At 63.8% G+C, this 56,183-nt stretch carries 48 protein-coding genes and 2 pseudogenes (2 of these 50 cut by a window edge); 22 read left to right on the forward strand and 28 right to left on the reverse strand.

What is annotated here, in order from left to right; genetic code table 11:
• Positions 1-473, reverse strand: the 5' portion of a protein-coding gene (locus ACVWZ4_RS16520) for an SDR family NAD(P)-dependent oxidoreductase (protein WP_456737200.1). Its footprint begins 373 nt before the window's first position; only the first 473 of its 846 coding nucleotides appear in the window; it begins with the start codon at positions 471-473; the stop codon falls past the left edge of the window.
• A 186-nt stretch (positions 474-659) separates the two neighbouring features.
• On the opposite strand from ACVWZ4_RS16520, the gene ACVWZ4_RS16525 reads away from it, so the two are divergent.
• The 4 genes from ACVWZ4_RS16525 to ACVWZ4_RS16540 all read left to right on the forward strand — a co-directional run bounded on the left by ACVWZ4_RS16525 (position 660) and on the right by ACVWZ4_RS16540 (position 5,927).
• Positions 660-2,156 (forward strand): aldehyde dehydrogenase family protein, encoded by a 1,497-nt coding sequence (locus ACVWZ4_RS16525; RefSeq protein WP_456699751.1) that lies wholly within the window; start codon positions 660-662, stop codon positions 2,154-2,156.
• Positions 2,157-2,273: 117 nt separating this feature from the next.
• A complete protein-coding gene (locus ACVWZ4_RS16530) occupies positions 2,274-3,401 on the forward strand; it encodes an alkene reductase (protein ID WP_456740756.1) in 1,128 nt (375 codons plus the stop codon).
• A 254-nt stretch (positions 3,402-3,655) separates the two neighbouring features.
• Positions 3,656-4,159 (forward strand): GFA family protein, encoded by a 504-nt coding sequence (locus tag ACVWZ4_RS16535; RefSeq protein ID WP_456740757.1) that lies wholly within the window; start codon positions 3,656-3,658, stop codon positions 4,157-4,159.
• A gap of 106 nt (positions 4,160-4,265) precedes the next feature.
• The gene (locus ACVWZ4_RS16540) at positions 4,266-5,927 is read left to right on the forward strand and encodes a thiamine pyrophosphate-binding protein (RefSeq protein WP_456740758.1); all 1,662 of its coding nucleotides are present in this window, start codon (positions 4,266-4,268) and stop codon (positions 5,925-5,927) included.
• A 59-nt stretch (positions 5,928-5,986) separates the two neighbouring features.
• Here the strand turns inward: ACVWZ4_RS16540 and ACVWZ4_RS16545 are convergent, their stop codons facing one another.
• Positions 5,987-7,366 (reverse strand): LLM class flavin-dependent oxidoreductase, encoded by a 1,380-nt coding sequence (locus tag ACVWZ4_RS16545; protein WP_456737217.1) that lies wholly within the window; start codon positions 7,364-7,366, stop codon positions 5,987-5,989.
• Positions 7,367-7,595: 229 nt separating this feature from the next.
• Here ACVWZ4_RS16545 and ACVWZ4_RS16550 point away from each other — a divergent pair, with 229 nt between their 5' ends.
• From ACVWZ4_RS16550 to ACVWZ4_RS16575, 6 genes are all read left to right on the forward strand, one after another.
• Complete coding sequence (locus ACVWZ4_RS16550) at positions 7,596-8,981, forward strand: M20 family metallopeptidase (RefSeq protein WP_456737218.1); 1,386 nt, start codon at positions 7,596-7,598, stop codon at positions 8,979-8,981.
• Between the two features lie 86 nt (positions 8,982-9,067).
• Positions 9,068-9,979 (forward strand): amino acid ABC transporter substrate-binding protein, encoded by a 912-nt coding sequence (locus ACVWZ4_RS16555; RefSeq protein WP_456699745.1) that lies wholly within the window; start codon positions 9,068-9,070, stop codon positions 9,977-9,979.
• A gap of 118 nt (positions 9,980-10,097) precedes the next feature.
• Positions 10,098-10,829 carry an amino acid ABC transporter permease gene (locus ACVWZ4_RS16560; protein ID WP_456699744.1) on the forward strand — a complete coding sequence of 244 codons (732 nt, stop codon included), beginning with the start codon at positions 10,098-10,100 and terminating at the stop codon, positions 10,827-10,829.
• A gap of 4 nt (positions 10,830-10,833) precedes the next feature.
• Positions 10,834-11,526 (forward strand): amino acid ABC transporter permease, encoded by a 693-nt coding sequence (locus tag ACVWZ4_RS16565; protein ID WP_456699743.1) that lies wholly within the window; start codon positions 10,834-10,836, stop codon positions 11,524-11,526.
• Between the two features lie 8 nt (positions 11,527-11,534).
• A complete protein-coding gene (locus tag ACVWZ4_RS16570; RefSeq protein WP_456737220.1) occupies positions 11,535-12,266 on the forward strand; it encodes an amino acid ABC transporter ATP-binding protein in 732 nt (243 codons plus the stop codon).
• A gap of 118 nt (positions 12,267-12,384) precedes the next feature.
• Positions 12,385-13,245, forward strand: coding sequence for a D-amino-acid transaminase (locus ACVWZ4_RS16575; protein WP_456740759.1), 861 nt, complete (start codon positions 12,385-12,387; stop codon positions 13,243-13,245).
• Between the two features lie 125 nt (positions 13,246-13,370).
• Here the strand turns inward: ACVWZ4_RS16575 and ACVWZ4_RS16580 are convergent, their stop codons facing one another.
• From ACVWZ4_RS16580 to ACVWZ4_RS16590, 3 genes are all read right to left on the reverse strand, one after another.
• A complete protein-coding gene (locus ACVWZ4_RS16580; protein ID WP_456740760.1) occupies positions 13,371-13,832 on the reverse strand; it encodes a carboxymuconolactone decarboxylase family protein in 462 nt (153 codons plus the stop codon).
• A gap of 26 nt (positions 13,833-13,858) precedes the next feature.
• Positions 13,859-15,478: an MDR family MFS transporter gene (locus ACVWZ4_RS16585; protein WP_456737222.1), complete on the reverse strand. Its 1,620-nt coding sequence runs from the start codon at positions 15,476-15,478 to the stop codon at positions 13,859-13,861.
• 113 nt (positions 15,479-15,591) lie between these two features.
• Positions 15,592-16,743, reverse strand: coding sequence for an HlyD family secretion protein (locus ACVWZ4_RS16590; RefSeq protein ID WP_456737223.1), 1,152 nt, complete (start codon positions 16,741-16,743; stop codon positions 15,592-15,594).
• Positions 16,744-16,886: 143 nt separating this feature from the next.
• Between ACVWZ4_RS16590 and ACVWZ4_RS16595 the strand changes: the two genes are divergently transcribed.
• Positions 16,887-17,795 (forward strand): LysR family transcriptional regulator, encoded by a 909-nt coding sequence (locus ACVWZ4_RS16595; RefSeq protein ID WP_092229896.1) that lies wholly within the window; start codon positions 16,887-16,889, stop codon positions 17,793-17,795.
• Between the two features lie 117 nt (positions 17,796-17,912).
• Here the strand turns inward: ACVWZ4_RS16595 and iaaH are convergent.
• Positions 17,913-19,321, reverse strand: a pseudogene (gene iaaH / locus ACVWZ4_RS16600) (indoleacetamide hydrolase).
• Positions 19,322-19,517: 196 nt separating this feature from the next.
• Positions 19,518-22,949 carry an indolepyruvate ferredoxin oxidoreductase family protein gene (locus tag ACVWZ4_RS16605; RefSeq protein ID WP_456740762.1) on the reverse strand — a complete coding sequence of 1,144 codons (3,432 nt, stop codon included), beginning with the start codon at positions 22,947-22,949 and terminating at the stop codon, positions 19,518-19,520.
• A gap of 154 nt (positions 22,950-23,103) precedes the next feature.
• Here ACVWZ4_RS16605 and ACVWZ4_RS16610 point away from each other — a divergent pair, with 154 nt between their 5' ends.
• A complete protein-coding gene (locus tag ACVWZ4_RS16610) occupies positions 23,104-23,559 on the forward strand; it encodes an Lrp/AsnC family transcriptional regulator (protein ID WP_456699735.1) in 456 nt (151 codons plus the stop codon).
• Positions 23,560-23,587: 28 nt separating this feature from the next.
• Here ACVWZ4_RS16610 and ACVWZ4_RS16615 read toward each other — a convergent pair whose 3' ends face one another.
• From ACVWZ4_RS16615 to ACVWZ4_RS16630, 4 genes are all read right to left on the reverse strand, one after another.
• The gene (locus tag ACVWZ4_RS16615) at positions 23,588-23,752 is read right to left on the reverse strand and encodes a hypothetical protein (protein WP_456740763.1); all 165 of its coding nucleotides are present in this window, start codon (positions 23,750-23,752) and stop codon (positions 23,588-23,590) included.
• A 2-nt stretch (positions 23,753-23,754) separates the two neighbouring features.
• Positions 23,755-24,426, reverse strand: a complete 672-nt coding sequence (locus tag ACVWZ4_RS16620) for a hypothetical protein (RefSeq protein WP_456740764.1) — start codon at positions 24,424-24,426, stop codon at positions 23,755-23,757.
• Between the two features lie 10 nt (positions 24,427-24,436).
• Complete coding sequence (locus tag ACVWZ4_RS16625; RefSeq protein ID WP_456740765.1) at positions 24,437-24,850, reverse strand: hypothetical protein; 414 nt, start codon at positions 24,848-24,850, stop codon at positions 24,437-24,439.
• A 157-nt stretch (positions 24,851-25,007) separates the two neighbouring features.
• Positions 25,008-25,349, reverse strand: a complete 342-nt coding sequence (locus ACVWZ4_RS16630) for a hypothetical protein (protein ID WP_456699732.1) — start codon at positions 25,347-25,349, stop codon at positions 25,008-25,010.
• A 148-nt stretch (positions 25,350-25,497) separates the two neighbouring features.
• Here ACVWZ4_RS16630 and ACVWZ4_RS16635 point away from each other — a divergent pair, with 148 nt between their 5' ends.
• Positions 25,498-26,418: a LysR substrate-binding domain-containing protein gene (locus ACVWZ4_RS16635; protein WP_456740766.1), complete on the forward strand. Its 921-nt coding sequence runs from the start codon at positions 25,498-25,500 to the stop codon at positions 26,416-26,418.
• Here the strand turns inward: ACVWZ4_RS16635 and ACVWZ4_RS16640 are convergent.
• From ACVWZ4_RS16640 to ACVWZ4_RS16650, 3 genes and pseudogenes are all read right to left on the reverse strand, one after another.
• Entirely contained in the window at positions 26,378-27,205 is an 828-nt protein-coding gene (locus tag ACVWZ4_RS16640; RefSeq protein ID WP_456740767.1) for a fumarylacetoacetate hydrolase family protein, read from the reverse strand. The genes ACVWZ4_RS16635 and ACVWZ4_RS16640 overlap by 41 nt on opposite strands.
• 14 nt (positions 27,206-27,219) lie before the next feature.
• Positions 27,220-28,589 (reverse strand): annotated as a pseudogene (locus ACVWZ4_RS16645) (LLM class flavin-dependent oxidoreductase).
• Between the two features lie 18 nt (positions 28,590-28,607).
• Positions 28,608-29,660, reverse strand: a complete 1,053-nt coding sequence (locus ACVWZ4_RS16650) for an Ldh family oxidoreductase (protein WP_456763372.1) — start codon at positions 29,658-29,660, stop codon at positions 28,608-28,610.
• Between the two features lie 298 nt (positions 29,661-29,958).
• Here ACVWZ4_RS16650 and ACVWZ4_RS16655 point away from each other — a divergent pair, with 298 nt between their 5' ends.
• On the forward strand, positions 29,959-34,074 hold the full coding sequence (locus tag ACVWZ4_RS16655) for a sensor domain-containing phosphodiesterase (protein WP_456740769.1): 4,116 nt from the start codon (positions 29,959-29,961) through the stop codon (positions 34,072-34,074).
• Between the two features lie 66 nt (positions 34,075-34,140).
• Here the strand turns inward: ACVWZ4_RS16655 and ACVWZ4_RS16660 are convergent, their stop codons facing one another.
• The 3 genes from ACVWZ4_RS16660 to ACVWZ4_RS16670 all read right to left on the reverse strand — a co-directional run bounded on the left by ACVWZ4_RS16660 (position 34,141) and on the right by ACVWZ4_RS16670 (position 38,342).
• Positions 34,141-34,980 carry a WecB/TagA/CpsF family glycosyltransferase gene (locus tag ACVWZ4_RS16660; RefSeq protein ID WP_456737232.1) on the reverse strand — a complete coding sequence of 280 codons (840 nt, stop codon included), beginning with the start codon at positions 34,978-34,980 and terminating at the stop codon, positions 34,141-34,143.
• Complete coding sequence (locus tag ACVWZ4_RS16665; protein ID WP_456740770.1) at positions 34,973-37,264, reverse strand: GumC family protein; 2,292 nt, start codon at positions 37,262-37,264, stop codon at positions 34,973-34,975. Before ACVWZ4_RS16665 ends, ACVWZ4_RS16660 begins: the two co-directional genes overlap by 8 nt.
• 295 nt (positions 37,265-37,559) lie before the next feature.
• Positions 37,560-38,342, reverse strand: a complete 783-nt coding sequence (locus ACVWZ4_RS16670; protein ID WP_456699724.1) for a class I SAM-dependent methyltransferase — start codon at positions 38,340-38,342, stop codon at positions 37,560-37,562.
• Positions 38,343-38,727: 385 nt separating this feature from the next.
• Between ACVWZ4_RS16670 and ACVWZ4_RS16675 the strand changes: the two genes are divergently transcribed.
• Positions 38,728-39,756: a glycosyltransferase family 2 protein gene (locus ACVWZ4_RS16675; RefSeq protein ID WP_456699723.1), complete on the forward strand. Its 1,029-nt coding sequence runs from the start codon at positions 38,728-38,730 to the stop codon at positions 39,754-39,756.
• 17 nt (positions 39,757-39,773) lie between these two features.
• On the opposite strand, the gene ACVWZ4_RS16680 is transcribed toward ACVWZ4_RS16675, so the two are convergent.
• Entirely contained in the window at positions 39,774-40,694 is a 921-nt protein-coding gene (locus tag ACVWZ4_RS16680; protein ID WP_456705089.1) for a glycosyltransferase, read from the reverse strand.
• Positions 40,695-40,975: 281 nt separating this feature from the next.
• On the opposite strand from ACVWZ4_RS16680, the gene ACVWZ4_RS16685 reads away from it, so the two are divergent.
• Both ACVWZ4_RS16685 and ACVWZ4_RS16690 read left to right on the forward strand, forming a co-directional pair.
• Complete coding sequence (locus ACVWZ4_RS16685; protein WP_456740771.1) at positions 40,976-42,052, forward strand: glycosyltransferase; 1,077 nt, start codon at positions 40,976-40,978, stop codon at positions 42,050-42,052.
• 102 nt (positions 42,053-42,154) lie between these two features.
• Entirely contained in the window at positions 42,155-43,300 is a 1,146-nt protein-coding gene (locus tag ACVWZ4_RS16690) for a GNAT family N-acetyltransferase (RefSeq protein ID WP_456699721.1), read from the forward strand.
• A gap of 42 nt (positions 43,301-43,342) precedes the next feature.
• Here the strand turns inward: ACVWZ4_RS16690 and wrbA are convergent, their stop codons facing one another.
• From wrbA to ACVWZ4_RS16705, 3 genes are read right to left on the reverse strand one after another with little or no spacing between them, the layout of a single operon-like run.
• Positions 43,343-43,942 carry an NAD(P)H:quinone oxidoreductase gene (gene wrbA, locus ACVWZ4_RS16695; RefSeq protein ID WP_456737237.1) on the reverse strand — a complete coding sequence of 200 codons (600 nt, stop codon included), beginning with the start codon at positions 43,940-43,942 and terminating at the stop codon, positions 43,343-43,345.
• A 43-nt stretch (positions 43,943-43,985) separates the two neighbouring features.
• Entirely contained in the window at positions 43,986-44,684 is a 699-nt protein-coding gene (locus tag ACVWZ4_RS16700) for a pirin family protein (protein ID WP_456699719.1), read from the reverse strand.
• 33 nt (positions 44,685-44,717) lie between these two features.
• On the reverse strand, positions 44,718-45,470 hold the full coding sequence (locus tag ACVWZ4_RS16705) for an SDR family NAD(P)-dependent oxidoreductase (RefSeq protein WP_456740772.1): 753 nt from the start codon (positions 45,468-45,470) through the stop codon (positions 44,718-44,720).
• 117 nt (positions 45,471-45,587) lie between these two features.
• Between ACVWZ4_RS16705 and ACVWZ4_RS16710 the strand changes: the two genes are divergently transcribed.
• On the forward strand, positions 45,588-46,523 hold the full coding sequence (locus ACVWZ4_RS16710; RefSeq protein WP_456699717.1) for a LysR family transcriptional regulator: 936 nt from the start codon (positions 45,588-45,590) through the stop codon (positions 46,521-46,523).
• Positions 46,524-46,629: 106 nt separating this feature from the next.
• On the opposite strand, the gene ACVWZ4_RS16715 is transcribed toward ACVWZ4_RS16710, so the two are convergent.
• Positions 46,630-46,887, reverse strand: a complete 258-nt coding sequence (locus ACVWZ4_RS16715) for a hypothetical protein (RefSeq protein ID WP_456699716.1) — start codon at positions 46,885-46,887, stop codon at positions 46,630-46,632.
• Between the two features lie 274 nt (positions 46,888-47,161).
• On the opposite strand from ACVWZ4_RS16715, the gene ACVWZ4_RS16720 reads away from it, so the two are divergent.
• Complete coding sequence (locus ACVWZ4_RS16720) at positions 47,162-47,515, forward strand: hypothetical protein (protein WP_456699715.1); 354 nt, start codon at positions 47,162-47,164, stop codon at positions 47,513-47,515.
• 6 nt (positions 47,516-47,521) lie between these two features.
• Here the strand turns inward: ACVWZ4_RS16720 and ACVWZ4_RS16725 are convergent, their stop codons facing one another.
• Genes ACVWZ4_RS16725 through ACVWZ4_RS16735 form a run of 3 tightly spaced genes read right to left on the reverse strand, consistent with a single transcriptional unit; the run spans position 47,522 to position 49,643 of the window.
• The gene (locus ACVWZ4_RS16725) at positions 47,522-48,337 is read right to left on the reverse strand and encodes an adenylate/guanylate cyclase domain-containing protein (protein ID WP_456740773.1); all 816 of its coding nucleotides are present in this window, start codon (positions 48,335-48,337) and stop codon (positions 47,522-47,524) included.
• A gap of 55 nt (positions 48,338-48,392) precedes the next feature.
• On the reverse strand, positions 48,393-48,860 hold the full coding sequence (locus tag ACVWZ4_RS16730; protein WP_456740774.1) for a YbaK/EbsC family protein: 468 nt from the start codon (positions 48,858-48,860) through the stop codon (positions 48,393-48,395).
• Positions 48,861-48,905: 45 nt separating this feature from the next.
• The gene (locus tag ACVWZ4_RS16735; protein ID WP_456740775.1) at positions 48,906-49,643 is read right to left on the reverse strand and encodes a haloacid dehalogenase type II; all 738 of its coding nucleotides are present in this window, start codon (positions 49,641-49,643) and stop codon (positions 48,906-48,908) included.
• A gap of 237 nt (positions 49,644-49,880) precedes the next feature.
• Here ACVWZ4_RS16735 and ACVWZ4_RS16740 point away from each other — a divergent pair, with 237 nt between their 5' ends.
• Positions 49,881-50,837 (forward strand): c-type cytochrome, encoded by a 957-nt coding sequence (locus tag ACVWZ4_RS16740; protein ID WP_456699711.1) that lies wholly within the window; start codon positions 49,881-49,883, stop codon positions 50,835-50,837.
• Positions 50,838-50,926: 89 nt separating this feature from the next.
• Here ACVWZ4_RS16740 and ACVWZ4_RS16745 read toward each other — a convergent pair whose 3' ends face one another.
• On the reverse strand, positions 50,927-51,523 hold the full coding sequence (locus ACVWZ4_RS16745; protein ID WP_456699710.1) for a phasin family protein: 597 nt from the start codon (positions 51,521-51,523) through the stop codon (positions 50,927-50,929).
• A gap of 211 nt (positions 51,524-51,734) precedes the next feature.
• Here ACVWZ4_RS16745 and ACVWZ4_RS16750 point away from each other — a divergent pair, with 211 nt between their 5' ends.
• Positions 51,735-52,754 carry an alpha/beta fold hydrolase gene (locus ACVWZ4_RS16750; protein WP_456763370.1) on the forward strand — a complete coding sequence of 340 codons (1,020 nt, stop codon included), beginning with the start codon at positions 51,735-51,737 and terminating at the stop codon, positions 52,752-52,754.
• Positions 52,755-53,383: 629 nt separating this feature from the next.
• Here the strand turns inward: ACVWZ4_RS16750 and ACVWZ4_RS16755 are convergent.
• Complete coding sequence (locus tag ACVWZ4_RS16755) at positions 53,384-54,403, reverse strand: sulfite exporter TauE/SafE family protein (protein WP_456740778.1); 1,020 nt, start codon at positions 54,401-54,403, stop codon at positions 53,384-53,386.
• A 506-nt stretch (positions 54,404-54,909) separates the two neighbouring features.
• Here ACVWZ4_RS16755 and ACVWZ4_RS16760 point away from each other — a divergent pair.
• Positions 54,910-55,257: a hypothetical protein gene (locus ACVWZ4_RS16760; RefSeq protein WP_456699707.1), complete on the forward strand. Its 348-nt coding sequence runs from the start codon at positions 54,910-54,912 to the stop codon at positions 55,255-55,257.
• Positions 55,258-55,315: 58 nt separating this feature from the next.
• Here the strand turns inward: ACVWZ4_RS16760 and ACVWZ4_RS16765 are convergent, their stop codons facing one another.
• Positions 55,316-56,183 carry the 3' portion of a zinc-dependent alcohol dehydrogenase family protein gene (locus tag ACVWZ4_RS16765; RefSeq protein ID WP_456740779.1) on the reverse strand. The gene runs 14 nt beyond the window's last position, so 868 of the gene's 882 nt are visible here — the last part of the coding sequence; the start codon falls outside the window, past its right edge — the gene reads right to left on this strand; its stop codon occupies positions 55,316-55,318.

Raw genomic sequence — 56,183 nt, forward strand, 5'->3', positions numbered from 1 at the left:
GGATCGCCGGGTGGGGTGGTGATGCCCTGCTTGGAGCCGGTGTTGACGATCAGGCCCGGCCTGCCGCGTGCAATCATGTTGGGTGCGAAGATGCGCGCGACGTTGATGATGCCCCACATGTTGACGTCGATGATCCGCTGCCAATTGTCAGGCTCTCCGAACAGCGTGCTGCCCGGCTGGATACCGGCGTTGTTCATCAGCAGGTCCGTGCCGCCGAAATGAGCGCCTACGGCGCGTTCCAGTTCCGCCACGTTCTCGATTCGGCTGACGTCGATCGCGGATGTCATCACATGAGCCGCGCCTGCAATCGATGACAGTCTTGTTGCGGCTTCGGCCAGCCTGTTTTCGTCGAGATCGGCAATGCAGACCTTCATCCCGGCGCGCGCGAACGCGGCTGCCGCGGCAAGACCGATGCCGGATGCGCCGCCGGTGACGACGGCGACGTTGCCCTTGGCGATGACAGGATGTGGCATGGCTGTTCTCCGGGACTGGCTCGTGATGGAGCTATGACATGGCGCTCGCGCGACCCTGCACAAGTCGGCATGGGAGGTCTTCGTTCCGCGTCGACTTTACGCCTTTCCAGCGCCGCTGTATTCTGTTCGGATCAACGATCCCGCCCAGATCGAACCCAATCAATCACCTACCCAGGGAGTGCAGCCATGGCTGTGTCGCAGGCTATTCCGATCACGCGCCATCCGTTCGCCAACGGGTCCTACAAGCAGATGCTGATCGACGGGAAGTGGGTGGATGCTGTTTCCGGCAAGCGTTTCGAGACTCATAACCCCGCCACCGGCGAGCTGCTCGCAACCGTGGCGGAGGGCGACAAGGAAGACATCGATCGTGCGGTCGCCGCCGCCCGCCGCGCCTTCGAAGGGCCCTGGAGCAAGGTCAAACCGTTCGAGCGCCAGAACCTTCTGCTCAGGCTTGCCGATCTCGTCGAGAAGAATTTCGACGAATTGTCGCAGCTCGACACGCTCGACATGGGCGCGCCGCTCAGCCGCACCCGGGCCTATCGCCTGCGCGCCGTCGGCATGCTGCGCTATTACGCCGGCCAGACCACGGCGATCCACGGCGAGACGATCGAGAACTCGCTGCCCGGCGAGATATTCTCCTACACGCTGAAGGAGCCGATCGGTGTCGTCGGCGCCATCATCCCCTGGAACGGGCCGCTCACTGCGACCATCTGGAAGATTGGCCCGGCGATCGCGACCGGCTGCACCGTGGTGCTCAAGCCGGCCGAAGAGGCGCCGCTGACCTCGCTGCGCATCGCCGAGCTCGCGATGGAAGCCGGCGTTCCGCCTGGTGTCATCAACGTCGTGCCCGGCTACGGCGAGACCGCGGGTGCCGCGCTGGCCTCGCATCATGATGTCGACAAGGTCGCCTTCACCGGCTCGCATGTCACGGGCCAGTCGATCATTCGCGCCTCCGCCGGCAATCTCAAGCGCGTGTCGCTCGAGCTCGGCGGCAAGTCGCCTGATATCGTGTTCGCGGATGCCGATCTCGATGCGGCAGTCCCGGGTGCTGCGATGGCGGTGTTTGCCAATTCGGGCCAGATCTGCAGCGCCGGCACGCGCCTGTTCGTCGAGCAGGCGATCTACGAGGAATTCGTCGGCCGCGTCGCCGAATTCGGCAAGAAGCTTCAGGTCGGCAACGGCCTCGATCCCAACGTGCAGATCGGCCCGCTGGTCTCCGAGCAGCAGCTCGAGCGCGTCACCGGCTACCTCGACGTCGGCCAGAAGGAGGGCGCACGCGCGCTTGCCGGCGGCGGCCGCGTCACCGAAGGCGCGCTTGCCAAAGGCTTCTTCGTCTCGCCCACCGTGTTCGCCGGCGTCCAGGACAACATGCGGATCGCACAGGAGGAGATTTTCGGTCCCGTCATCTCCGCAATCGCGTTCAAGGACATGGACGAGCTGGTCAATCGTGCCAACAACACCACGTTTGGCCTCGGCTCCGGTCTGTGGACGCGTGACGTCACCAAGGCGCATGCGGTCGCGAAGCGCCTGCGCGCCGGTTCGGTGTGGGTGAATTGCTACCAGGCGATGGACCCGGCCGTGCCGTTCGGCGGCTACAAGATGAGCGGCTATGGCCGCGAGTCCGGCAAGCAGCACGTCGAGGAATATCTCAACGTGAAGGCCGTCTGGATCAAGACGGCGTAAGGCTGTTCTCTGCCGCGTGCGGCGCGAACGAATATCCGGTTTTCATGGGGCGGCGCCCTTCCGGTGACCGCCCCTCGCTATATGATCCGCATCCTTTCCGAGATATCCGGGGCTCCCATGAAATTCGAGGCGTTGTTTAGACCCTTGCAGGTCGGTCCGTACAAGCTTGCGCATCGCGTCGCGATGGCACCGCTGACCCGGATGCGGGCGGAGCGCGACAGTTTTGCTCCACGGCCGCTCAACGCCGAATATTACGGCCAGCGCGCGACGGAAGGTGGCCTCATCATCGCGGAGGCGTCGCCGGTCCTTTCACAAGGACGCGGCAACCCGGCGACGCCCGGCATCTATTCGGAGGCGCAAGTGTCCGGCTGGCGCAAGGTGGTCGATGCCGTGCATGCCAAGGGCGGCATCATCTTTCTCCAGCTCTGGCATGTCGGCCGAGCCTCGCATTCCTCCTATCATGGCGGCGCAATGCCGGTGTCGGCGTCGGCGATTCCGATCAGGGCCGACGGCATGAAGGCGATGACCGCCGACGGCAAGCTCGCCGACTACGAGACGCCGCGCGCGCTGGAGACCGGCGAGGTCAAGGACATCGTCGAGGCGTTCAGGCAGGGCGCGAAGAACGCGCTCGCCGCGGGCTTCGACGGTGTCGAGATCCACGGCGCCAACGGCTATCTGCTCGAGCAGTTCCTGCAGTCGCGCAGCAATCAGCGCACCGATCAATATGGCGGCTCGATCGAGAACCGCACGCGCCTGCTGCTTGAAGTGACGCAGGCCGCAATCGACGTCTGGGGCGCGAACCGCGTCGGCGTGCGGCTGTCGCCGCACGGCATCGCCAATGATTCCGGCGAGCCTGATCCGATGCCGCTCTACACCCACGTGGTGAGAGCGCTCGACAAGCTCGGTCTCGCCTATCTGCATTTCATCGAGCCGCGCTCGAGCGGCGCGGGCCGCGCCGACGTCCATTGGGAGAACGTGCCCTCCGCCATGGTGCTGTTCCGTCCACACTACAGCGGCGTGCTGATGACGGCAGGTGGTTTTACCGGCGAGACCGCGAACGCGGCGATCGCGGACGGTCATGCCGACATCATCGCGTTCGGCCGGATCTTCATCTCCAATCCCGATCTGCCGCGGCGTCTCGAGCACGATTACCCGATTGCGCCATATAACCGCGCGACGTTCTATGGCGGCGAGGAGAAGGGGTATACGGATTATCCCGTCTATGGCGAGCTGACGCCGGCGTGACGCGGCCGTAGCTCGGATGGAGCGAAGCGAAATCCGGGTTTCGTGCCCGCCGTCGAGATTCCCGGATTGCGTTTCGCCCCATCCGGGCTACGGGGTTAGCATGTGACTCCGACGGACCCACAAACTCCGTCATTGCCAGCGCAGCGAAGCAATCCAGGGCCCCTCCGCAGAGACAGCCTGGATTGCTTCGTCGCATCAGCGCAAAATTGCTACGCAATTTTGTCCCGAGCTGCTTGGACGACGGAGAGACCATCATGGCCAAAGCCGCAGTCGCCGCAGGAACCGCCACCGGGCAGTGCCTGTGCGGCAAGGTCACGTTCGAGATCGACGTCCCTGCGCGATGGGCCTGGCACGATCACTCCGCCGCCAGCCGCCGCGCCCATGGCGCCGCCTATGCCACCTATGTCGGCAGCTGGAAGAAGCGGTTTCGCATCACCTCGGGCCGGACAGCGCTGACCCGCTACGAGGACAAGGCGACCAGGACGGCGCGCAGCTTCTGCTCGCATTGCGGCACGCCGATCGCCTATGAGCGCCCGCGCGGTCCCCACATGGTCAACATTCCTCGCGCGCTGTTTAAGGAGCGCACCGGCCGCCAGCCGCTCTATCACATCGCGATCGAGGAGTTGCAGGAATGGGCCTATACCGGCGAGCCGCTGGTGCCGCTGAAGGGCTTTCCCGGTGTGGTCTGGCAGCGCTCGAAAAAGAAGAAGCGCGCGGGCGGTGAGGATCCGTTCGAATTGGGGCGCGAGGAGATGTAGCGCCGCTCCCTCGCAATGCAGCCATGACCGCGCTTCCTTGCGCGTACGCCAAGATTTCGGCCATCATGCTTCCGTCCTTGCGGCAACGTCCGCTCCTGGAGGAAACATGAAGAACAAGATCACGGGCCGCTCCGCCTTTCTCGCGCTGCTCAAGGACGAAGGCATCACGCATCTGTTCGGCAATCCCGGGACCACCGAGCTGCCGATCATGCATGCTCTGAAGGATCACCCCGACCTCACCTATGTGATGGCGATGCAGGAGAGCCTGGTGGTGGCGATCGCGGACGGCTATAGCCGGGCCTCCGGAAAGCTCGTCGCCTGCAACGTCCATGTCGCGCCCGGCCTCGGCAACGCGATGGGCTCGCTCTACAACGCGCAGTTCACGGGCACGCCGATGATCCTCACCGCGGGACAGCAGGAGCAGGGCCACGGACTGATGGAGCCCGTGCTTTATGGTCCGCTGGTGCGCATGGCCGAGCCGCTGGTGAAATGGGCGGTCGAGGTGACGCGGCTGGAGGACTTGCCGCGCATCGTGCGTCGCGCCGCCAAGGTTGCGATGACGCCGCCGACCGGGCCGGTGTTCATCTCGCTGCCGGGCGACATCCTCAACAGCGAGGCCGGCATCGACCTCGGCTGCTCCACCCGCATCGACGCGCGCACAAAGCCATCAGACGAGGCGCTGAGGGCGCTTGCCGCGCGGCTGCTGAAGGCCGAGCGCCCCGTCATCGTCACCATGGACGAGGTGGTCAAGAGCGACGCTCTGAAAGAGGCCGCCGAACTCGCCGAGCTGCTGGGTGCTGCCGCCTACCAGTCCTCGACGCCCTATGGCTCGCACTTCCTGTCGGAGAGCCCGAGCTTCATCGGCACGCTTGCGCGTGTACAGAAGCTCGCGCGCGATACGCTGGCGCCCTACGATCTCCTGATCGCGCTCGGCGGCGATCCGCTGCGCATGTCCGTCCACAGCGAGATCGATGCGCTGCCCGATGGACTCGGCATCGTCCAGATCGGCCTTGTCGATTGGGAGATCGCCAAGAACTACGGTGCCGAGATCGCGTTGAAGGCGGATGTGAAGGAAACGCTGCGCGCGCTGATCCCGGTGCTGAAAGAGATGGGCGGTGCGACGCTCGCGAGCCGCGCCGGGCAGCGCCTTGCCGAGCTTGCGCCGAAGAACTGGACTGCGCGCCGCGCGGCGCTGATTGAGCAGATCGGCAAGAGCGCGGGCCGCTCTCCGATCGATCCCGATTATGTCGTGCTGCAAATGGTCGACGCCATGCCCGACCATGCCATCCTCGTCGACGAAGGCCTCACCTCCAGCCGGCAGGTCTCGGCGCTGCGCCCGCATCGCGACCGCTACGGCTATCACGGCCTCGCCTCGGGCGGCATCGGCTGGGGCCTGCCGGCGTCGGTCGGCGCCAGCATCGCCAATCCGGATCGCCCCGTGGTTTGCTTCTCCGGCGACGGCAGCGCGATGTATTCGATCCAGTCGCTGTGGACGGCGGCGCATCACAAGCTGCCGCTCAATGTCGTCATCGCCAACAACGGCGGCTACCGCATCATCAAGCAGCGGCTGCTCGCCTTCCATGGTGACGATAATTACGTCGGCATGGATTTCGCCGATCCTCCGGTGGATTTCACGGGTGTCGCGAAGGCGCTGGGCTGTGAGGCGATCAAGATCAGCGATCCCGGCGAGCTGAAAGCGACGCTGGCGTCGGCATTTGGCAGGCCCGGAACGAAGCTGATCGAGGTGATGGTGGACGGGAAAGTGTAGCCACTTGTCGTCCCCGCGTTCGCAGGGACGACAGCCCGGGGTGTGGCGCAACTTTCCGCCTAGCCCTTCTTGCCCACCCGATACCCCGCCGCCGGATGCGGCGCATCCAGCCTTGCACGTCCGCCACCAAACAGCTTCTCCCGCAGCGTCCCCTGAGCATATTCCTTCTTGTACCGCCCCCGCCTGGTCAACTCCGGCACCAGCATGTCCGAGATATCCTCGAAATCGCCGGGCGAGATCGCAAAGGCGACGTTGAGGCCGTCGACGTCAGTCTTTTCGAACCAGTCCTCGATCTTGTCCGCGACGCTTTCCGGCGTGCCGACCACGACCGGGCCCGCTCCGCCGATGCCGACATGCTCGATGACATCGCGCACGGTCCAGACCCGGTCGGGATCGCCGCGGGTGACGTTGTCCAGGGCGCTGCGGCCGGCATCGTTCTGGACGTGACGGACCTGCTGATCGAGCTCGTAGCCGGAGAAGTCGATGCCGGTCCATCCCGACATCAAGGCGAGCGCGCCTTCCGGATTGATATGCGACCGATAGTCGGCATATTTCGCCGCGGCCTCGGCTTCCGTGTTGCCGAGGATGATCGTCATCATGTTGAACATGAGGATCTCGGCCGGGTTGCGGCCGAGTGCGGCAGCCTCCTGGCGGATCGCGGCGACGCGCGGCGCAATGATCTTGGCTGACGGTCCCGACATGAACACGCATTCGGCGTGCTTGGCCGCGAACTGCCGGCCGCGCGGCGAGGTGCCGGCCTGATAGAGCACCGGCGTACGCTGCGGCGATGGCTCACTGAGATGGATGGTGTTGTTGATGCGGTAATTCGCACTCTCATGATTGATGCGATGAACCTTGCTGGGATCGGTGAAGATACCGCGTTTGCGATCGCGCAGCACCGCATCATCCTCCCAGCTGCCTTCCCAGAGCTTGTAGACCACCTCCATATATTCGTCGGCGATGTCGTAGCGATCGTCATGCCCGGTCTGCTTGTCCTTGCCGGCGCCGCGTGCGGCGCTGTCGAGATAGCCGGTGACGACGTTCCAGCCGATCCGGCCTTCGGTGAGATGATCAAGCGTCGACATCCGCCGGGCGAACGGATAGGGCGGCTCGAACGAGAGGTTGCTGGTGACGCCGAAGCCGAGGTTTTTCGTCACCGCCGCCATCGCCGAAAGCAGCAGCAGCGGTTCGTTCGACGGCGTCTGCGCAGCATTGCGCAAGGCTGCGTCAGGGCTGCTGCCATAGACGTCGTAGACGCCGAGCACGTCGGCCAGGAACAGGCCGTCGAAACGGCCCCGTTCCAGCGTCCTGGCGAGATCGATCCAGTAGGGCAGGCGGTTGTATTCGGCGGTGCGGTCGCGCGGATGGGTCCAGAGTCCCGGCGACTGGTGCGCGACGCAATTCATCGCAAATGCGTTGAGCCTGATCTGCTTGGCCATGCTGGTCCCTCGGCGCCCTGTACTGAGCGCTCTTCGAATGATAGACGTGCGCCCCAACCTGGCGACGTTCTTGCATATAACTTGCGTTTGGCAAGGCCAAAATCCGCGGCACGTCTGCACTTGGCAAGCCAGGCTCAAGAGAGCAAGAAGGAAATCGCCGGTCCCCGCCACTTTCGAGCGCCCGCGTAGTCCGCTACGTTGCCTCGTTCCATCAGTTGAAGCGAAACGAATGAGCAGAGCCGACGCCATCGCCCGCGCCCGGGACGACTTCAAATCCGGTGCGTTCCTCGCCGAACTTGACCGCCGCGTCGGCTTCAAGACCGAAAGCCAGAATCCGTCGCGGGGCGCCGAGCTGCGCGCCTATCTGGAGCAGGAGATGATGCCCTCCTTCGCCGCGCTCGATTTCAGCAGCCGCCTGGTCGAATCCCCGAGCGGCAAGTCGCCGTTCCTGTTTGCCGAGCATCACGAGAATGCGTCGGCGCCGACCGTGTTGGTCTACGGCCATGGCGACGTCGTCGATGGCATGGAAGGCGAGTGGCGCGACGGCCGCGATCCCTGGCGCACGACGACATCAGGCATTCGTCTCTATGGCCGCGGCACTGCCGACAACAAGGGCCAGCACAGCATCAACATGGCCGCACTCCGCGCGGTGCGGCAAGCTCGTGGCGGCAAGCTCGGTTTCAATGCGAAATTCATCGTCGAGATGGGCGAGGAGATCGGCTCGCCTGATCTTGCCAAGGTCTGCGAGCTCAACCGCGACGCGCTCAAGGCCGATTTGTTCATGGCCTCCGATGGGCCGCGGCTGTCGGCGGATCGGCCGACCCTGTTCCTGGGCTGCCGCGGCGGCATCCGCATTCATCTCGATGTCAACCTGCGAGACGGCGGCCATCATTCCGGCAATTGGGGTGGCGTGCTCGCCAACCCTGCGACCATCCTGGTCAATGCGATTTCAACGCTGGTCGACGGCCATGGCCGGCTTCAGCTCGAGGCGCTGAAGCCGCCGCGACTGACCAACCAGATCCGCAGCTATCTGGCCGATGTGCAGGTCGTTCCGACCGAGGACGAGCCACAGCTTGCGGAGAACTGGGGCGAGGACGGCCTGTCCGCGGCCGAGCGGCTCTATGCCTGGAACACGTTGGAAGTACTGGCGATGTCCTCGGGCAATATCGAGAAGCCGGCCAACGCCATTCCCGGCCATGCCAATGCCGTGCTGCAACTGCGTTTCGTGGTGGGCACCAAGGTCGATGGCCTGATCGATGCCGTCCGCGCGCACCTCGTCGCAAAGGGCTTTCCGATGGTCGAGGTGCGGGCGGCCCAGAGCTTTGCCGCCTCCCGCACCGATTTCGACAGCCCGTGGATCGAATGGGCGGCTGAATCAGTGCAGACCACCACCGGCAAGGCACCGGCGGTGCTGCCAAACTTCGGCGGCTCGCTGCCGAACGACGTGTTTTCGGAAGTCCTGGGCCTGCCGACGATCTGGGTCCCGCATTCCTATCCCGGCTGCTCCCAGCATGCGCCCAATGAGCACATCCTGCTGCCATTGACGGAGGAGGCCTTGACGGTGATGGCGGGGCTGTTCTGGGATCTCGGGGAATTACCCGGGCCACTCATCTGAGCCGGCATCCAGCCGAAAGTCACATTCTAATCCGGCCTGATTTGTGCTTGCATCTCGCCGCATCATCCTGAAAGGGGAACAAAAAAGTGAAACATTTCCGTAGCATCGGGCTCGCGCTCGCCGCGACCTTCGCCGTCAGCCAGGCAGGGGCCGAGGAGCTGACCGGCACGCTCAAGAACATCAAGGACACCGGCACCATCACGCTCGGCTTCCGCGACTCCTCGATCCCGTTCTCCTATCTCGACGACAACCAGAAGCCCGTCGGGTTCGCGATGGACATCTGCTACAAGATCGTCGATGCCGTGAAGAAGGAGCTCAAGCTCGACAAGCTCGAGGTGAAGCTCAATCCCGTCACCTCGGCGACCCGTATTCCGCTGATGGCGAACGGCACCATCGACCTCGAATGCGGCTCGACCACCAACAATGCCGAGCGCCAGAAGCAGGTCGCCTTCACCAACACCCACTTCCTGACCGCCAGCCGCTACGTCTTCAAGAAGTCGAGCGGGCTGAAGTCGATCGACGACCTCAAAGGCAAGACGGTGGTCTCCACCGCCGGCACCACCAACATCAAGCAGCTGACCGAAGCCAATGTCGAGAAGAAGCTCGGCGCCAACATCATCCCGGCCAAGGACCACGCCGAAGCCTTCCTGATGGTGGAGACCGACCGTGCGGTCGCCTTCGTCATGGACGACATCCTGCTCGCGAGCCTCGTTGCCGGCTCGAAGTCGCCGTCCGACTACGTCATCTCGAAGGACGCGTTCTCCAAGCCCGAGCCCTACGGCATCATGCTGCGCAAGGATGACGCGCCGTTCAAGAAGGTGGTCGATGCGGCGACCGCAGCGCTCTACACCTCCGGCGAGGGCGAGAAGATCTACGACAAGTGGTTCATGCAGAAGATCCCGCCGAAGGGACTGAACCTCAACACCCCGATGTCGGAAGAGCTGAAGCACGAGTTCGCCAAGCCCTCGGACTCGCCGAATCCGGACGACTACAAGTAAGATCAATCTCGACCTTGCGGTCGGGATCATGTCCGACCACTCTTGACACCAGAGTGGTCGGACATTTGCATGGAAGCCCAACGACCATCTCTGAAGGGCGCGTTCGCGCGGGGGACACGTGAACTACCATTGGAACTGGGGAATTTTTTTCCAGCCGAACCCGATGGGGACCGGCACCTATCTCGACCTGTTGTTGTCGGGACTGGAGCTGACTCTTGAAACCGGGCTGCTGGCCTGGATCATCGCGCTGGTCACCGGCTCGGTGGTCGGCGTGCTGCGCACGCTGCCGTCGAGAGCCGCCAGCTGGTTCGGCTTCGCTTACGTCGAATTCTTCCGCAACATGCCGCTGCTGGTGCAGCTGTTCCTGTGGTTCTTCGTGCTGCCGGAGCTGCTGCCGAAATCGGCCGGCCTCTGGCTGAAGCAATTGCCGAATGCGCCGTTCTGGACCGCGGCGATCGGCATCGGCTTCTTCATGTCGGCGCGCGTCGCGGTGCAATTGCAGGCCGGCATCGGATCGCTGCCGCGCGGGCAGAAGATGGCCGCCACTGCGCTCGGGCTGACGACGGTGCAGGCCTATCGCTACGTGCTGTTGCCGATGGCGTTTCGCATCATCTTGCCGCCGCTGACCTCCGAGTTCCTCAACACCATCAAGAACACGGCGGTCGCCATCACCATCGGCCTGCTCGAGTTGACCGGACAGGCGCGCTCGATGCAGGAATTCTCGTTCCAGGTGTTCGAGGCCTTCACCGCCGCCACCCTTCTGTATCTCCTCGTCAACGCCGTCGTCGTGACCGCGATGCGCTTCCTCGAGCGCTACGTCGCGATCCCCGGCTACATCACGGGGAAATAGCGCGATGTTCGGCAATTTCGATTTCGATGTCATCATCCGCGCGCTGCCCTATCTGTTCTATGAGGGCATGAGCTTCACGTTGTTGTTGACGGCGCTGTCCGCGCTCGGCGGCCTGGTTTTCGGCACGGCGCTCGCGCTGATGCGGCTGTCGGGCTACAAGACCCTCGGGCGGATCGCCGGCCTCTATGTCGACTTCATGCGCTCGCTGCCGCTGGTCCTGGTGATCTTCTGGTTCTACTTCCTGGTGCCCTATATCGGACAGTGGCTGACCGGCGCCTCGCGGCCGATCAGCGTCGGTGCGTTCGCGTCCTCGCTCATCACCTTCATCATGTTCGAGGCCGCCTATTTCTCCGAGATCATGCGCGCCGGCATCCAGTCGATCTCGCGGGGACAGCCGGCCGCGGCCAGCGCGCTCGGCCTGACTTACGCGCAAACCATGCGCTACGTCGTGCTGCCGCAGGCGTTCCGCAACATGCTGCCGGTGCTGATCACGCAAACCATCGTCCTGTTTCAGGACACCTCGCTGGTCTACGTGCTGTCGATCACCGATTTCCTCGGCGCTGCCAGCAAGGTCGCGCAGCGTGACGGTCGTCTGGTCGAGATGTACCTGTTTGCTGCCGTCGTCTACTTCACCATTTCCTGTATCGCGTCCTACGGCGTCCGCCGCCTGCAGTCGCGCATCGCCATCCTTCGCTAGGGCCCGTCATGATCGAAATCAGCCACGTCGATAAATGGTACAGCCCGACCTTCCAGGTGCTGACCGATTGCACCACGAGCGTCGCCAAGGGCGAGGTGGTGGTGGTGTGCGGCCCGTCCGGTTCGGGCAAGTCGACGCTCATCAAATGCGTCAACGCACTGGAGCCGTTCCAGAAGGGCGACATCAGCATCGACGGCGTCAAGGTCAACGACCCCAAGACCGATCTGCCGAAGCTGCGTTCGCGCGTCGGCATGGTGTTCCAGCATTTCGAGCTGTTTCCGCATCTGAAAATCATCGACAATCTCTGCCTGGCCCAGGAGAAGGTGCTGGGCCGGGCGCACGACAAGGCGATGACCAAAGGCATGGCCCTGCTCGATCGCGTCGGCCTGAAGGAGCATGCGAAGAAATTTCCAGCGCAGCTCTCCGGCGGCCAGCAGCAGCGCGTCGCCATTGCGCGCGCTCTCGCCATGGATCCGATCGCGATGCTGTTCGACGAGCCGACCTCGGCGCTCGATCCTGAAATGATCAGCGAGGTACTCGACGTCATGGTCGATCTCGCCCGTGAAGGCATGACCATGATGGTCGTGACCCATGAGATGGGCTTTGCCCGCAAGGTCGCCAATCGCGTGATCTTCATGGACCGCGGCGAGATCGTCGAGGACGCGCTGAAGGACGATTTCTTTGGCAAGCCCCGCAGCGACCGCGCACAGAAGTTCTTGTCCAAGATTTTGTCGCACTGATTTCCAACGTCATTCCGGGCTCGTCGCTGCGCGCCGCCCCGGAATGACGAAACGAGGGGTGATCGCTTGCCGCAACTGGCGTATAAGGCGCCACATCCCTTTTTGCTGGAGACCCGCCTTGGATTCGATCGCCTACGTCAACGGCTCATTCGTCCCGCTTTCGGACGCGAAAATCTCGGTGCTCGACCGCGGCTTCCTGTTTGCCGACGGCATCTACGAGGTTTCGGCCGTGCTCGACGGCAAGCTGGTCGACAACGCCTCGCATCTGGCGCGGCTGGAGCGCTCGGTCGGCGAGATCAAGCTGAAGCTGCCGGAGACGGTCGAGCGCATCACCGAGCTGCAGAAGGAGCTGATTGCCCGCAACAAGCTGGTGAGCGGCCTCGTCTATCTCCAGGTCACGCGCGGCGCCGACAAGGGCCGTGATTTCGCCTTCCCCAAGGGCGAAATCGTATCGAGCCTGGTGATGTTCACCTCGGAAAAGGACATCATCAACTCAGAATCTGCGAAGACCGGCATCAACGTCATCACCGTGCCCGACATCCGCTGGGAACGCCGCGACATCAAGAGCGTCGCGCTGCTGGCGCAAGTGCTGGCAAAGCAGGCCGCGGCGGAAGCCGGCGCCGGCGAAGCCTGGATGCTGGAAGACGGTTATGTCACCGAAGGTGGTTCGTCCTCGGCCTTCATCCTCACCAAGGATGACGTCATCGTCACCCGCAGGAACTCCAATGCGATCCTGCCGGGCTGCACCCGCAAGGCGGTCGTCGCTCTCGCCGAAGAGCGCCAGCTCCGCGTCGAGGAACGGTCCTTCACGGTTGAGGAGGCCCTGGCCGCCAAGGAAGCCTTCGCCACCTCGGCCTCGTTGTTCGTGCAGCCCGTGGTCGCGATCGACGGCAAGAAGATTGGCGACGGCAAGCCCGGCCCGATGGCCACGCGGCTGCGCGAGATCTATGTGGAGTTCGCCAAGGCGACGGCGGTTTAGGCCGCATACTCGGCTGCGGTAGGGTGGGCAAACGCGCTGTTGCGCCGTGCCCACCACCTCTCCAGTTCGCTGAAAAGCCGTGGGCACGCTTCGCTTCGCCCACCCTACAGATCTGTTCCTGTCGCCTACGCCACCGACGCCTTCACCTTCACCGGATGAACCGAGCGGAACGCGATCGCCAGCCTGTTCCAGGCGTTGATCGCGCCGATCAGCGCGGTCAGGTTGACCGTCTCGGCATCGGAGAACTGGGCGCGAACCTGCTCATAAACGTCGTCGGGCGCGTGCGTCTCCGCAATCAACGTCACGGATTCAGTCCAGGCCAGCGCGGCGCGCTCGCGATCGGTATAGAGCGGGGACTCGCGCCAGGCGTTGAGCAGATAGATGCGCTGCTCGGTCTCGCCGCGCTTGCGCGCATCCTCGGTGTGCATGTTGATGCAGAAGGCGCAACCGTTGATCTGCGAGGCCCGGATCTTGACGAGCTCGATCAGCGATTTCTCGAGTCCGGTGGACTGGATCTGCTCTTCCAATGCCATCAGCGCCTTCATCGTATCGGGGGCGGCCTGGTAGAAATTCATGCGGGGTTTCATGGTCGTTCTCCTTGCTAGTTGAGGGATCAGTGGGCGCCGCCGGCCGACGTATGGCCAGCTTTCTTCAGGAAGAGCACGGCGATCAGGGCCACGATCAGCGCCATTCCGAGCAGATAGAACGTGTCGCTGAAGGCGAGGATATAAGCCTGCTTCTGCACGATATGGCCGATCGCGACATAGGCACGATGCGCGGCATCCGCACGGTCCAGCACGCCGTGATTCATGAAATATTGCGTAAGCTGTTCCAGCCGTGTGCGGGTGGCCTGCTCGAACAGCGAGACCGACTGCATCAGCACGTTGGAGTGATACTGCTCCCGCTTGGTCAGCACGGTCTGGAGCAGCGCGATGCCGACGGCGCCGCCGAGGTTGCGCATCATGTTGAACAGGCCGGACGCCGAACCCGCATTCTCCGGCTCGATGCCTGAGGTCGCGACCGCCGAGAGCGGCGCCATGACCAGCGCCTGCCCGACGGCACGGACGACATTGGGCCACAGCAGCTGGTCGGCGGCATAGTCGCTGGTCATGAAGATGTTCATGAAATTCGACCCCGCGAACAGCACGAAGCCGACGCCGATGATGACCCGCGCGTCGAACTTCTGCATCAGGCGCGGCACCAGCGGGATCAGCACGAGCTGCGGCAATCCGGTCCAGGCCAGCACAGTGCCGATCTGCTCGGCATTGTAGCCCTGGATGCGTGACAGATATTGCGGCAGGATGAACACCGAGCCGTACAGCGCAATGCCGAGCAGGAAATTCGCGAGCATGCCGAAGCCGAAATTGCGGCGGACCAGCAGGCGCAGGTTCAACAACGGCTTCTTCACGGTGAGCTCGATGATCAGGAAGGCGGTCAGTGCGACGGCTGCGATCACGCTGAGCTTGACGATGAAGGGCGAGCCGAACCAATCGTCCTTGTTGCCTTCCTCCAACACGGTCTGCAGTGCGGACAGGCCGATCGCCATGGTGATGATGCCGGCCCAGTCGCCTTCCGCGAGCAGCGACAGCTTCATCGGTTTGGCGTCGAGCGCATACCAGAGCATGCCGACCATGATCGCGCCGGGCACGAGATTGACGTAGAAGATGTATTGCCAGCCGAGATTTTCGGTGAGATAGCCGCCGATGGTCGGGCCGATCGCCGGCGCGAACGTCGCCGACAACGCGAACAGCGCAAGGCCGACCGGCTGCTTGGCACGCGGCAGCAGGGTAATGATCAGCGTGAACGCCATCGGGATCAGCACGCCGCCGGTAAAGCCCTGCACGGCGCGCAGCACGATCATCTGTGGCAGGTCCTGCGCCAGCGCGCAGGCCGCGGACAGCAGCAGGAACAGCACCGCGTTGGTCAACAGATAGATCCGGATCGAGAACACCTGCGCGAGCCATCCCGAGAGTGGGATCACCACGATCTCGGCGATCAGATAGGAGGTCGAGATCCAGCCGCCGTCGTCGATACCGGCGCCGATCGCGCCCTGGATGTCGGCGAGCGAGGCGTTGACGATCTGGATGTTCAGCACCGCCATGAACGCGCCGAGCGTGGCGCCGATCACCGCGATCCACGTTCTGGCAGAGACAACAGGCGTGGCGGGAGCAGCAGCCGGGGCAGGGAGATCGGTGGCGGAAGCGGCGTCGAGGGTCGATTGAAGCGTGCTCATGGAAGCCTCGTCTCGGATACGGAGACAGCATGCATTAGGCGGATGGTTTCGATAATCCCGGAAGCCCGGGAAGGATCATCCGGCTAGACTTGATGATCCTGCCACGTTCCGGGTCAGCCGCCGTTCGCACGCGGCGAATTGTCGGCAACGCGCCTCGCGGTCTCGCGCTCGGCCACCACGGTCGCCTTGGTATCGACCGTCGGCACCGCCGACATGCCGGGGCGCAGCAGGCCGGTGAGGCTGTGATCGTCAAGCACGATCTTCACCGGCACGCGCTGCACGATCTTGGTGAAATTGCCCGTGGCATTGTCGGGAGGCAGCAGCGCGAATTCAAGTCCGCTGGCCGGCGAAAGGCTATCGACATGACCGTGCAGCGTGCGATTGCGGAAACTGTCGACATGCAGCTCGACCGGCTGGCCCGCGCGCACATGCGTGAGCTGGGTTTCCTTGAAATTTGCGACGACGTAGACCGCGTCGAGCGGAACCACTGCCATCAATTGCGTGCCGGCCTGCACGTACTGTCCGACGCGCAAGGAGCGGGCGCCGATCGTTCCGTCAACAGGTGCGGTGATCTCGGTATAGGACAGGTTCAGTTCAGCCTGATCCGCGACGGCGCGAGCGCGATCGAGCTGCGCCGTGGCCTGCGCACGCTGGGTGGTCAGCACGTCGACCTTGCGCTGCGCAGCCAGCAGGCCCGATTTGGCGTGCTGCAATTGCGCGTTGCTGGCGCGGAGCGCCGCGTCAGTCTGCTGCGCGCGCTGGATCGTCCCGGAGCCGGACTTCATGAGCTCGTCGTAGCGGGCGCGCTCTTCCTGCGCGAATTTCAGATTGGCCTCGGCCGCGGTGACGTCGGCGGTGCTCTGCTCGATGACAGGCTGTTGCAGCTCGAGCTGGGCATCGAGGTTGCGGACCGAAGCTTCGGCGGCGGCGACGTCGGCGCGGGCCTGGCCAAGCGCTGCCTTGAAGTCGCGGTCGTCGATCCTGGCCAGCACCTGGCCGGCTTTGACCTTCTCGTTGTCGCCGACCAGGACCTTGGCGATATAACCCGACACCTTCGGGGCGATGATGGTGGAATCGGCCTTCACATAGGCGTCGTCGGTCGATTCCAGGTAGCGGCCGGTGGTCAGGTAATTGTAGCCAAAGTCGCCGGCGGCAGCGACGCCGAGCGCCAGAGCCAGCGCGAGGGCCGCCCGCTTGATCGCCCGGCGGGACGGTTTTAGGTTAATTTCGTCAGTTGTTTCAGTAATATAGGCCGCGTTCGACATATCGCACCCTCGGAATTTCCATGCGCCTGTTTCGAACAGTGCGCTGCTTGACGGCTGCAAGATGCGTTGTCCCGGCCGTTGTGATAATCCCGGAATTGATGGAAGCATTATCCAGCAATGGCGGATAATCGGAGCTTCGAGCCATGGACCGCTTCACCAGCCTCACGGCCTTCGTCCGCGTGGTCGAAAACGGCGGCTTCTCTGCCGCCGCCCGCCGCCTCAACATGTCGACGACAATGGTAAGCAACCATGTCCAGGCGCTGGAAGACCGGCTCGGCGTGCGGCTTCTGAACCGCACCACGCGAAAAGTGAGCCTCACCGAAATCGGCAAGGCCTATTACGATCGCTCGGCGCAGATCCTCACCGATCTCGAACAGGCTGACGACATCGCCGGCGCGCTGCAATCGACGCCGCGCGGCACGTTGCGCATTCACACCGCCACCCACATGGTCCCGTTCGTCGCGCCCGTGATGGTCGAATTCCTCGCGACCTATCCCGAAGTCAAGGTCGATCTCCGCATGGGCGAGACCAATGTCGACCTGATCGAGGAAGGCTTCGATCTCGCATTGCGTATGATCGCGCCGCCCGACTCCAGCCTGATCGTGCGGAGCCTAGCGACCTGGCGGCACGTGCTGTGCTGCTCGCATTCCTATATCGAGGCGCATGGGCGCGTGCAGACCCTCGAAGAGCTTGCCGGGCACAATTGCGTGCGCCACATCAACTACCCCTTCGACGAGTGGCGCTTCTTCGACCGCAAGGGAACGCCAGCCTCGGTGCGCGTCTCCGGCAATCTGATCACCAACAGTGGCGAAGCCCTGCGTGAGGCGGCGTTGCAAGGCGCAGGCGTCAGCCTCGCGGCGGGATTTTTGGTCGGTGACGATCTCGATTCCGGCCGCCTGGTGCGCCTGCTACCGGAATACCGGCCGGTCGAGATGTCGATGAACGCGGTCTATCCGCATCGCCATCATCTGTCGGCGAAGGTCCGGACCTTCATCGACATGCTCGTGCATCACAGCGCCGAGCAGCAGAAGCTGATCAATCCGTACGCCTGACGCGGGAAATCCTGAACTCGGTTCCCCTGCTCCGGTTTGCCCGCCAGGCTTGCGCGTCCTTCGTCTGGCCCGCCGTGATGCGACGCTGGTGACGCAGGTCATGCCGCAACGACTAGCCTAACGCGTCGGTGGCGGCAGGCGGCCGAATACCTTCTCCATCGCCATTCCGATCGCGAGCAGGCGGCGATCGCTTGCGGCGGGCCCATCGAGTTCGAGACCAACCGGCAGCTTGCTGGAAGCGCCTAGCGCGATCGGGATCTGGATGCCGGGCACACCGGCATTGCTGCCGGGATCGGTGTTCTGGATGAAGAGCAGGAAATTAGGCAGGCTGCTGGAATCGGGGTTCGAGTCGATCGCGACTTTCGGCGTGGTTGGGAAAGCGATGGCGTCGAGCTTGTTCTTCGCGAACGTGTCGCGGTAGAGCGCCTGGAGCGCCGGGCGGGCCGTTTTGATCGCCGCGTCATAGGCCGGCTTGCCGTCAACGACCGTGTTGTCCGGGCCGGGCAATTTGTGCGGGATCACCAGGCCATCATAGGTGCCTTTCACATCGGGACTCGCAATTTGCTTGGCCAGGGCCTCGATCGTGAGGCCGGTGCCGGTATGCTTGAGATAAGCGACCATGTCCGCGTTGGCCTCATAGATTGCCACGGGAAAACTCACCTTGCCGTTGAGTTCTGCGAGTTGCGGCATCTCGACATCGACCACGGTGACACCTTGCGACTTGAGCTTGTCGATCGCCCCTTTGAAGGCGGCATCGGTATCGTCGTCGAGATTGGCCTGCATCGCTTTCACGACGCCGACGCGAACCTGCTTCAGATCGGCAGGTGTGATCGTGTTGCCGCCGGCGATGACACGGTCGAGCGCCGCCACGTCCGTCATGGTCGCGGCCATCGGGCCCGCGGTATCGCGGGTATGGGAGATCGGCGCGATGCCCTCCTGCGGATAGCGCCCGACGGTCGGCCGCAGCGATGCGCAACCGTTGAGCGCGCAGGGAATCCTGACCGATCCGCCGGTGTCGGTGCCAAGGCCTGCGGTCGCGATCCGGGCGCCGATCGCGGCTGCGGTTCCGGAGGAGGAGCCGCCCGCGATCTTGCTGTTGTCATAGGCGTTGCGGACGCCGGGCTCGGTGCCGGGTTTTGAAGCCCGCATTGTATCCGGAGATGCCGAAGGCCAGCTCGTGCATGTTGGTCTTGCCGATGATGATCGCGCCGGCTGCGCGCAACCTCGCCGCGACGGGCGCGTCCTTGTTCGGCACTGAAGCTCTTCAGTGCCGGCGTGCCGGCGCTGGAGGGCAGCCCCGCCACCTCGATATTGTCCTTGATCACGAGCGGCACGCCACCAAGCGGCGGACACGGCCGCTTCCTGCGCCGCGCATCAAAGGCCTCGGCGGCCTTCATGGCGCCCGCCTCATCCAGGGTGATGAAGGCGTTGAGATTGGGATTGGCCCTGGCGCGGTCAAGCGTTGCCGATGTCAGCGCCTTGCTGGTGACCTTGCCTGCGCAGATGTCGGCCGCGGCCTGCGTCATCGTCAGCTGGTCGAGATCGAGCGCCTGTTGCGCAACGGCGGTTGTCGGTAGAGCGGCGGTAGACAGGATGAGGCTGGCGATGGTTGAATTCAGCGAAACGGTTCTGCGTTGCATGAGGTTCCCCCGTCGAAGGTGATCACCCCAGCTTACCTCGGCTGGGGCGCGGTGGATGTCCCTATTTTCGTCGACGCACGTCTCAGGCTGCTCGGGCATCCGATGGCTGCGCCAGCAAGGACTCGACCTCGGCTTTGACCTTCGCGATTGCGGCGTCCTTCACCGGCCCGTAGCCGCGAATGTCCATCGGCGCTGCGGCAATGGCCGCAAGATCCGTCAGAGGCGCGGTCTCGAGCCTGGCGAGTATCACGTCGATCAAGGCCTCGTACCAGGCGATCAGCTCGCGTTCCGCGCGGCGCTCGGCGGAATAGCCGAACGGATCGAATGGCGTCCCGCGCAGGATCTTGAGCCGCGCTAGCACCGCCAGCGGCATCTGGATCCACTGGCCAAAAGCGCGCTTCCGCGGGCGGCCGCGTGCGTCCTGGCCAGCCGGCAGGAACGGCGGCGCGAGATGATACTGGACGCTGAAGCCGTCCTCGAATTCGCGCTTCAGCTCATCGAGGAAGCCGCTCTGCATGTGCAGGCGTGCCACCTCATATTCGTCCTTGTACGCCATCAGCTTGAACAGGGCGCGTGCAACCGCCTCGGTGAGTGCCTCGCTGTTGAGCCCTGCTTCGGCATTCCGAACTTTCGCGACGAGTGCGCGGTAGCGCGCCGCGTAGGCTTCGTTCTGATAGGCCGCGAGAAAGTCGGCGCGGCGGGCGATCATCTGATCGAGCGTCTCGGCCCTTGACGGGTCGTTGGCCTTCGGCAGAAAATCGGGATCAGCGGCGGCGATACGGCCCCAGGCAAAAGCCTGCTTGTTGCGCTCGACCGCGACTCCATTGAGCTCGACCGCGCGCAGCAGCGCTTGCAGCGAGACCGGCACCAGGCCGCGCTGCCAGGCAAAGCCGAGCATGATGATGTTCGCGTAGACGGCGTCGCCGAGCAGCTGTTCGGCAAGCAGGTTGGCGTTGATGCTGTCGAGATTGTCGTTCCCGATGACCTGGCGGATCGCACGCAGGCGGGCAGGCGAAGCGAGATCGGCGTCGCGGAATCGTACAACGTCTCCGGTCGGCATTTCCGCCGTGTTGATAGCGGCACGGGTGCCGCGGCGATAGGTGCCGGATGCCTTGGGCGAGGAACTGACGACGAGATCGCAGCCGATCAGCGCATCGGCCGCGCCCTGATCGATGCGAACCTGATGCAGCGCTTCGGCGCTGGCGGCCAGCCGGATGTAGCTCAGGACGGGCCCGAATTTCTGCGCAAAGCCGGTAAAGTCGAGCACCGAGACGCCTCGGCGTTCGAGATGCGCGGCCATCCCGATCAGCGCGCCGACCGTGATCACGCCGGTGCCGCCGACGCCGGTGACAAGTAGATCGTAGGGCCGGTCGAGTGTTGTGGGGAGCGGCAGGGGAAGCGTAGCCGCGTGGCCGATCGCGTCGATCTGGCTCGCACTCTTCTTCCGGCGTGTGGCGCCTTCGACGGTGACAAAGCTCGGGCAAAAGCCGTTGAGGCAGGAAAAGTCCTTGTTGCAGGCCGAGAGATTGATCCGGCGCTTGCGGCCGAACGGCGTCTCCTTCGGTTCGACGCTGAGGCAGTTGGACTCGACCGAGCAGTCGCCGCAGCCTTCGCAGACGAGATCGTTGATGTAGGCAAAGCGCTTGGGATCGGCCATCTCGCCGCGCTTGCGGCGGCGTCGCTTTTCGGTGGCGCAGGTCTGCTGATAGATCAGGACCGAGACGCCGGCGACCCCGCGCAGCTCGCGCTGCACGGTGTCCATCTCCTCGCGCGGATGAATGGTGACGCCATCAGGCAGATCCGCTGACAGGAATTGCGTGGGATCGTCCGACACCAGTGCGATGCGCGCGACGCCTTCGGCCCTCACGCTGTGTGCGATCGCATGCACGCTGACGGGGCCGTCGACCGGCTGGCCGCCGGTCATGGCGACGGCGTCGTTGAACAGGATCTTGTAGGTGATGTTGGCCTTGGCCGCGATCGCCTGGCGGATCGCCATCGAGCCGGAATGATAATAGGTGCCTTCGCCGAGATTCTGGAACACGTGCTTGCGGCCGGTAAATCGCGACGAGGCCGCCCAGTTCACGCCTTCGCCGCCCATCTGGATCAGCGACGAGGTCTCGCGGTCCATCCAGCTCGCCATGAAATGGCAGCCGATGCCGGCCAGCGCCCTCGAGCCCTCGGGCACCTTTGTCGATGTGTTGTGCGGACATCCTGAGCAGAAATACGGCGTGCGCGTCGCGCCTGATACGTTGATCGTGCGGGCGGCCTCGGGCAACAGCGCGGCCGCGCGTGCGGCAAGATTGAGGCCCGGGAACATCGGATCGAGCCGGCGCGCGAGCACGCCAGCCAGCGCACGGGGTGACAGCTCGCCGATCCACGAAATCAACCGCGCACCGGTTTCGTCGTGCTTGCCGACCATGCGCTCCGGCTTTGCGCCGGGATAGTCGTAGAAATATTCCTTGAACTGGCTCTCGATGATGCCGCGCTTCTCCTCGACCACGAGGATCTCGCGCTTGCCCTTCACGAAATCCATGGCGTCGTGCAGCGCCAAGGGCCAGACCAGGCCGACCTTGTAGACGTCGATGCCGATGCGGCGACAGGCGGCTTCGTCGAGCCCCATCAGCCGCAACGCTTCCATCAGATCGAGATGCGCCTTCCCGGTGGTGACGATGCCGTAGGTGGCGTTCGGGACGTCGTAGATGTGGCGATCGATCGGATTGGCCTTGGCGAAGGCGTAGACCGCGTGCTTCTTCGCCTCCAGCCGTTCCTCGATTTGCGGGCCCGGCAGGTCGGGCCAGCGATAGTGCAGGCCGCCCGGCGGCGCCGTGAAGTCGGGCGTGCGGAAGGCGCGCCGCGGGCGCAGCGCGACTGATGCGCCTGACTCCACGATCTCCGAGATCGCCTTGAAGCCGACCCACATGCCGGAGAAGCGGCTCAGCGCGTAGCCGTATTCGCCGAATTCGAGATATTCGCTGACGCTTGCGGGGTGCAGCGTCGGCATGAACCAGCTCATGAAGGCGACGTCGGACTGGTGCGGCATCGAGGAGGAGACGCAGCCATGGTCGTCGCCGGCGACCACCAGCACGCCGCCATGCGGCGAGGAGCCGTAGGCATTGCCGTGCTTGAGCGCGTCGCCGGAGCGATCGACGCCGGGGCCCTTGCCGTACCAAAGACCGAACACGCCATCGACCTCACGGTCGGCTTGGGTCTCGACCTGCTGCGAGCCGAGCACAGCAGTCGCGGCGAGATCCTCGTTCACCGCGGGCAGGAATTCGATGCGGTCCTGCTTCAACCGCTGCTGGATGCGCCAGAGTTCGAGATCGATGCCGCCGAGCGGCGAGCCGCGATAGCCCGAGATGAAGCCGGCCGTCTTGAGGCCCGCAGCGCGGTCGCGCCTGACCTGGTCGAGCGCGATGCGGACAATCGCTTGCGTGCCCGTGAGGAAGACGCGGCCCTCCGCGCGATCGTAGCGGTCGGAGAGTTCGTAGGCGTCGAGTGACGGAATGGCGTCCATGGCAGACCTCGCGCGGCATCCTGCCGAATAGACGCAGGGTAAGCCCAGGGCGCTGGTAGGTCTTACCTATCTATCCCCAGACAGGGCATAAAATCGGTGAGGTTTTGCTCGTAAAGCCGAAATCTGGTAGAGTTAACCGATTTGAGGGCTCCCGATGATTGAAGATCAGGACATGCGGATTCTCGCGCATCTCCAGAAGGACGGCCGCGCCACCAACCAGCAGCTCGCCGATGAGGTCGGCATGTCGACCTCGGCCTGCTGGCGCCGGGTGCGCGCGCTCGAGGACAGCGGCGTCATCCGCGGCTATGCCGCACTGGTCGCGCGCGAGCAGGCGGGCTTCGCGATGTCCGCCATCCTCCACGTCTCGCTGGAGCGGCACGATGCCAAATTCGTCGACGAGTTCGTGTCTCGCGTCACCACGCGCCGCGAGGTGCTGGAGTGTTTTGCGACCACGGGCGATGCGGACTATCATTTGCGCGTCGTCGTGCAGGACATGGTCGCCTACAACCGCTTCCTCGACGAGTTCATGTTCCGCATCCCCGGCATCCGCTACGTCCGCAGCAACGTCGTCCTGAAGGAAATCAAGACCGGCGTTGCGCTGCCGTTTTGAGGATGCTTCGTTCGCGCCCAGCCGTCATTCACACCGTCTCGGCGGTGCGGCGACGGAATAGCTGGCGCAGCGACAGGGCGTGCAGCAGGATCGAGCTTGGCACCACGAAAGCGGGCGTCAGCACATTCGGAAAGCTATCGACAGCCATGCTCGGACCCTGCGGCATGATCAGCTGAAACGGGCCAGGCGACATGATCATCCCCAAGGTGATCGCGACGGCGAAATCCGCAAGGCCGAGGACATTCCAAAGGATCGCCGCGCGCCGTCCCTCCGCCGTTCCGCTTGCGACGGCAATCGCCGCGGGTATGGCGAAAAGGCCCGTGAGCACATCGCCTGTTCCTGCCGGCAATGCCCAGAGCCCGGCAGCGACCCTCCCAGCCAATAGGCAAGCCATTGGCTGCCGAAGATGCGGTAAAGCTGAAGGGCGATGAGCCACGTGGCCGGCATGGCGTCGAGCAGCTGTCCGATCCGTTTCGACATCAGCAGCACGGGAGCGCCCACGATCACCGGCAGCAGCATCGCCGCGGGAAGCAGCGGAAGGGAGGACGCACCTGCGCGGAACGCACCGTCGATGGCGGCTGTCCAGGCTGCGGTGGCCCATAGCGTGAATGGAATCATGATGGACAGCCAACTCGCCTGGCGCTGTTTCGGCGTCAATGACGTGCGTTCGAGGCCGAGCCATAAGCCGAGCGCGAGGAGGCCGTAAGAGATCAGCCGAACCCCCAGGGCCGGCACCCCGCTTTCGGGAAGTGCGGGCAACGCGTAGATCAACCAGGTCCACAGGATCGTAAACACGGCGGCGTAGATCAGGCTGAGCCGGGCGGGATGTGGCGCAACCACGCCGGCGGAAATGCTGCTGCTGTTCATCGGCATTCCTTCAGGCGGTTGCGTCACGATCTCGGTGCTGCCGGTCCGGCTTCAGCAGAAGCATGAAGACAAGGACATGGCCGACCAGCAGCAAAGGCACGTAAAGGGCCGGGATATAAATGCCGGCGCCGAACAGGCCGGGGCTCTGAATCTGCGTCGCGCCGACGTAATACGCATTCAGGAGATCGAGCGTGCCCCAGATGTTGAAGATCCAGACCAGGGGAACGGCGATCGACCATCGCCTGGACAGCGCTGCCATTGAGATCAGTGCGAGTGTGGCGGCGACGAGATCTCCCCATCCGACTTCGCGGGCGAAATCCGGGTTCAACTCCGGGGAGACGAACCCGGCCACCATGAAGTTCATCCCCAGGAAGCGGAACGCGTGGAAAGCCGCGAGGAGCCTCAGGGCATCGTGGCGCGGCATCGCACGCACAAAGGGCCAAACATAGACAGACGCCACCACCGCGCTTGTCAGCAAGGCGCCTGCGACACTGAGAACGAATGGAAGGTTGAAGTCCGGTGGCACGTTCGGATGTCCTTGCGAGGGTTCGTCAGGTCGGATGGGGGAGGCCTGCGGCCGGTCAGGGTTTCGTCATGAGCAGGCGGAGCGGCATGAGCGGGCCGACGGCGATGTATTCGTGGTCGATGAGGTCCTGCTTCGCGAGCGGCAGCGCATCCATGGTGGCGTGAGCCTCGGCGACATCCCTGGCATCGAGCAGGAAGACGGCGCCGCGGCCGTCGGACCGCGAATACCATTCACGGACTTTTCCGGTGAGATAGAGCTGGACGGTCTGCCTGATTTCATCAGGCATCACGGCCATGATTTGCTCCCTCGTGATGCCGGGCTTGGCGGTCAGGATGACCATGACCCCGGTGGTCGTGGGTGACGGCGCTTGTGCTTGGGCGGCGGATGGTTCGGTCATGGCGGTAACACCTGTCAATGTGAGGGCGAGTGTCAGGACGGCGTTGCGGATTGCCTTCATCGGTTTCGCTTCTCCGGTGCGGCTCATTTGCAATCCGGATGTAGAGCGTCTTTCCGTGGGTGACTATTCGCGATAATGTTCACGGGCTATGAAGCAGAACTTCACAGTCAGGCAGGGTGCGCTCGACGGTGTCGAGGCGTTCCTCAGCGTCGCCCAGCATCGCAGTTTCCGGCGGGCGGCCGCCGAACTTGGCGTGACGCCGTCGGCGATCAGTCAGGCGGTGCGGTCGCTCGAGGCGCGTGTCGGGGCTGCGCTCTTCATCCGCACCACCCGCAGCGTTGGCCTGACCGAAGCCGGCGAAAGATTCTTCGAGCGCGCAAGACCGGCCTTTGAGGAACTGGTCGCAGCAAGCGGGGCGGCGCGCGAGCTGGGTCAGAGGCCGGCCGGGTTGCTGCGCCTGACCGTGCCGCGTTCGGTCGTCCCGATTCTGCTGGAGCCGCTGATCGCCTCGTTCTGCGAGGCCTATCCGGAGATCGAGGTGGAGCTGGCTGCCAGCGAGGAGCTGGTCGACCTCGCGGCCGGAGGCTTTGATGCCGGCATCAGGATGGGCCAGTTCATCACCCCTGACATGATTGCAGTGCGCCTGACCAAGCCGCTACCGCTCATCGTCGTCGGCAGTCCTGCTTACCTTGCCCGTTCCGGCCGCCCCGAGCATCCGGACGATTTGCGTCTGCACGCCTGCTTGCGATTGCGCCGATCGAACGGCGCACTCGCATCATGGTCGCTCAGCGACAACGGCCGTTCGGTCGAGATTGCGGTGTCGGGTCCTTTCATCGCCTATGATTTTCCCACGATGCTCGGCGCCGCCATCGAAGGTGTGGGTCTTGCGCAGGTGCCCGCACCATTGGCGACCGGCGCCATCGCGGCAGGCAAGCTCGTCCGCGTGCTGGAGCCATTCTCGCCGATGACGCCGGGTGTATTCCTGTATTATCCGGGCCATCGCCAAATCATGCCGAAGCTGCGCGCCTTCATCGATCATGTGAAGAGCCGATCGGGCGGCGCGAGCTGATCGGCTGTCCCTCTCGCACAAACCGGTTGCGCAACGTCCCGATACCGGTGATCTCGATCTCGACGACATCGCCATGCTTGATATCAGGCGAGGCGCCGTCCGTCCCCATCCAGATCACATCGCCAGGCCACAGCGTAAAATACTTGGTCAACTCGACCAGGAACGCCACCACGCCAAAGATCATATCGTTGGTGTGGAAGCGGTTGGTCTCCCTGCCATTGACGCGGACGATGGTCTCCATCCCGGCAAGATCGGCCTCGGTCTCGATCCACGGGCCCATCGGCTTGAACGTGTCGGCATTCTTCGAGCGCCACAGGCTGCGGTCGGCCTTCTGCCAGGAGCGCTCGCTGACATCGTTGCCGATGGTGTAGCCGAATATGCAGTCCATCGCGTTCTGCTCGGTGAGGTGCTTCACCTTCCTGCCGATGACGACGGCGAGCTCGCCCTCATAGTGGATCTTCTCCGTCGCAAAGGACGGGATCACGACGTTCTCGTCATGCGCGATCAGCGCGTTCTGGGCGCGGTAGCCGATCTCGGGACGATCAGGCACGGCCGGGACCGTGCCGGCCTTGTCGGCAGCTTCCTTCAGATGCTTCAGATAGTTCAGCCCGACGCAATAGAAGGTGCGCGGGATCAGCGGCAGCTCGATCTTCACGTTCGACAGCGGATGCGTGCGCGACGTCCGCTGCCATTCGCCAAAGGGGTCGCCCTCGATCGCGATCACCTGGTCGCCCTCGATCAGGCCCCAGGAGGTTTTGCCGGAGGCGGTGAATGTCAGCCAGCGCATGTTGTGTCCTCGTCTTATTCCGCGGCATCGCGCGGCTTTATCTTCCAGGCGCCGGCGGCAGGCCGCCTCAAGCCGAGATTTTCCCGTAGCGTCTTGCCGCGGTAGTCTTTCTGGAACAGGCCGCGCCGCTGCAACTCCGGCACGACATGCTGCACGAAGTCGGCATAGGAGCCGGGCACATAGGTGGCGGCAATCACAAATCCGTCGCAGCCGCGCTCGACGAACATTTCCTCCAGTCTGTCCGCGATCTCCCTGGGACCGCCGACCATGGCATCCTGCACCTGGCCGCGGCCGGAGAAGGTGACGAAATCGCGCGCGCTCGGATTGCTCTTGCCGGAGTTTTTCAGCACGCCGTCGCGGATGCCGAGAATACCCTGCATGCTCTTCAGTTCATCCGTCGTCAGCGGCGCGTCGAGATCCTTGGAGGCGAAGTCGTAATTGAGCGCCTCGGCGAGCAGCGACAGCGCATCGATCTCGAGCGGAAGCTTGTTGATCAGCGCCATCCTGTCTTCGGCTTCCGCCTTGGTCGCCGCGCACACCGGCGTCGTCAGATTGCAGAGGAACATCTCGTCAGGATCGCGACCGACTTTGGCAGCCTCGTTGCGCACGGACGCGTAGCCTTCCTTGGCCGCCGTGAGGTTGCGGGCCGCGGTGAAAATGACTTCGCCCCATCGTCCGGCAAAGCGCTGCCCGCGACCGGATGCGCCGGCCTGGATGATCACGGGGGGTGGCCCTGATCCGAGCGCGGCACGGTGAACGGTCCGCGCGATTTGAAGTTTGCGCCCTTATGGTCGAGCCGCTTCACCTTGCTCGGATCGGCAAAGCGGCCGCTCGTTTTGTCCATGATGAGGGCGCCGTCTTCCCAGGTGTCCCAATGGCCGAGCACCACCTCCATGAATTCGTCGGCCTTGTCGTAGCGGGAATCATGTTCGGGATGGGAGTCGCGCCCCATATTGAGCGCCTCGCCGTCGTTGAGCGAGGTGACGACGTTCCAGCCCGCGCGCCCGCCCGACATCAGATCGAGTGTGGCAAAGCGGCGAGCGACGTCGAAGGGCTCGTAGTAGGTGGTCGAGCAGGTCGCCCCGAGCCCGAGCTTGTCGGTGACCATGCCCATCGTGCTCAGCACGATCAGTGGATCCATCTTCACGCAGCGGATACCGTATTCGACGGTGTGGGTGTGGTCATTGCCGTAGCGGTCCGGCATCGCCAGACGATCGTCGAAGAAGGCCATGTGAAACTTGCCGGCCTCGAGAATTTTCGCGATGTCCTGATAATAATCCGCCGACATCGAATCGGAGCGCGAGTCCGGATGCCGCCACGAGCTCGGCAGATTCGTGCAGTTCTGCGCCTGAAGGAAGCCGACCAGGACCATCTGCCGGTTCATGCCGTTCTCCGAATTGTGTCAGGACAGATCAAGCACGGTGTCGAGCCTGTAGTCGCGCGCCAGCGTGCGCAGCTTCTCCCAGGTCGCATCCTCGATTTCGATGCCGTCGCGCCGACGCTGCTGTTCGCGCAGGCCCTCGATCTCGCCGGGATAATAGACGCCCTTGCTGCCTTCCGACGGCGGTGTCGATTTCAGGTAGCGCGCGAACTCCGCGACCTCGCGCCTGAACTCGTTCAGCGGGCGGAATGCGGCGACGTTGAACACCGCCATGAAGCATCCGTCATTGTGCCGTCCCGTCGGCTCGACGCCGAAGCCGAGACCGGTGAGAAGGCCGCAGAGCACCTCGACCATCGCGGCCAGCCCGCTGCCCTTGTAGCCCTCGGTGCCGCCCAGCGGCAGCAGCGCGCCGCCCTTGCGGTATTGGGTGGGATCGGTGGTGGGCCGTCCCCCGGCATCGATGATCCAACCGGTGGGGATCTCCTCGCCGCGGGCGACCGCGAGCTGGATCTTTCCGGCGGCCACGGCCGAGGTCGCCATGTCCAGATAGAACGGCGTTTCGAGGTCGGACGGAACTGCGATCGAGATCGGGTTGGTGCCGAGCCGCGCCGCCCTGCCGCCGAACGGCGCGACGTGCTTCGGTGAGCGGCCCGAGTCGGCTGTCGCAATCCCGATCATGCCCTCGCGCATCGCCATCAGCGGATAGGCGGCGAGGCGGCCGACATGGCTCTGCCGGAACACGGTACAGGCGGCAACGTTCGCTGTCCTTGCCTTTTCGATCGTCAGCGCCATGGCCTTGGCGTTGACGTGGAAGCCGAAACCCCAATGGCCGTCGATCACGGTCGTGGTCGGTGATTCCTGGACAATGGTCCAGGCGGCGCCGGGAACGATGTGTCCGGCCTTGATGCGGTCGATATAGGAGGGAATCGCGATCACGCCGTGGGAGTCATGCCCGGCCAGGTTGGCGTTGACGCATCCGATCGCAACGGCGTCCGCTTCGTCCTCGGAGGCGCCGGCAGCACGGAGCAGCGCAGCGCTGACGCGCGTGAGGCGGTCGGCCTTGACGACAGGCATGGCGTTTCCTCGGCTTTTCGCCCGCTTAACGGGGCGGTTTGTTGGACGCCATCGTCTCAAAGCGGAGCTGCGATATCAATCTCCCGTAAACCAATACAGGGCTGCAGATTCGTGAGAGAGCACGCCTTTGCTCGAAGATTCCCTCCGCGCGACGGTATTCCCGCACGTTTTTCAACGGTCATTCGCTGCTCGTTCACTCTGATTGGCGGTTTCATTGCGGCAATAACCACCACTTAGGCGATCCCCGTTGATAAAAAGGGCAGGGACAACAAGGCAGAAATGCCCGGGAGTTGAGATCGTGACGACGACACTCGCGCGCACCTTTGCGGCGTTGAGCGCCATCAATGAAGCGATCCTCTACGCGAAATCGCCGGACGAGCTGTACCAGAAGGTCTGCGACGCCGGGTTTTCGAGTGGGGACTTCATGGCCGTTGCCGTGTTCCTGGTGGAGCCGGACGGTCAGCACTTGCGCTTTGCCGCCGGGCGCGGTGGCGACGTGGCGCGCCTGCGCGCGATCAAGATCACCACTGAAGCTGACGCGCCGGAGGGCTCGGGCGTCGGCGGCGAAGCGTTCCGAACCCAGAAGCTCTGCATCAGCAACGACTATTTGAACGATCCCCGCTCGCTGGCGTGGCGTGAGGGCGCGATCAGGGCGAATATCGGCGCCGCGGCGGCGCTGCCGCTTCTGTGCAACGGCAAGAGCATCGGCGTGCTGTTCGTGACCCGCAGCGAGCCCGGCTCGTTGAGTGAGCAGATGGTGTCGCTGTTCGGGCGCATGTCGGCCAACATTTCCTATGCGCTGGAGAACTTCTCGCGCGAGACGGCGCGGCAGAACAGCGAGCGCGCGACAGGGCGGCTCAATCGCATGTTCGGTGCGCTCAGCGCGACCAACGAAGCCATCCTGCGCGCCAAAACCGAGCAGGAGCTGTATCAGCTCGTGTGCGACGCCTCCGTGCACGGCGGCAAGTCCTTGGCGACCTTCGTGCTGCTGAAGGAGCCGGATTCGCACTGGCTGCAGCCCGTCGCGGGCACCGGCGAGAGCCTTGAGATCGTGGCGCGGACGCGTTACTCCACCGACCCCGAGAATCCCTACGGCCGCGGCATTTCCGGCGAGGTGTTTCGAACCCAGAAGCCCATCGTCGAGCGCGATCTCCCGCTCCGTACCAAGGGAACGCCGTGGGAGAAGCTCAATCTCGTGACGGGCGCCGCCGCCGTGGTCGCGGCGCCACTGGTCAAGCATGGCCGAAGCATCGGCGTCATCCTCGCCTTCCTCAGCCGGTCCTGGGCCAAGGACGAGGAAATCGTCGCGCTGATGTTGCGCATCGCCGAGAACGTCTGTTTTGCGATCGACAATTTCGATCGTGAGGCCGAGAAGGCACGGATCGCCGAGGAGGAGGAGCGCCTCGCGCGCATGTATGCGGCGCTGAGCGCGACCAACGAGGCGATCCTGCGCGCGCACTCGCGGGCCGAGCTGTTCGACCTCGTCTGCGAAGCAACTGCGAAGGGCGCCAAATTTACCTCGGCCGCCATCGCGCTGGTCGATCCGCAGGCCGAGTTGCTCCGTGTCAGCGCCTGTTACGGGCCGAATTCGGATTCTGTGCGCAACTTCAAATTCTCGACTTCCGACCACGTGCCCGAAGGGCGCGGGTTGACCGGAACGGCCTTCCGTACACGCCAGCCCTGCATCAGCAACGACGTGCTGTCCGACGACCGGATCAAGCCCTGGGCGGACAATGCCCGCCGCAACGGCATCGGGTCCGCCGCGGCGTTGCCGCTCTTCAACGGCGACCGAATCGAGGGCGTATTCGTGTTCAACTCGCCCGAGCGCGGCACGTTTACGCCTGAATTCGTCGAGCTGCTGCAACGGCTGCAGGCCAACGTCGCTTTCGCGCTCGAGAATTTCGATCGCGCGGACGAGAAGGCCAAAGCCGACAAGCAGCGCAACCGCCTCAGCGGCATGTTCGAGGCGTTGAGTGCCACTAATGAAGCCATCATGCGTGCCAAGACACGCGAGGAGCTGTTTGAGGTGGTGTGCCAGGCGGCCGTGCTGGGCGATGTGTTCGCCTCGACGACGATCGGCATCCTTGACGAGACACGCGAACTCGTTCGCGTCGTCGCGGTCAAGGGGCGCCTTCAGGAGCGAATGTCCGGGCGTACATGTTGCGTGTCCCCAGGGCATCCCGAGGGTGAGGGGATCATCGGCACCTCGCTGCGAACCCGCGGTCCAAGCGTCATCAATGATTATCTGAGTGACCCTCGATCGACGCACTGGCACGCGAAGGCGAAGGAGGATGGCACGCGCGCGGCCGCCAGCTTTCCGCTGCTTCGCGACGGCACTGAACCGATCGGAATTCTGCTGTTTCTTGCGCCGGAAGAGAATGCGTTCACCCCTGATCTGGTCGAGCTGCTTGGTCGCCTCGCGGAAAACGTCTCCTTTGCGCTCGACAACTTCAATCGCGCCGAAGAAAAGGCCCGCACTGAGGCGCAGAAGGAGCGTCTAACCCGCATGTTCGCGGCGCTGAGCGCCACCAACGAGGCGATCATGCGCGCGAAGTCTCGCGCCGAGCTGTTCGAGCTGGTGTGTCAGGCCGCCTCCACCGGCGGCAAGTTCACCTCGACGACCATCGCGCTTGCCTGCGCGGACAGCGATCAGCTCGCAACCGTCGCGGCCGCGGGGCCGTCCGCCGAGACCACGCGAAACGTTCGCCTTTCCATCGACGCCGACCGGCCCGAAGGCCGCGGCATGAGCGGCACGGCGTTCCGCACCCGGCAGCCTTGCATCAGCAACGACTATGTCAACGACCACAGGGTGAGCGCCTTCCATTCGGTCCTCCAGGGCGGCGGCGCGCGCTCCGGCGCGGCGTTCCCGTTGATCACGCACGACAAGCCGGTCGGTGTCATGATCTACATGTCGATCGAGCAGGACACATTCACGCCCGAATTCGTCGAACTGTTGCAGCGTCTGGCGGACAACGTCGCCTTTGCGATGGAGAATTTCGACCGCGCCGACGAGAAAAACCGGGCGGACGAGCGCATCGAATACCTTGCCTCGCATGACAGCCTGACCGACCTGCCGAATCGCGAGACCTTCAACGGATTGCTGCGTGAGGCGATCGACGTGGCGCAGCGCCGCGATCACCGTTTCGCGGTGCTGTTCATCGACCTGGACCGCTTCAAGGTCATCAACGATTCGCTCGGCCATGAGGCGGGCGACCTGCTCCTGCTCGAAGTGGCAAAACGGCTGCGCGGCGCGCTGCGGGCCAGCGATGTGGTGGCACGTCTCGGCGGCGACGAGTTCGTCGTAATTCTCGACCAGTGCAGCGAGATCGACGACGTCCAGAATATCGCGACCGGGCTGCTGGCCACGCTCGCCGTGCCCATGGAACTCGCCGGCCACGAGTGTCACACCACGGCCTCGATCGGCATCGCGATGTATCCGGCCAACGGTTCCGACGCGCAGACGCTGACCAAGAATGCCGACATGGCGATGTATCTCGCCAAGGAGGACGGCAAGAACGGCTATCGCTTCTTCTCCAAAGAGGTGACGACGCAGTCGATCGAGCGTCTTTCACTCGAGAGTGCGCTGCGCCGGGCGCTCGAGCGCGAGCAGTTCTCGCTGAACTACCAGCCCAAGGTCGACATGGCGAGCGGTCAGATCACCGGCGTGGAAGCGCTGTTGCGCTGGAACCATCCCGTTTTCGGCAACGTCTCGCCGTCGCAGTTCATTCCGCTTGCGGAAGAGACCGGCCTGATCGTGCCGATCGGCCGCTGGGTGCTGAAAGAAGCCTGCGCGCAGGCGATGGCCTGGCAGCGCCGCGGCCTGTTGCCGCTTTCGATGGCGGTGAACCTGTCACCGCGGCAATTTGCCGATGAGCACCTGTTGCAGGATGTCGACGAGGCTCTGGTAGCCTCCGGCATGTCGCCCGTGCTGCTGCAACTCGAAGTCACCGAGAGCATGATGATGCGCAACGTCGGACGCGCGCTGAAGGTGCTCGACGCCATTCAGAGCCGCGGCATTCGCCTGGCCATCGACGATTTCGGCACCGGCTATTCGTCGATGTCGCTGATGAAGCATTTCCCGATCGACACCATCAAGATCGACCGCTCCTTCGTCCGCGACCTGCCGCACGATTCCGAGGACCAGGCGATCGCGCAGGCGATCATCAGCATGGGCAAGGCGCTGGGCATGACCGTGGTCGCCGAGGGCGTCGAGAACGCCGAGCAGGAGACGTTTCTGCGCACCCATGGCTGCGACGAGATGCAGGGCTTCCTGATCGCCAAGCCGTTACCGGCAAGGCAGATGGCCGAGTTGCTGCGCCCGATGGAGCTGTTGCTTGCGCCGTCGCTCCAGCCTGAGGCGGGCCTCGGTGTGGACGAGACGGTGGCGCTGCCGCTGAAGCGCGCCGTCGTGTGAGGGCTGCGATTGCTTGGCGCAATTTGAGGGGTGCGCCGTCTGTTGCCGGGCCCCAGGCAGGGCGGATCACCGTGGCGGGATGTCTTTTGTCGGCTCTTGTCGGCGATTGAGAGGCCGATTGCGGCTGAACAGAAGATAGATGGCGCGTGGGTTGGTGGTCAAATAGCGCCAGAACAAGCGGCGTGGCTCGAGCCAGGTGCGCCAGGCCCATTCGAGCCCGAGCCTCTGCATCCATTGCGGCGCGCGGGAGCGGCTACCCGAGAGGAAGTTGAACAGGCCGCCTGACGTCTTGATGACACCGACATTGGTCAGCAGCGGCGTGTATGCCTCGACGAAAGCCTGCTCGTTGGGTACGCCGAGCGCGACCCACAGGAAGTCCGGTGCGAGCGCGTTGATCTCTTCGACCTTGGCTTGCAGCGCATCGCCTCGAAGGTAGCCGTGGCTGAACCCGACGATCTTCAGTTTCGGATAAAGGTTCTGGACTCGCCTGACCGCCGCGGCGTTCTCTTCCTCGCTGGCGCCGAGCATGTAGAAGCTGCGACCGGCAATCTCCGCCTTGCGCGCGACGACATGGAACAGGTCCGTGGTGGCAACGCGCTCGGGGAGCGGAAACCAGGACTGCAGCTTCGAGGCAGCCACCAGCGGTTGGCCGTCGGCATTGATCAGGTCGGCGGCACGGAACAGGCGCTCGGTCTGCGGCTCTGTCGAGCAGCGCGCCAGCACTTCGCCGTTGGCCGAGGTCAGGTACAGCGGACGGCCGATGCGGTGACGCGGATCGGTCGCCTCGATCATGAAGTCGGCGGTTGCTTCCAGGTCGAGTGCGGCCATGCGGAGGCCGCCGACGGTGATCCGTGGAACGTTGGCGGTCGCGGCCCGACCTTCGAGGTTGACGCGGCGCTCAAGCATATTGTTTGCCTCGCTGGCGCGTTTGAACAGCGGGGAGAAGTTCGTCGAGCACGACGCCGACGAGCTTGCGCTGGCCGTCGCCGAGTGCGGCCAGGATCTCTTCCATGCCGTCATTGATGTCGAGGCTGGTCGGCAGCACCGCCACCACCGCATCGGCGCTATCGAGCAGTTTCCGGCCGGCAGCCGAGAGCGGCATCGCGGGGCCGTCGAGAATGATGAGGTCATGACCGCCGGTCGCGCGCGCCTGTGCGATCGACCTGCGGATGGCGTCAGCGGCCTTTTCTGCATCGCTTTCGGTTGCCGGCAGCACGGAAATACCATTCGCGGTCTTGACCTCGCGCGCGGCCTTGTTGCCAATCGACAGCCAGCCGACCTTGCCTGGTTCGGCCTTGGCCGGGCGGCTGACCTTGTTCGAGAGCGCGTGAGCCTGGTGATCGGCGTCGATCATCAGCACGCGGCTACCGTCGCGCGCGGCCGCGAGCGCGAAATTCAGTGCGGTCACGCTACGCCCCGCCGTCTGGTTGGCCCCGATCAGTGCGACCGCCGGCATTGGCTTGCTGCCGGCACGGCGCGCTATCGCCGCTCGCATGTCGCGCAACGCGTTGAGCAGCGTCGTCAGCGGAAACCCCGGGCGCAATGTCGGCCAGCCGATTCGGGTCAGATCGACGCCGCTGCCGGTGGCGAGAATGGCGCCGAGTGTGCGGATCACGTCGGCCTCCTGGAGGCGGGCGATCAGCGGTTTCTCGACCAGGGACACCGCCGGCGGAGGCGCGGCGGATTCGTCCTGGGGCTTCGGAACGTCCGGCGCAGGCGTACGCTCACGGCGGCCGGGTTCCGGGGCGGTCGCGCCGTTGAACAGATGCTCGGCCGCGACGAACCAGGAGGCTGCGGCAAGCGCACCGAAAATGAAGCCGATCATCGCGAACAGGCTCATCGCCGGCGGGAACGAGCGGCGTTGCGGGACCGTGGCTTCGCCGATGACGCGGGCGGCAGAGGTGTTCAGCGTCTCCTGCTCCTCGGTTTCGCGTGAGCGCTTGAGGAAGGATTGGTAGACGTCGCGGCTGGCGTCGGCCTCGCGCTCGAGCTCGCGCAGGCGCACGGCGGCCTGGCTGAGCTGCACGCTCTGCCGCTTCTGCGCTTCCAGAGCGCGGTTGAGCGAGGCCTCGTAGTCCCGGGCGCGGGTCAGGTCATTCTTGGCGGACAGCGCGAAGCGGTCGATCTCTTCGTTGATGGTGCGCTTGAGATCCTCGACCTGCTTTTCGGTCTGGCGCAGGGCCGGATGGCGCGGGCCGAGCTCGGCAGTCTGCTCCGCATATTTCTTGCGGGCATCGGCATATTGCGCGCGCAAGTTCGCGATCGTCGGCGATTGCAGTGCTTCGGGGATCGCACCTGCGTCCGCGGCGGTCCGCTTGTTTGCCTCGATCTGGTCCAGCCGTGCCTGGGCGTCCATCGTCGCGGCGCGGGCGGCCGAGAGCCGCTGGTTGCTGGAGGAGAGCTGCTGATCGCTGATCAACGCATCCTGGGTGCCCACGAAATTGTTCTGGGCCTTGTAGGTGGCAAGCGCGGTCTCGGCATTGCGCAGCCGTTCGCGCAGCTCCTTCAGCCGGCCCGACAACTCGCTGGTGGCGCGCCGCGCCGCAACGGCCTGCGAGTTGCGCGATTCCGTCAGGTAGGTGTTGGTCAGAGTATTGGCGAGCATCGCCGCCTTGGCTGGATCGATCGACCAGACCTCGACGTCGACGATGAAGCTCTTGTCGGTCTTGCGGATCGTGATGTGCTTGTTCAGCGCATCGAGGGCCGCGAGCTGCACTTCTTTGGCTTCAGCGGCCGAGGGCGGGCGGAGCTGCAGGCCGATCAGGCCGAGCAGGGACGAGCCCAGGGTCTTGCCGTCCCCGCCGCCGAATTCCGGATCCTTGTCGAGAGCCGCCTGCTGGACGACCTGCAACAGCACGCTGTTGGAGGTGATCAGGCGCGCCTGGCTCTCCACCAGCATGGACATGCCGGAGACGTCCTGCGCGCGGGGCGTGAGCTCGCGATCGACGAGCTGGAGTTCGCGCGGGTCGACATAAAGCTGGGCGGTCGCGGTGTAGCGGGGCGTCAGGCTCTTGCCGACGGTGACGGCGAGGCACGCGCCGATCAGCGCTGCAGAGGCAATCGCGATCTTGCGCCGCCACAGCAGGCCGGCGAGTTCCAGCACGCCGAAGCTGGCCTCGAACTTCCGTTGCGGGGCCTCCGACGTGGTCGGATTCCTGGCCCGATCGATCGGCTGGTTGTAGTCAAGCATCGTCCCCAGCTTTCATTCCAACGCCGCGGGCTGAGGGGTTACCCTTCGCTTTACGCCTCGCACCGGGGATATGGGTGCGCAATCAACGCAACAGGGAAAATTAACCATACTCATTGAGGGACTATTCACCGAAATGGCAAACAAAGCGTTTAAGCGCAGCTCGGCAAAATGCCGTCCTCGTGACGCTTCGGCGCTGGCGCTCCCGCAGCAATTAACGTTTCGTTACCGCACGTGCCTCGCGGCGGCTGCGCATCCGTCTTGGTAGCATCAAAGCCGGCCGGCGCGCGCATCGCCCTCAGCGCTTCCGCAGGATGACGTGATAGTCGCCGCGGCGGACGTCGGTGCCGCGCGGAAGCACGGCATTGATCGCGGCGGCGCTGGCGTCGACGAGAGCGGCGAACAGCGGCGTGCGTCGCCGCATCTCGGGATAGCGCGGACTCTCGACCTCGCGGCGGTAGATCGTCTCGAGGCCCTGGGCGGCGGCGAACGCCTCGAGCTTCGACAGCGTCACCAGGGGATGGAAGAACGTCGGGAACGGCGCTTGGCCGGGCATTCCGGCCGTCTTGATGCCGCGGATGTTCCGGTAGAACCAGACATGAAACCAGTGAGGCGAGTACTTGGTGACGACGCCGGACAGCGAGCGCGGATTGGGCGCGCCGATCAGCATCATCCCGCCGGGCTTGAGCGCATCGCGGAAGTTCAAAAGCGCCGCCTCCACGTCGGGCAGGTGCTCGATCACGTTGTAGCAGATCACGAGGTCGAAAGTCTCGGAACCGAAGCGATAGGTCTGCACGTCGCCGAGCATGGCCTCGTCCGCATAGGTGTTGTTGCGGACCTGGTCCTCATCGATATCCACGACGGTGACGTAACTGCGGCCAAGCACGTCCATCGGCAGAAAGCTGGAGGAGCCGCCACCCGCCTCGTAGATGGCCAACCGACCCTGCGGCAGCTCGCGGCGCAGCACGTCGTGCACACCGAGCAGGCTGTCGCGGGCTTCGCCGGCCGCGAGGTCGAGCAGTGCCTGGGTGTGTTCGGGGGCGGTAGCTGTCGCGAGATCGATCGTGGCTGACTTGTTCATGTTTTCTGACCGCGCTTGTTCGACTCAAATTTACAGGAAAAGTCTCTCGTCCCCGAAGAGCAAATCCGATGCCGCGCAGCTTCACCGGTCGCGGTGCTTACGGCCGGGTTAATCGCGCCCTGCGTTAACTACGGCATTGTCCAAGTTGCGCCGTTGGCATTGGACTGAAAGTTGCAGTATCAGGCGTGAAGGAACTCGCCGAAAAAGCATGCGAAAGCGGTTAAACGTATGATGGCCTGCTCGATGGCGGTGAGATCGGCGCTGCGGCGCAGATTCAGCAACGAGGCAGGTCGTCCATTTCGGGACGCATCTGTCCCGCGCGACCGTGCCGTCGCGGCACAGTGGACGCAGGGCTTTTTCAACATATCTCGGGCATGAGAACGCAATGACGCTGATCCCGACAGATTTGTCCGCCAGCCGGATCTCGGATGCCGTGCGCGATCCCAACCGGGAGATCGCCGCGAGCTCACGCATTCTCGACCTCTCGGTCGGCATCGTCGTCTGCATTCCCTGTTTCCGTCGTCCCGAACACCTGCGGCTGACGCTGGATTCGCTCGTCAACCAGCGTACGCCGCGCTCCTTCGCGGTGGTGATGGTGGAGAACGATGCGGCAGGGCGCGCGAGCGCTCCTGTTGCCGCCGAATATCTCGCAGCCGGGAAACTCCGGGGCGTCTGCCTGGTCGAGAAGCGGCAAGGCAATTGTCGCGCGATCAACGCGGCGTTCGAGACGGCGCAGGCGCTGTTTCCCGCCGCGACCCGCTTCCTCATGATCGACGACGACGAGATTGCTTCGCCCGATTGGCTCGAGCTGATGGTTCGCACCGCGGAGGCGACCGGCGCCGACGTGGTCGGCGGACCGGTGATGCCTGTGTTCGACGACGATAGTCAGCCCTGGCTCGCGCGCCATCCCGTCTTCTGCCCGGCCTACGACTACACAGGCGCGGTGCCGATGATCTATGGCTGCGGCAATTGCCTGATCACGCGCAGCGCGTTCGAGCGGCTCGGCAGCCCCGCCTTCGATCTGCAATTCAATTTCCTCGGCGGCGGCGATTGCGATTTCTTCAATCGCGGTCGCGACGCCGGCATGGTCTTTCATTGGACGGCGGAAGCCGTCATCAGCGAAACCGTACCGAAGAACCGCACCAATCCCGGCTGGATCGCCAGGCGCGGCCTCCGCATCGGGGTGATCAACTACCGGGTGCGGGCCAAGGCCGCGCAAAGTGTGGCAGCGCGGACGCGCGTCTTTGCCCAGACCTTGGGACGTTTGCCGTTGTCGCTGGTCCGCGCGGCTCGCCTGCTGACGTCAACGAAAGCGGTCGTCGCGATGCACCCGGTGCTGGTGGCCGTCGGATCCGCGCTGGCGGGCTTTGGTTACGACCCTAAGCCCTACGAGGCCTCGAAGATCGTCTCCTGACGCGTTTGCGCCGGCGTCTAGATGCCGAAACAGGACAGCGCGATTTTGGCCGCGGCGCGCGGCATCGCCTTCGGCGACCGCCGGCTGACCATGCCGAGATAGGCCGCCGCCTGGCGATATCGTCCGAAGCGCACCGCCTGCGTCGCAGCATAGGTCAGGAGATGGATTTCGGCCGCCTGCCGCAGTCTCGGCGCCGCGCCTGATGGCAGCTTGCGCAGGATCAATTCATCCCCGAAAACGCGCGCGACCGCCGGCAAGAAATCCCGCGGTGTTCGTACCGCGGCGCTCATGGTGTTGGCCGTGTGCAGGCGATAATCGAGCAGGAGCTTTGGTACATAGGCGAACGCGCCTGTTGCGGCGAGGCGGCACCAGCAATGCCAGTCCTCGCAATATCGTAGCGAGACGTCGAAGCCGCCGGTCGCACGAAAGGCCTCGGTGCGTACCAGCATGATGCCGCCATTGACGATGAAATTGCCGCTGGCAAGCCGTTCCAGCACGTTGCCGGACGGCTTGCGGCGTCCCTTCAGGAGGTCGCGCCGGCCGATCGATCGCCCTGCGCTGTCGATCGTGTTGTAGTCGCCATAGACCAGCACCGCCCGTGGCGCGTCTTTCGCCGCGGCCAGCAGTGTCGTCACCGCATCGGGGCGCAGCCGGTCGTCGGCGTCGAGGAACATCAGCCAGCTCCCGCCCGCGCTCTGTGCGCCGCAGTTGCGCGCGGCCGAGACGCCGCTGGCCTGATTTGTGATCAGGCGAAGCCGCGGATCGCGGATGGCATGGACCAGCGCAACGGTGTCGTCGGTCGATCCGTCGTCCACAACGATGATCTCGGTCACGTCGCATTGCGCCAGCGCACTTGCGATGGTCTCGCCGATATAGGTGGCGGCATTCTTCGCGGGGATGACGACGGAAACCGCTGGCGACGTTGCGCGCGGCTCCATCACCGCCGGTGCGGCGGTCGGTGCATCGAGCGTGGCGTCGGCGAGGGGCAAGCGATGGCTCGTTGCTTTAATGATCTGTTAACCCCGGCTGCCGGCAATCGCAGTCTGAGCTGGAACGGATGATACCCACATAACGATCAATTCGTTGCTGCAAAGGCTGCCAAGCCGTCGGTTTCGTAGATTAGCGTTAAACCTGTCGCGTTAAAGCTGCCGCAGACCTCGAGAGGAGCGGCAGCCGGTCTCACGAGACAATGCAGGCTTTGCTGCCGCGGATGGATCCAGTGCCCGCAAAGACATTCGACTACGATCCCGACGCCATGATCCTCAACCTGTTCTACGAGGACAAGGATGATCGCTGGTTTCGCGGCGACCGCCATCTGCGGCGCATGGCACGCAAGATGTTGTTCGGCGAACCGCGCATGAGCGGACAGCTGCGCGTGTTCCTCAATCTTTGCGCCGGGCTCGACCGCCTCGGCATCCGCTATCGCGTGAACGACTACGGCTACATCGCGCAGCATCCGGAGGAACTGGCCTGCATCATCGGCCGCGCCTTCCTGCTCGACAAATTTGCGTGGAAGAACCCGATCCTGCTCGGCGTTGCCGCCTTTAACCATCCGCTCGACGATCCTGACCTGTTCAAGCGGCTTCCCGTCAGGAAATTCCTGGTGCCCGGCCCGTGGTATGCCGAGATGTACCGGCCGCATTGGCCGGCGACGGAAGCCTGGCCCGTCGGCATCGATACCGATTTGTGGGCGCCGTCGCGTCCGCGCGACAAGACCGTCGATGTCCTCGTCTACGACAAGGTCAGCTGGGACCGCGAGCGCTACCTGCCCGAGCTGATCGAGCCGGTCCGCGCCCGGCTCGTCAGGGAGGGCCGCTCGTTCATCGAGCTGCGCTATGGCAGCTACAAGGAGGACGGTTTCCAGGCCGCGCTGGCGCGTTCGCGCGCGATGATCTTCCTGTGCCAGAACGAGAGCCAAGGCATCGCCTATCAGCAGGCGCTGTCCTGCGGTGTGCCGGTGTTCGCCTGGGACCCCGGCGGTCCCTGGCCGGATCCGGATTATTATCCGCACCGGGTCCGGTTCGAGCCGGTGTCGTCGGTACCCTATTGGGACGATCGTTGCGGTCTCAAATTCGTCGACCTTGCCGGCTTCGAGGAGCGGTGGGCGGATTTCTGGGAGGGCTGCACCGCGGGCAAATTCGATCCGCGCAGTTTCATCATGGACAACCTCACATTGGAGCAGCGTGCGCTGCAATATTACGAGATCGCGCGGAACGTCGCACGGCAGCAGGTTCCTGCGGCCTCCGGCATGCTGGTTGATGGACGGTTAACGGGAGACGGGTTAGGCGCAGTGTGAGCGTTGCGAAGGTATCGGCTTAACGATAAGCGGCGACGTAACTTGTGGCCTGCGACAAAACATAATCTATCTCGACACGCATTGTAACTGTATGCCCCGCAAATGGCGTTTCTCAGCGTCGAGCAGTTAGACGGTCGGGTGTCGTCCAGCACGTCGGGAATCTCAGTCGATTTCTTGCGGGACTGGCGACAGGCCGCGTTGCGCCTCGACGCCGGTCATCGCACTGCGTTTCAGCATGCCAGCTGGTTAGGTGCCTGGTACGAGGCGTTTCACGGCGTCGCACCGCTGATCGCTGTCATCACCGACAGGGCGACCGGCAAGGACGTCGCTGTCGTGCCGATGTTCAGCCACGTCAGGCGCGGCATCCGCGTGATCGAGTTTGCCGATCTCGGCGTCTCCGACAACAACGCTCCGATCCTCGCCCGCGACGCAGCCTTCGATTCGGCTGCGGCAAAGGCGATCGGTGCGGCATTCGTCGATGCGTTGCGCGCCTTGCCCGACGGCTTCGACCTCCTGCGATTGAAGAAGATGCCGGCCCATGTCGGCGTGAAGCCGAACCCGCTGGTGTCGCTCGGCCGGCTCGGCTCGTGCTCGCTCAACGGCAACGTCGTGCTGACCGGCGACGACTATGCGGCTTACCAGGCGTCGATCAAGCGCATGCAGATGCCGCGCTGCTGGCGCGTGTTCAACCGCAATGCCGGTGCGCGGTTCGAGATCGCCACCGACCCCGCGCGCGCGCACCAGCTGCTTGACGTGACTGACCTGCAGCAGCAGGCGCGCATGCGGCAGCTCGGCTTGCGGTTCGTCCTCAATGATGAAGCCCATGCCCGCTTCTACCGAGACGTCGCCCGGCGAGGCGTTGCGGAAGGCTATGCGGTGATCTCGGCGCTGGTCTGCGACGAGGGCATCGTCGCCACCGCGTTCGGCGTCAGATATGGCGCGACCTACTTTCTGTTGCGTATCGGCCATGCCGGCAGGCAATGGGCGAATTGCTCGCCGGGGCTGCTCGTCACGGAGCGCACCATGGCGGCCCTGCATGCGCAGGGCGTGCGCCGTTTCGATCTCAGCATCGGCAATCACGACTACAAGCGGCGCTTCGGCGCCGAGCCGGTGCCGCTGACCGATGTCAGCGTTGCATTGTCCTGGCGCGGCCTGCCTTACATGCTGCGCGACCATGCGGCGCAGGGCCTGCGCCGTTATCCGACGCTTGCGGCCTTTGCCTCAGGGGTCATGGGCAAGCTACGCTGAACCGGGCGGCGTTCCCCTGGCGAGAACGCCGCCCGTATCCCATCAACCGTGCAGCTTCTTCGCGGTCTCCGCGATCTGGCGGCCCTGGTAACGCGCGCCGGCGAGCTCGTTGGCGCTGGGTTGGCGGCTGCCGTCGCCGCCGGTGATCGTGGTGGCGCCATAGGGCGCACCGCCGGTGACCTCGTCGAGCCTCATCTGTCCGGCAAACCCGTAATTCATGCCGACGATCACCATGCCGAAATGCAGGAGGTTGGTGATGACGGAGAACAGCGTCGTCTCCTGGCCGCCATGCTGGGTCGCGGTCGATGTGAATGCGCCGCCGACCTTGCCGTGGAGCGCGCCCTTGGCCCAGAGCCCGCCCGCCTGATCCAGGAAATTGGCCATTTGCGAGGCCATGCGGCCGAAGCGAGTGCCGGTGCCGACGATGATGGCGTCGTAGCTGGCGAGGTCCTCGACCTTGGCGACCGGGGCTGCCTGATCGACCTTGTAATGCGAGGCTTTCGCGACTTCGGCCGGCACCAGCTCGGGCACGCGCTTGATGTCGACAGTGGCGCCGGCTTCGCGCGCGCCTTCGGCCACTGCATTGGCCATCGCTTCGATGTGGCCATAGGCGGAATAATAGAGGACGAGAACTTTGGTCATGGTGGTCTCCGTTTGATTGGATGTGATTGCGAGATGTCGGATGTTACGCGGCGTCGACGAGCACGAGCTCGGAATCTTCGAGCGCCGTGATCCTCAGCCGGCCCTCGTCGCGGATTGCGGCGCCGTCGCGGGCGTTGACGCGCACGCCGTTGATTTCGACCGCGCCCGCTGCGGGCACGAGATAAAGGTGCCGCGCCTGGTGCGCCTCGTACTCGGCGCTCTCGCCGGCCTTCAGCGTGGTCGCGAGCACCCGTGCATCGGCGCGGATCGGCAGCGCGTCGGTGTCGCCTGCAATGCCACTGGCGATCGTGACGAGCTTGCCCGAGCGATCGCCCTTCGGGAACGGCTTCGAGCCCCAGGTCGGCTGGCCGCCACGCGCGGTCGGCTCGATCCAGATCTGGAAGATCCGGGTCTTGGTCGGCTCGAGGTTGTATTCGGAGTGGCGGATGCCGCTGCCGGCGCTCATCACCTGCACGTCGCCGGCTTCGGTGCGGCCCTCGTTGCCGAGGCTGTCCTGATGGGTGATCGCGCCTTCGCGTACATAGGTGATGATTTCCATGTTGGCGTGCGGATGGGCCGGAAAGCCGGTGTTCGGCGCGATCTCGTCGTCGTTCCAAACCCGCAGGGCACCGTGACCCGTATTGTTCGGGTCATAATGGCTGGCGAAGGAGAAATGATGCTTGGCCTTGAGCCAGCCGTGATCGGCGCCGCCGAGTTTTGCGAAGGGTCTGAGTTCGATCATGGGAATGTTTCCTTGAGTGTAGTGGGCTCGGCGTCAGGCGCCAAACCCGCCGTCGACATTGAGGACGGTGCCGGTGACGAAAGAGGCTTCCGGACTTGCAAGGAAGACCACGCCGGCGGCGATCTCTTCCGCAGTCCCGAAGCGTTGCAGCGCGTGCTGCTTGCGCTGCGCGTCGGCAAACTCACCGTCGTCGTCCGGATTCATGTCCGTGTTGATCGAACCCGGCTGCAGCACGTTGACCGTGATGCCGCGCGGTCCGAGGTCGCGCGAAGCGCCCTTGGAGTAACCGACGATCGCAGCCTTGCTTGCCGCGTAATCGGCGAGACCGGGAAACGAGGCGCGTGTGGCAATACCCGAACCGATCGTGACGATGCGGCCGCCTTCACCCATCAGCTTCGAGGCGGCGCGGATCGCGGCGACCACGCCGTGCACGTTGATGTCTTCCTGGCGAGCGAGCGCGGCGGTGTTGGTTGTGGGATCGTCGATCAGTCCACCGACGGCGACGCCGGCATTGTTGACGAGGATGTCCAACCGGCCGAAATCGTTGGCAACACTCCTGACCAGTTGATCGACCTCCTCGGCCGAAGCCTGGTCGGCCTTGTAGGCGCGGGCCTTGAGGCCGCGAGCCTTCAGCTCGGCGACGACGGCTTCGGCTTTTTCGGGCGAAGCGACGTAGCTGATGGCGACGTCCGCGCCTTCATCGGCGAGAGCGCGGGCCGAGGCCGCGCCGATGCCGCGCGAGCCGCCGGTGACGAGGGCAACCTTGCCTGAGAGCTTGCTGGTCATTGGACGTCTCCATTCCTGAATTTCTGATGGCCCTTGGATAAGCCTCCGCCTGTGGTATAGAAATAGAAACTGTTGAAACACATTGTTTCCCAAGATAGCCCCAACGGACCCCGCGCCATGGCAAAGCTCCCCGACTTCGAGGCCCTCGCGATCTTCGCAAAAGTGGTGGAATTACGCTCGTTTGCGGGGGCTGCGAGCGAGCTCACGATGTCGAAGGCCACGGTGTCCAAGGCGGTCACGCGGCTGGAGGAGCGGCTCGGCGCCCGGCTGTTCAACCGCACCTCGCGCCGCCTCGCGTTGACCGATGCCGGCCACAAGCTCGCCGATCGCGCCACGCGGCTGCTCGCCGACGGCGAGGCGGCGGAGAACGAGGCGTTGGCGCAGTCGGTGGCGCCGCGCGGCCTGGTGCGGCTCGCGGTGCCCATGACGTTTGGGAACAAAGCCGTGGCGCCACTGCTGCCGGAGTTCTTCAAGGCCTATCCGGAGGTCTCGGTCGATCTGCATTTGAGCGATGCCACCGTCGATCTCATTGGCGAAGGCTTTGACATGGCGGTGCGGATCGCGCGGCTGCCGGACTCGTCCCTGATCGCGCGACGGCTCTTCACCATGCCGCGCTTCACCGTGGCCGCGCCCTCCTATCTGAAGAAGCATGGTCGGCCGACGCATCCGATGCATCTCGCCGGGCACAAGTGCTTCAGCTACGCCTATCTCTCGACGCCGAACGTCTGGCACTACACCAACGCGGCCGGCGAGCAGGCCAGCGTGCGTCCAGGTGGACAGCTTCGCGTCAACAACGGCGAAGCGGTGATGCCCTCGCTCGTCGCCGGCCTCGGCATCGCCGAGCTGCCCGAGTTCATCGTGGGCGATGCGATTTCCTCCGGCGCCGTGGAAGTGATCCTGAAGGATTGGAAGCAGGCCGAAGGGGCCGTGCATCTGGTGACCCCACCCGGCGGCCCGCGCCCCGCGCGCGTCGAAGCACTCGCTGATTTTCTTGCCGCGAACCTGCCGGGCACGTGCAAGCGGAAGCCGAAGAACGGTGCGAAGACCGGATAGGGGCCTCGAAGGACTTCGGCCATTGCGAGGAGCCAAGCGACAAACATCCAGGATCTTCCCACGGACAGATTTTGGATTGCTTCGCCGCGGGACGTCGGTCTTCCAGCTACGGCACTCTCGCGCCATCGATCGCGACAATCCGCAAGCTCGGTTTCATCGTCTGCTCCAGCTGCGACTTCAACGCATGCACGCGCGGATCGGTCGAGCGCGCGGCGCACACCGCGTATTGATGCACCGACTGAGCCAGGGCGCGGCGCGCCTCCGGCGTTCGCGTCAGTTCCGGCGTCGAGAGACGCAGGACGATAGCTGCCAGGTTCACCAGCATCTCGTCCAGCGCGAGGTCGATCGTTGCAAGCTTTCCCATGGCACCTTCCCTCCTCAGAATCCCGGCGGGGCAACGGAGGGTGGCGAGATGCGTTCCGGAGCGGGGCTGATATGGCTAACGTTTCGTGAACATCGCTTTCTGCGGACCACCGCGCTGCTCAGCGACGGCGTGCAGGCGCTCGACTGATTGCGGCGGGCAAGAAGATCGGGTGATGGAATAGGTTCCGGCTCCTTCACATTTTTTTGTGATTCCGAACCTTCCCGCAGTTCATCGTTTAACGACGAATTCGACGGACTCGGGAAGGGATCGAGACATGCGAGCAGAGCGGATTGCGCTGGGTATGGCGCTAGCGATTGGCGGCATCGTCGCGCAGAGCGCAGCATTCGCCGAAGAATATCGCGGAACCATGGAGCAGCAGATGGCCTGCACGCCTGACGTTTGGCGCCTGTGCAGCGCCCAGATTCCGGATGTGAGCCGCATCACCGCCTGCTTGCGGCAAAACACGCCGCTGCTTTCCAGCGGCTGCCGCGCGGTGTTCCAGTCCAACAATCAGGTGCCACCGCAGCAGCTGGTCCCGCGCAACCGTGCTGCACCGCCGCCGCGCTACTACAATGGGCCGCCACCTCAGCAGATGCAGCCGAGCCCGTATGACGATGACGACGATTAGCGCCGTCTAGCGCCTGTCCCGTTCGGGTCGATGTCCAAGCACAGTCCGCAAGACGACGCCGAAGAGAATGACTGCAACCGGCCAATGGAACCAGATCTTATGGGCGCCAGTGGCCAGATTGATAAAAATCAAAAAGGCCGACACCGCGAAGCCCGCTGCAACCTGGCGGGGCAGCTTTCGGAGCCAATCCAGGACGACGTTCGCCGATGAAGATGGCTCGCGCCTGTCGCCCGTCCGCGGACGTGCTGTCTGCCGGGCAGTATCTTCGACCGGGAGGTTCCCTTGCCTTGCGGTTTGGCTGCCGAGAGTCACCCGATAACTGGTCTGGGGAGCAACGTTCTTCATGGGACGCTGGCCGAGACAGTCGAAGCCAACCGACAATTTGTTGTGCACCTGATCGTAGACGGAGCTCGAGATCACCACGCCGCCGGGATCGGCGAGTTCCTGCAGCCTCGATGCGATATTGACCCCGTCGCCATAGATGTCGGAGCCGTCAACCATCACATCGCCGAGATTGATGCCGATGCGAAATCGCATCGGGTTCAACGGAGGCGGGGCTGATTCCTGATCGGAAATCTCCTGCTGGATCTCGACCGCGCATTGCACGGCCTCGACGACGCTGGCGAACTCGGCGATCACGGCATCGCCCCAGGTGTTCACGATGCGGCCGTCATGGCGCTCGACCAGCCGCGCAATGGCCGCGCGGGAGCGGCGGAGCGCCTCCAGCGTTCCGGCTTCGTCCGCTTCCATGAGACGGGAATACCCGTACACATCAGCGCACAGCACGGTGGTCAGTCGTCGTTTCACCTTGTCGTCGGGCATGGTTCCTACACTAACCTCCCTGACCGGCAAATGCATCACGCATCCCGCGCCCGCGTCAGGACCTGTGCTCGCAGACATCGACCCATTCGGCCGCCGTCAATTCGGCCATGCGTTCAGGCGTGATGCGGACCGCGCTGTGGGTCGAGCCCGCGGCAGGCACCACCACTTCGAACGCCTTCAGCGACACGTCGCAATAAACCGGCAGGGGCGACTTCAGCCCGAATGGGCAGACGCCTCCGACCTCGTGGCCGGTGATGTCGGCGACCTCTTCCAGCCCCAGCATCTTCGGCTTGCCGCCGAACTGCGCCTTCACCTTCTTGTTGTCCATGCGCGAGGTGCCGGCGGCGACGATCAGGATCACGCGTTCGCCGATGCGCAACGACAGGGTCTTGGCGATCATGCCGGGCTCGACACCATAGGCTTCGGCGGCCAGCGTCACCGTCGCCGAGCTGATCGGAGATTCGATGACTGTTATGTCGGGGGCTTTCTCGGCGAAGAAGGCGCGAACGGATTCCAGGCTCATTCCAATCAGCTCATTCCGGACTTACGGGCGGGCGGCATGTCCGGGTCATCCCTTGATGATCCCGGGCAGTTCCGAGAGCGACCGAACACGATGATCCGGCGCGAAGCCGAGCTCGTCCATCTGGGTGCGGATCGCCTTGAACATGGTCAGCGGTGCCACGAGTTCGGTCTCGACGCAAGCCAGCGCCATCGCCTCCGGCGTCACCCGCTCGATCCAGGCGACGTTCAGTCCGAACGACTTTGCCCCGGCCACGTCCCAGGGGTTGGAGGAGACGAACAGCACCTCCTCAGGCGCGGTGCCGAGAACCTCGCCGATCAGCTCATAGGCCTGCGGGCTCGGCTTGAAGATCTTCTTTGCGTCCACACTGATGGTGGCATCGAGCAGGCGGTCGAGGCCGGAATTGCGCACAAGCGCGTTCAGAATGTCAGGGCTGCCATTGGAGAGGATGGCAAGCTTTCGCGGTTTTAGCGCTGTGAGCGCGATCGCTGCATCCGGATAGAGATCGAGATGCAGGTACTTCTCGATGATGCGCTCGAAGGCCGCATTCTCGCAGGCGAGTCCGAGCACGCGCAGCGTATAGGCCAGCGAGTCGCGAGTGACATCAGAAAAATCCTGATAACGCCGCATCAGTGAGCGCAGCCAGGTGTATTCGAGTTGCTTGATCCGCCAGACCTGCGTGATGATCTCGCCATAGCCCGGAAACGCGTCCTCGGTGATCTCTGCGACCGACTGGATGTCGTAGAGCGTACCGTAGGCGTCGAACACGACGGCTTTGAGGTTCATGGGCTGTCCTTCCGGGCCGTTGCGGTCACAATATCTGCTCGGGGGATGCGCTTCATCGTCAGCTTACCAGAGCACCTCGGAAGTTTGCCACTGCAAGCGTGATCGGCGGCTTGTGACAATTCCAACCTCAGGACTGCGGGCTTTAACCGCACCCAAACCCGATTGCTCCGGCGCGGATTGGTCGCTAATTTCCCTGTCTTCGTCCGGGCAAGTGAGCCGGAGGCGAACATGGCACGATTGGCAGCGGCCGCTCAGGCGGCGGGTGCACTCACCATAATTCTCTTGTGTATGCCGCGCACGCACGCGCAAGTCACCGACGAGCCTCCGTTTTGGGCGTACACTTACAACCCGCCCGATTTCAAGCCGCCGCCGGATGACGGCCAATCTCGGCACGTTCCCGACAGCACGGTGAGCTATACAGTCCCAGAAACGCGTGATCGCTTCCTGGCGCCGGATTGGCACCCGGATGACCATCCGGCGATGCCGACGGTGGTGGCCAGCGGTCGGCCGCCTGACGTCTACGCCTGCGGCTTCTGCCATCGTGCCTCCGGCACGGGTGGTCCGGAGAGCGCAGACATCGCCGGCCTGCCGGTGGCATATTTCATTCAGCAGGTGCAAGACTACAGGAGCGGCAAGCGTGCGACGGCACGAGCCGACCGCATTCCGCAAGCATGGATGATCTCGGTCGCAAAGGCAGCGAACGACGATGAAATCAAAGCGGCGGCTGAATATTTTGCCGCCATCAAGCCGAAGACGTTGGTTGATGTGGTGGAGACTGAAACCGTGCCGAAGCCTGCGGTCGCCGGCTGGTTCTTCGTCACTCAAGGCGATGAGCGCGAGCCGATCGGCACGCGCATCATTGAGACACCGGCGGACATTGGCCGCTTCGTCAACCGCGACGCGCGCGTCCGCTTTATCGCCTACGTGCCCATGGGTAGCGTGGCTGCCGGCCGCGCGCTGGCCGCGAGGCCCGAGATCGCCTGTTCCACCTGCCACGGCGAGAAGCTGACCGGCACGGACGTCGTGCCGGGAATCGCCGGCCGCTCCCCGACCTACCTCTTTCGCCAGCTCTACGATTTCCGGCACGGATTCCGCGCGGGGCCGAACAGCAAGCCGATGATCGACGTGGTCAAATCGCTCGACGAGGGACACTTGCTGCCACTTGCCGCCTATCTCGCCACGCTGGAGCGATAAAGCGGCTGCGTCGCCCGCACAGCTTAGGGCGGGCGCGTGCGCGGCCGAGATTCCACCGCGCTCGCGTGCCACCATCGTGCCAGCCGCGCCTAGGCGGCCTGCCGCATGCGTTCGATGCTCTGGGTTATGTGGTTTCCGGCGTCGTCAGCCACCTTCAGAGACAAGTCCGCCATCCGGCGGCTGGTCTCCAAGGCGCTACTGATCGTGTCGCGCATGAGATCGGTCTGCACCGCCGCCAAATCGTGAAGGGTCCGGCAGCGCGAGAGTTCATCCATGCGGTCCATGGTCCTCTCGATCTGCTGTCGAACGAAATCGAAGTACTCGCGCGACGCACCGTTCATTCCTTTGGCGACTGCGGTCATGGAGTACATGATTGCTTCGGCGTTACGGACCGAGCGTTCTGCTCCCCGCTGCGCTTCATTGCCCGAAAAACCGAACCCGCGACCTAGCCGGTCAGTCGAGCGGCCCATCACTGCCGTGGCCATGTCGACGCCGAAGCGCCAAGTGTTCTGCAGCATCTCGGCATTTTGTCGAAAGAGATGGCTGCTGGCTTGCGCCACCTCCTCCCCGGCCTCGGCGGTAGCCAGGCCGATCCGTCTGGTCTGCTCTGCGGTCCTCTCGCCGGCGCGGCGGATTGTGTCCTCGGGGTTTTGCGTCGATTTTTCCTCCGGACGTGGGTTGGCCATTCGTTGCTCCATCTTTGTTGTTGGTGAGGTCGGATCCTGCCCGCTCCGTCGGAGATGCCATCCTAGGCGAGGAAACGTGGGCATTTCTGGACCGTTCCGGCCGGGCAATTTTTTAATCAAACCTCCGCCATTGCGCGCAGGAACGAGCGCTTCAACTTCCAATTATTCCTGGGTTGGCTCACCTGCTCCGCGCTGCACGGCCAATGTTTTCATGGCCCTCGATCATCAAGGCTTGGCAATGACCACCACTGAAACCGTGTTGCTCATCGGTATCTTGTTCTTGGCACTTCTCGTCATTGGCAATATCGGCTTCGCCAAACTGGCGGAACGGAGGAATCCACCAATCGGCAAGTTTCTCGAGTGCGACGGCGTCGTACTCCACTATATCGATCGGGGTGATCCCGCGGCTCCCTGCGTCGTGCTGCTTCATGGCAACGGATCCATGATCCAGGACTTCACGATCAGCGGGCTGGTCGATCTTCTTGCTCGCAGCAACCGCGTGGTGTGCTTCGACCGTCCAGGCTTTGGCTATAGTCGGCGGCCGCGGCTCCGAGTATGGAGTGCAGCAGCTCAAGCAGCTCTGTTGACGAAGGCGCTCGACCAGATCGGGGTCCGTGATCCCGTGGTGCTGGGCCATTCCTGGGGCGCCTTCGTCGCCATCGCTCTCGCCATGAGGAAGGATTATCCGATCCGGGGCCTTGTGCTTGCGTCCGGTTACTACTTCCCAACCGGCCGCTTGGATGTCTGGCTGATGTCGGGTCCAGCCATACCGGTCTTGGGCGACCTGATCAGTTACACTGTCGCGCCTGTCATCTCGTGGGCCATTTTGCCGGGAGCTCTCCGCAAGATTTTCGCGCCCCGGTCCGTCCCGCCGACGTTCAAGAATAAATTTCCAGCGTCCCTCGTTCTCAGGCCCACACAATTGAGGGCGGCTGCGGAGGAAAGCGCACTTCTCATTCCGACCGCAGCACAATTCCGAGCCTATTATTCGGCCATGGACGACGACGTGCAAATATTCCATGGAATGGAGGATCGGGTGATCGAACACAAACAAGCGCGAGATTTACATCAAGCGCTGCCTCGGTCCGATCTTCACCTCGTCCCCGATGCCGGACATATGGTCACCTACGCAGACCCCGCGGCCATCACGGAGGCCGTCAATTCAATAATCAGATCTTCTAAGGCACCTGCTTTTCAAGCTGGAAGGGCACCGAACATATCGTCGAGGTGATTTGGAAACGAGCGAGGTGATCCGGCCGTCAGGTCCGCCCGCTGCTGCCCTGGTTCGGAGGGTGGGTCGAGCTCTTGCGAAACCCGTCGCGTGACGGACGGAGCCAGGCAGTCGCTTGTGCGATCCGATAGGGAAGATTGATGGGGTTCGCGAGAGCTAAGCCTATCCTGTGCGCTGACAGCAGCTACGGCCGCCAGCCTCTGGTGTCCAGCAAGATGCCGTGATTGCGCCCGGGCACGTTGAGGTCATAGGTTTTGAGTGTCGACCAGTCTAAACCCCAAACTAGACCATGGATTCGTTGCGCACGAATCGCCCGGTGATGGCGTCTCGAACGAGTTTGTTGGTCCAGTCAGCGAGCAGGTTGTTGAGCGGACCGTGAAAGGATGGAAGCTCAGAGCACTGTGCAAAAGGCCTCACCCTCCTCCACAGTTGACCACAAGTCGAAATCCAGACGTTTTGCTCCCCGGTTCGTAGGGTTGTGCTCTTGCGAAGCCCATCGCCTGACGGGCGGAACCAGTACCAAGCAATCGTTGGTGCGATCCGATGAAGAGAACGAATTTTGATGGGGTTCGCTTTCCGCTCTACCCATCCTTACGCGCTTGATTGTGCCTCGCACTGTGGCTGCTAATTCAAGGCAAAACTGCAAAGACCAACATGGCGACAGCAAGGATCGCGACAGCGTAACCGAGGTCGGTGTTGAGTCGGGCAAGCGGGTCGTAGGGAGGTTCGGTCATGTCCGAAGCCATGCGATGATCCGGCCCACCCGGGGCGCCGGGCGTAAGCAAAGCTCTTTCCGATCGCCTTGAGGCCGCTGTCCGCGTGAAAAACATGAACAGCAGATAGCAGTCGGTCAACAATGTGAGGACCAGGACGACATAGGCCGAGGGGCTTTCCAGCAAATTCAGCTCGATCAATACCCGAGAGAAACCGAATCCGACTACCCACGCATCAAAGCTCATGCATATCCGACGAAACGTCTCCGCATCCAGATGGCGGATGACATAGGCGCCGAGCGGTACCCCAACTGCAACGCAGGGAACAAACACCCACAAGACGTTCTGGCTTTCAGACGTAAACAGTCCAAGCTGGTAATAGACGATGGCGGTCACGCTCGATTCCGCCACGCGAACCAATGCGAGACCTGCCCGGAACTCGGTTTTGACCAGACCCTGGTTGTTGAACAGGATCGCGAGCGGCGGTCCCGAGATGGTGGTGACCGAATACAGGATGCCGAGCACAGTTCCAAAGGGCAGACCGACCCACCATGTCTGCCGAACGGGTCTCCGAAAACCGGCTGCCTGAACCAGGATGAGGGGCAGAATGAGTGCGTAGGTCCCGAGTTTGATCCAGCCCGGCTGAAGCGTCGTGAGAACCAGGGCTCCTGTTCCGATGCCGGGCAGGAGCCCGGTGACGATTGGAAGCACCCTCTTCCATACCGCTGCGACGCCCTGCAGATTGATGAATAGAACGTAGAAGTTGGTGACGACCTCGACCAGGACGACGGCGGGATTCAGGATGCGGTTTGCATAGAAAACGAGAGCCACCGGCACGGTGAGCGAGGAAAACCCATAGCCGAGCGCGCCATTTACGAAGGCTGCAAGAAAAGCGATGCCGGCGAGAACGATCACCGCAGTATCAAGAGGAGGCATCGTTGGCTCCTATGCGGGCAATGGTCGCCGGCGAGGCGAGGCGCTCATCCTATCACGTCCAGCGGTCTGTTTGCAGGCTGGAACCCTTCCGGGACCGTCAGTGATGTGAGAAAGATTCGTACCGGATCACCATGACGCGCTGCCGTCCATCATAGGGCTGACAGCCGGCCCCAAAGAGATGCGCCGTCTCGGCTGGGCTCATGAGGTTAGATTGGTTGATGCCGAATCCTGCGCCGCTGTCGGAATGAAAAGCCGTGGAATGCCTGCCTCGGTGGGCTGGGCATCCCTGAGACAGGCTCAGCGGAATCATTCATGCCGACATTGATCCAGCCGCAATCCATTCGCACTGACCGAGCGGCCCCTCGCAAGTTGAACGCGAAAGAATCGAAGCCATCCACCATCAACGTGTGGGCGTTTCCCGGCGTCTGAAACCCGCCTGGGCTCCGTTCGGAACTTTGCCGAAGCCTTTCCGTTCCCGTTAGCGGGCACGAACGTAGGCAGGCGCGATGAAATGGATGTTGGTCGTCCTGGTCGGCGGCATCTCACCCGTCAACACCGATCTGGTGTTCGACAAGTTCAGTGACTGCCTTTCCGCCGAGGAGCAGATGCGGCAGCACTACGCGGATGCGTTCGATGCGTGGGATCGCACGGCTGCGGAACGGATCGACCGGCGCAGGGACTACAAGAAAGCCCGCGATATTGAAGCCAAGCGGCTGCTGAGCAACGTAGGGACCTGCGTCCCGCACGGTGGCGGCGATGCGCAGCCGGTCATAGCGCCGCAGCAGCAACCTTCTGCACCAGCGTCACCGCAACCTGCCGCGACACCGTCGCCGCAGCCAACGCCGCGACCTTAGCGACAGCCGCCATGTCTAGCCCAATGTCTGGCCCGGTTTCGCCAGGAACGCCCCGGCTCTAAAATTCTACGACGACCTTGCCGAAGTGCGAGCCGGTGCGGAGGTGAGCATAGGCCTCGGGCACCTCATCGAAGTGGTAGACCCGATCGATGATCGGGTGGATCACATGTTCACTCAAGAAGTCGTTCATCGCCATGAAATGTTCGACCGAGCCAACCGTCACGCCGATGATATCGGCATTCTCCCATTGAAGTCGCGCAAGGTCGGGCTTCGGGCCGAATCCCGTCAAGACGCCGATCTGAACGATCTTGCCGCCCGAAGCGACGGAGCGCAGCGATCGGTCATAGGTGCCGGGACCGCCGAGTTCGAGGATATGACTGGCGCCAACGCCATCTGTCGCCTTCATCAGGGCGGCGTCCCAGTCGGGTGTGTCGCGATAGTTGATCAGGATCGAGCCGCCAAGGGCCTTGGCGCGGGCGAGTTTTTCGTCCGAGGACGAGATCACGATTGCGCGCGCGCCGAGCGCCGTCGCGAATTGAAGGCCGAACAGCGCGACGCCGCCCGTTCCCTGGACCAGCAGCGTGTCGCCTTTGCCCATGCCGCCGCGCGTGATGAGGCCGTGCCAGGCCGTGACGCCGGCACAGGGCAGGGTCGCTGCTTCGACCGAGGACAGATGCGGCGGCACGGACACCAATGCGGTTTCCGGCAGCACGACATATTCTGCCAGCATTCCGTCCATCGTGTTGCCACCGAGCGACGACGAGACGTAACTGGACTTGAACGGCCCCGAGACCCAATGGCGGAAGAACGAGGCGGCAACACGGTCTCCGGCTCGCCATTGCGTGACGCCGGGGCCGATGGCGTCAACGATGCCAGCGCCGTCAAGCGTGAACTGATCGTGGAATGCGCCGGCGCCCGCCCGTTGG

Source organism: Bradyrhizobium sp. USDA 4472 (assembly GCF_054058595.1).

What these genes read in the sequence shown, in the direction of transcription:
- ACVWZ4_RS16565 (WP_456699743.1), top strand. Translation starts at nt 10,834, where the DNA reads ATGTTCGGCAATTTCGATTTCGATGTCATCATCCGCGCGCTGCCCTAT.
- ACVWZ4_RS16745 (WP_456699710.1), bottom strand. Translation starts at nt 51,523, where the DNA reads ATGGCCAACCCACGTCCGGAGGAAAAATCGACGCAAAACCCCGAGGAC.
- ACVWZ4_RS16615 (WP_456740763.1), bottom strand. Translation starts at nt 23,752, where the DNA reads ATGTCGCCTGGCCCGTTTCAGCTGATCATGCCGCAGGGTCCGAGCATG.
- ACVWZ4_RS16580 (WP_456740760.1), bottom strand. Translation starts at nt 13,832, where the DNA reads ATGAAACCCCGCATGAATTTCTACCAGGCCGCCCCCGATACGATGAAG.
- ACVWZ4_RS16605 (WP_456740762.1), bottom strand. Translation starts at nt 22,949, where the DNA reads ATGGACGCCATTCCGTCACTCGACGCCTACGAACTCTCCGACCGCTAC.
- ACVWZ4_RS16585 (WP_456737222.1), bottom strand. Translation starts at nt 15,478, where the DNA reads ATGAGCACGCTTCAATCGACCCTCGACGCCGCTTCCGCCACCGATCTC.
- ACVWZ4_RS16530 (WP_456740756.1), top strand. Translation starts at nt 2,274, where the DNA reads ATGAAATTCGAGGCGTTGTTTAGACCCTTGCAGGTCGGTCCGTACAAG.
- ACVWZ4_RS16690 (WP_456699721.1), top strand. Translation starts at nt 42,155, where the DNA reads ATGGCGTTTCTCAGCGTCGAGCAGTTAGACGGTCGGGTGTCGTCCAGC.
- ACVWZ4_RS16705 (WP_456740772.1), bottom strand. Translation starts at nt 45,470, where the DNA reads ATGACCAGCAAGCTCTCAGGCAAGGTTGCCCTCGTCACCGGCGGCTCG.
- ACVWZ4_RS16650 (WP_456763372.1), bottom strand. Translation starts at nt 29,660, where the DNA reads ATGCCTGTCGTCAAGGCCGACCGCCTCACGCGCGTCAGCGCTGCGCTG.
- ACVWZ4_RS16640 (WP_456740767.1), bottom strand. Translation starts at nt 27,205, where the DNA reads ATGCGCTGGCTGACATTCACCGCCTCCGGCAAAACCTCCTGGGGCCTG.
- ACVWZ4_RS16680 (WP_456705089.1), bottom strand. Translation starts at nt 40,694, where the DNA reads ATGGAGCCGCGCGCAACGTCGCCAGCGGTTTCCGTCGTCATCCCCGCG.
- ACVWZ4_RS16720 (WP_456699715.1), top strand. Translation starts at nt 47,162, where the DNA reads ATGCGAGCAGAGCGGATTGCGCTGGGTATGGCGCTAGCGATTGGCGGC.
- ACVWZ4_RS16760 (WP_456699707.1), top strand. Translation starts at nt 54,910, where the DNA reads ATGAAATGGATGTTGGTCGTCCTGGTCGGCGGCATCTCACCCGTCAAC.
- ACVWZ4_RS16700 (WP_456699719.1), bottom strand. Translation starts at nt 44,684, where the DNA reads ATGATCGAACTCAGACCCTTCGCAAAACTCGGCGGCGCCGATCACGGC.
- ACVWZ4_RS16735 (WP_456740775.1), bottom strand. Translation starts at nt 49,643, where the DNA reads ATGAACCTCAAAGCCGTCGTGTTCGACGCCTACGGTACGCTCTACGAC.
- ACVWZ4_RS16630 (WP_456699732.1), bottom strand. Translation starts at nt 25,349, where the DNA reads ATGACCGAACCATCCGCCGCCCAAGCACAAGCGCCGTCACCCACGACC.
- ACVWZ4_RS16525 (WP_456699751.1), top strand. Translation starts at nt 660, where the DNA reads ATGGCTGTGTCGCAGGCTATTCCGATCACGCGCCATCCGTTCGCCAAC.
- ACVWZ4_RS16715 (WP_456699716.1), bottom strand. Translation starts at nt 46,887, where the DNA reads ATGGGAAAGCTTGCAACGATCGACCTCGCGCTGGACGAGATGCTGGTG.
- ACVWZ4_RS16590 (WP_456737223.1), bottom strand. Translation starts at nt 16,743, where the DNA reads ATGTCGAACGCGGCCTATATTACTGAAACAACTGACGAAATTAACCTA.
- ACVWZ4_RS16675 (WP_456699723.1), top strand. Translation starts at nt 38,728, where the DNA reads ATGACGCTGATCCCGACAGATTTGTCCGCCAGCCGGATCTCGGATGCC.
- ACVWZ4_RS16550 (WP_456737218.1), top strand. Translation starts at nt 7,596, where the DNA reads ATGAGCAGAGCCGACGCCATCGCCCGCGCCCGGGACGACTTCAAATCC.
- ACVWZ4_RS16750 (WP_456763370.1), top strand. Translation starts at nt 51,735, where the DNA reads ATGGCCCTCGATCATCAAGGCTTGGCAATGACCACCACTGAAACCGTG.
- ACVWZ4_RS16730 (WP_456740774.1), bottom strand. Translation starts at nt 48,860, where the DNA reads ATGAGCCTGGAATCCGTTCGCGCCTTCTTCGCCGAGAAAGCCCCCGAC.
- ACVWZ4_RS16620 (WP_456740764.1), bottom strand. Translation starts at nt 24,426, where the DNA reads ATGAACAGCAGCAGCATTTCCGCCGGCGTGGTTGCGCCACATCCCGCC.
- ACVWZ4_RS16725 (WP_456740773.1), bottom strand. Translation starts at nt 48,337, where the DNA reads ATGCCCGACGACAAGGTGAAACGACGACTGACCACCGTGCTGTGCGCT.
- ACVWZ4_RS16540 (WP_456740758.1), top strand. Translation starts at nt 4,266, where the DNA reads ATGAAGAACAAGATCACGGGCCGCTCCGCCTTTCTCGCGCTGCTCAAG.
- ACVWZ4_RS16755 (WP_456740778.1), bottom strand. Translation starts at nt 54,403, where the DNA reads ATGCCTCCTCTTGATACTGCGGTGATCGTTCTCGCCGGCATCGCTTTT.
- ACVWZ4_RS16535 (WP_456740757.1), top strand. Translation starts at nt 3,656, where the DNA reads ATGGCCAAAGCCGCAGTCGCCGCAGGAACCGCCACCGGGCAGTGCCTG.
- ACVWZ4_RS16670 (WP_456699724.1), bottom strand. Translation starts at nt 38,342, where the DNA reads ATGAACAAGTCAGCCACGATCGATCTCGCGACAGCTACCGCCCCCGAA.
- ACVWZ4_RS16710 (WP_456699717.1), top strand. Translation starts at nt 45,588, where the DNA reads ATGGCAAAGCTCCCCGACTTCGAGGCCCTCGCGATCTTCGCAAAAGTG.
- ACVWZ4_RS16625 (WP_456740765.1), bottom strand. Translation starts at nt 24,850, where the DNA reads ATGCCGCGCCACGATGCCCTGAGGCTCCTCGCGGCTTTCCACGCGTTC.
- ACVWZ4_RS16635 (WP_456740766.1), top strand. Translation starts at nt 25,498, where the DNA reads ATGAAGCAGAACTTCACAGTCAGGCAGGGTGCGCTCGACGGTGTCGAG.
- ACVWZ4_RS16610 (WP_456699735.1), top strand. Translation starts at nt 23,104, where the DNA reads ATGATTGAAGATCAGGACATGCGGATTCTCGCGCATCTCCAGAAGGAC.
- ACVWZ4_RS16545 (WP_456737217.1), bottom strand. Translation starts at nt 7,366, where the DNA reads ATGGCCAAGCAGATCAGGCTCAACGCATTTGCGATGAATTGCGTCGCG.
- ACVWZ4_RS16570 (WP_456737220.1), top strand. Translation starts at nt 11,535, where the DNA reads ATGATCGAAATCAGCCACGTCGATAAATGGTACAGCCCGACCTTCCAG.
- ACVWZ4_RS16665 (WP_456740770.1), bottom strand. Translation starts at nt 37,264, where the DNA reads ATGCTTGACTACAACCAGCCGATCGATCGGGCCAGGAATCCGACCACG.
- ACVWZ4_RS16595 (WP_092229896.1), top strand. Translation starts at nt 16,887, where the DNA reads ATGGACCGCTTCACCAGCCTCACGGCCTTCGTCCGCGTGGTCGAAAAC.
- wrbA (WP_456737237.1), bottom strand. Translation starts at nt 43,942, where the DNA reads ATGACCAAAGTTCTCGTCCTCTATTATTCCGCCTATGGCCACATCGAA.
- ACVWZ4_RS16660 (WP_456737232.1), bottom strand. Translation starts at nt 34,980, where the DNA reads ATGCTTGAGCGCCGCGTCAACCTCGAAGGTCGGGCCGCGACCGCCAAC.